Annotated in this window: 51 protein-coding genes, 1 tRNA gene and 2 pseudogenes (2 of these 54 running past the window's edge); 39 read left to right on the top strand and 15 right to left on the bottom strand. The window is 74.3% G+C overall.

The features are described from left to right. The 8 genes from CLV34_RS09070 to mutM form a co-directional block, all read left to right on the top strand. On the top strand, positions 1 to 878 hold the final stretch of the coding sequence (locus CLV34_RS09070; RefSeq protein ID WP_100349993.1) for an ATP-dependent DNA helicase RecG. Its footprint begins 1387 nt before the window's first position; the window shows 878 of its 2265 coding nt (coding positions 1388-2265); the start codon falls outside the window, past its left edge; it ends in the stop codon at positions 876 to 878. A gap of 80 nt (positions 879 to 958) precedes the next feature. Next, positions 959 to 1525: a 16S rRNA (guanine(966)-N(2))-methyltransferase RsmD gene (gene rsmD / locus CLV34_RS09075; protein ID WP_100349994.1), complete on the top strand. Its 567-nt coding sequence runs from the start codon at positions 959 to 961 to the stop codon at positions 1523 to 1525. Positions 1526 to 1608: 83 nt separating this feature from the next. Continuing rightward, positions 1609 to 2094: a pantetheine-phosphate adenylyltransferase gene (gene coaD, locus CLV34_RS09080; RefSeq protein WP_100349995.1), complete on the top strand. Its 486-nt coding sequence runs from the start codon at positions 1609 to 1611 to the stop codon at positions 2092 to 2094. Positions 2095 to 2133: 39 nt separating this feature from the next. Next, positions 2134 to 2646, top strand: a complete 513-nt coding sequence (locus tag CLV34_RS09085) for a hypothetical protein (protein WP_100349996.1) — start codon at positions 2134 to 2136, stop codon at positions 2644 to 2646. A gap of 210 nt (positions 2647 to 2856) precedes the next feature. Continuing rightward, entirely contained in the window at positions 2857 to 3441 is a 585-nt protein-coding gene (locus tag CLV34_RS09090; protein WP_100349997.1) for a YceD family protein, read from the top strand. Between the two features lie 2 nt (positions 3442 to 3443). After that, complete coding sequence (rpmF, locus tag CLV34_RS09095; protein WP_100349998.1) at positions 3444 to 3638, top strand: 50S ribosomal protein L32; 195 nt, start codon at positions 3444 to 3446, stop codon at positions 3636 to 3638. A gap of 91 nt (positions 3639 to 3729) precedes the next feature. Continuing rightward, positions 3730 to 4374: a ribonuclease III gene (gene rnc, locus CLV34_RS09100; protein WP_211289414.1), complete on the top strand. Its 645-nt coding sequence runs from the start codon at positions 3730 to 3732 to the stop codon at positions 4372 to 4374. Continuing rightward, positions 4367 to 5296, top strand: a complete 930-nt coding sequence (gene mutM, locus CLV34_RS09105) for a bifunctional DNA-formamidopyrimidine glycosylase/DNA-(apurinic or apyrimidinic site) lyase (protein ID WP_100349999.1) — start codon at positions 4367 to 4369, stop codon at positions 5294 to 5296. The genes rnc and mutM overlap by 8 nt, the downstream gene beginning before the upstream one ends. Before the next feature lie 17 nt (positions 5297 to 5313). Here the strand turns inward: mutM and CLV34_RS09110 are convergent, their stop codons facing one another. Further along, on the bottom strand, positions 5314 to 6264 hold the full coding sequence (locus CLV34_RS09110; RefSeq protein WP_100350257.1) for an NAD(P)-dependent oxidoreductase: 951 nt from the start codon (positions 6262 to 6264) through the stop codon (positions 5314 to 5316). A 166-nt stretch (positions 6265 to 6430) separates the two neighbouring features. Here CLV34_RS09110 and ilvD point away from each other — a divergent pair, with 166 nt between their 5' ends. The 3 genes from ilvD (at position 6431) to CLV34_RS09125 (ending at position 10091) form a co-directional block, all read left to right on the top strand. Beyond that, entirely contained in the window at positions 6431 to 8284 is a 1854-nt protein-coding gene (ilvD, locus tag CLV34_RS09115; RefSeq protein ID WP_100350000.1) for a dihydroxy-acid dehydratase, read from the top strand. Between the two features lie 47 nt (positions 8285 to 8331). Beyond that, entirely contained in the window at positions 8332 to 9750 is a 1419-nt protein-coding gene (locus CLV34_RS09120; protein ID WP_100350001.1) for a dipeptidase, read from the top strand. A gap of 77 nt (positions 9751 to 9827) precedes the next feature. Then, the gene (locus CLV34_RS09125; protein WP_100350002.1) at positions 9828 to 10091 is read left to right on the top strand and encodes a hypothetical protein; all 264 of its coding nucleotides are present in this window, start codon (positions 9828 to 9830) and stop codon (positions 10089 to 10091) included. A 20-nt stretch (positions 10092 to 10111) separates the two neighbouring features. On the opposite strand, the gene cydC is transcribed toward CLV34_RS09125, so the two are convergent. The 4 genes from cydC to CLV34_RS09145 are packed head-to-tail and all read right to left on the bottom strand — an operon-like array spanning position 10112 to position 16215. Then, positions 10112 to 11875, bottom strand: coding sequence for a thiol reductant ABC exporter subunit CydC (gene cydC / locus CLV34_RS09130; protein ID WP_100350258.1), 1764 nt, complete (start codon positions 11873 to 11875; stop codon positions 10112 to 10114). Beyond that, positions 11872 to 13620 carry a thiol reductant ABC exporter subunit CydD gene (gene cydD / locus CLV34_RS09135; protein WP_100350003.1) on the bottom strand — a complete coding sequence of 583 codons (1749 nt, stop codon included), beginning with the start codon at positions 13618 to 13620 and terminating at the stop codon, positions 11872 to 11874. The genes cydC and cydD overlap by 4 nt, the downstream gene beginning before the upstream one ends. Next, on the bottom strand, positions 13617 to 14708 hold the full coding sequence (gene cydB, locus CLV34_RS09140; protein WP_100350004.1) for a cytochrome d ubiquinol oxidase subunit II: 1092 nt from the start codon (positions 14706 to 14708) through the stop codon (positions 13617 to 13619). Before cydB ends, cydD begins: the two co-directional genes overlap by 4 nt. A 10-nt stretch (positions 14709 to 14718) precedes the next feature. Further along, entirely contained in the window at positions 14719 to 16215 is a 1497-nt protein-coding gene (locus CLV34_RS09145; RefSeq protein WP_100350005.1) for a cytochrome ubiquinol oxidase subunit I, read from the bottom strand. A gap of 488 nt (positions 16216 to 16703) precedes the next feature. Here CLV34_RS09145 and CLV34_RS09150 point away from each other — a divergent pair, with 488 nt between their 5' ends. From CLV34_RS09150 to CLV34_RS09210, 14 genes and pseudogenes are all read left to right on the top strand, one after another. After that, complete coding sequence (locus CLV34_RS09150) at positions 16704 to 20201, top strand: Rne/Rng family ribonuclease (RefSeq protein ID WP_245859133.1); 3498 nt, start codon at positions 16704 to 16706, stop codon at positions 20199 to 20201. A gap of 132 nt (positions 20202 to 20333) precedes the next feature. Further along, positions 20334 to 20798, top strand: a pseudogene (locus CLV34_RS09155) (GNAT family N-acetyltransferase); the annotation flags it as partial. 8 nt (positions 20799 to 20806) lie between these two features. Beyond that, complete coding sequence (locus CLV34_RS09160; RefSeq protein ID WP_281255184.1) at positions 20807 to 21394, top strand: thymidine kinase; 588 nt, start codon at positions 20807 to 20809, stop codon at positions 21392 to 21394. A gap of 216 nt (positions 21395 to 21610) precedes the next feature. Then, positions 21611 to 21931, top strand: coding sequence for a 50S ribosomal protein L21 (gene rplU / locus CLV34_RS09165; protein WP_100350006.1), 321 nt, complete (start codon positions 21611 to 21613; stop codon positions 21929 to 21931). 90 nt (positions 21932 to 22021) lie between these two features. After that, positions 22022 to 22279, top strand: coding sequence for a 50S ribosomal protein L27 (gene rpmA, locus CLV34_RS09170; protein WP_100350007.1), 258 nt, complete (start codon positions 22022 to 22024; stop codon positions 22277 to 22279). A 142-nt stretch (positions 22280 to 22421) separates the two neighbouring features. Beyond that, a complete protein-coding gene (gene obgE / locus CLV34_RS09175) occupies positions 22422 to 24002 on the top strand; it encodes a GTPase ObgE (RefSeq protein ID WP_100350008.1) in 1581 nt (526 codons plus the stop codon). Then, positions 23999 to 25153, top strand: coding sequence for a glutamate 5-kinase (gene proB, locus CLV34_RS09180; RefSeq protein ID WP_100350009.1), 1155 nt, complete (start codon positions 23999 to 24001; stop codon positions 25151 to 25153). The genes obgE and proB overlap by 4 nt, the downstream gene beginning before the upstream one ends. 86 nt (positions 25154 to 25239) lie before the next feature. Next, complete coding sequence (locus CLV34_RS09185; RefSeq protein ID WP_100350010.1) at positions 25240 to 26604, top strand: glutamate-5-semialdehyde dehydrogenase; 1365 nt, start codon at positions 25240 to 25242, stop codon at positions 26602 to 26604. A 206-nt stretch (positions 26605 to 26810) separates the two neighbouring features. Then, entirely contained in the window at positions 26811 to 26966 is a 156-nt protein-coding gene (locus tag CLV34_RS16570; RefSeq protein ID WP_170044638.1) for a hypothetical protein, read from the top strand. 43 nt (positions 26967 to 27009) lie between these two features. Then, entirely contained in the window at positions 27010 to 27639 is a 630-nt protein-coding gene (nadD, locus tag CLV34_RS09190) for a nicotinate-nucleotide adenylyltransferase (protein ID WP_100350011.1), read from the top strand. Next, entirely contained in the window at positions 27636 to 28736 is a 1101-nt protein-coding gene (locus tag CLV34_RS09195; protein ID WP_100350012.1) for a hypothetical protein, read from the top strand. Before nadD ends, CLV34_RS09195 begins: the two co-directional genes overlap by 4 nt. Next, entirely contained in the window at positions 28733 to 29119 is a 387-nt protein-coding gene (rsfS, locus tag CLV34_RS09200) for a ribosome silencing factor (RefSeq protein WP_100350013.1), read from the top strand. The genes CLV34_RS09195 and rsfS overlap by 4 nt, the downstream gene beginning before the upstream one ends. 17 nt (positions 29120 to 29136) lie before the next feature. Further along, positions 29137 to 29838, top strand: coding sequence for a histidine phosphatase family protein (locus tag CLV34_RS09205; protein WP_100350261.1), 702 nt, complete (start codon positions 29137 to 29139; stop codon positions 29836 to 29838). Positions 29839 to 29877: 39 nt separating this feature from the next. After that, positions 29878 to 29950: transfer RNA gene (locus tag CLV34_RS09210), tRNA-Ala, on the top strand. A gap of 68 nt (positions 29951 to 30018) precedes the next feature. On the opposite strand, the gene CLV34_RS09215 is transcribed toward CLV34_RS09210, so the two are convergent. After that, positions 30019 to 30339, bottom strand: coding sequence for a YchJ family protein (locus tag CLV34_RS09215; RefSeq protein ID WP_245859136.1), 321 nt, complete (start codon positions 30337 to 30339; stop codon positions 30019 to 30021). 9 nt (positions 30340 to 30348) lie between these two features. Between CLV34_RS09215 and CLV34_RS17325 the strand changes: the two are divergent. Next, positions 30349 to 30720, top strand: a pseudogene (locus CLV34_RS17325) (DUF4232 domain-containing protein); the annotation flags it as partial. A 133-nt stretch (positions 30721 to 30853) separates the two neighbouring features. Here CLV34_RS17325 and CLV34_RS09225 read toward each other — a convergent pair. Beyond that, entirely contained in the window at positions 30854 to 31342 is a 489-nt protein-coding gene (locus CLV34_RS09225) for a DUF4234 domain-containing protein (protein ID WP_100350015.1), read from the bottom strand. Positions 31343 to 31379: 37 nt separating this feature from the next. Then, positions 31380 to 32546: a 23S rRNA (uracil(747)-C(5))-methyltransferase RlmC gene (gene rlmC / locus CLV34_RS09230; protein ID WP_100350016.1), complete on the bottom strand. Its 1167-nt coding sequence runs from the start codon at positions 32544 to 32546 to the stop codon at positions 31380 to 31382. A 75-nt stretch (positions 32547 to 32621) separates the two neighbouring features. Between rlmC and CLV34_RS09235 the strand changes: the two genes are divergently transcribed. From CLV34_RS09235 to CLV34_RS09260, 6 genes are all read left to right on the top strand, one after another. Next, complete coding sequence (locus CLV34_RS09235) at positions 32622 to 33068, top strand: DapH/DapD/GlmU-related protein (protein WP_100350017.1); 447 nt, start codon at positions 32622 to 32624, stop codon at positions 33066 to 33068. Between the two features lie 331 nt (positions 33069 to 33399). Further along, on the top strand, positions 33400 to 34455 hold the full coding sequence (locus CLV34_RS09240) for an iron-siderophore ABC transporter substrate-binding protein (RefSeq protein ID WP_100350018.1): 1056 nt from the start codon (positions 33400 to 33402) through the stop codon (positions 34453 to 34455). Positions 34456 to 34464: 9 nt separating this feature from the next. Continuing rightward, positions 34465 to 35547: a FecCD family ABC transporter permease gene (locus tag CLV34_RS09245; RefSeq protein WP_100350019.1), complete on the top strand. Its 1083-nt coding sequence runs from the start codon at positions 34465 to 34467 to the stop codon at positions 35545 to 35547. Beyond that, the gene (locus tag CLV34_RS09250; protein ID WP_245859138.1) at positions 35544 to 36629 is read left to right on the top strand and encodes a FecCD family ABC transporter permease; all 1086 of its coding nucleotides are present in this window, start codon (positions 35544 to 35546) and stop codon (positions 36627 to 36629) included. Before CLV34_RS09245 ends, CLV34_RS09250 begins: the two co-directional genes overlap by 4 nt. 2 nt (positions 36630 to 36631) lie before the next feature. Continuing rightward, the gene (locus CLV34_RS09255; RefSeq protein ID WP_100350020.1) at positions 36632 to 37522 is read left to right on the top strand and encodes an ABC transporter ATP-binding protein; all 891 of its coding nucleotides are present in this window, start codon (positions 36632 to 36634) and stop codon (positions 37520 to 37522) included. 9 nt (positions 37523 to 37531) lie between these two features. Further along, positions 37532 to 38746, top strand: coding sequence for a cation:proton antiporter (locus CLV34_RS09260; RefSeq protein WP_100350021.1), 1215 nt, complete (start codon positions 37532 to 37534; stop codon positions 38744 to 38746). A 60-nt stretch (positions 38747 to 38806) separates the two neighbouring features. Here the strand turns inward: CLV34_RS09260 and CLV34_RS09265 are convergent, their stop codons facing one another. Further along, complete coding sequence (locus tag CLV34_RS09265; RefSeq protein ID WP_100350022.1) at positions 38807 to 38980, bottom strand: CsbD family protein; 174 nt, start codon at positions 38978 to 38980, stop codon at positions 38807 to 38809. Positions 38981 to 39165: 185 nt separating this feature from the next. On the opposite strand from CLV34_RS09265, the gene CLV34_RS09270 reads away from it, so the two are divergent. Beyond that, on the top strand, positions 39166 to 40203 hold the full coding sequence (locus tag CLV34_RS09270) for a sigma-70 family RNA polymerase sigma factor (RefSeq protein WP_100350023.1): 1038 nt from the start codon (positions 39166 to 39168) through the stop codon (positions 40201 to 40203). Here CLV34_RS09270 and CLV34_RS09275 read toward each other — a convergent pair. The 3 genes from CLV34_RS09275 to CLV34_RS09285 are packed head-to-tail and all read right to left on the bottom strand — an operon-like array spanning position 40170 to position 45045. After that, positions 40170 to 41213 (bottom strand): NAD-dependent epimerase/dehydratase family protein, encoded by a 1044-nt coding sequence (locus CLV34_RS09275; RefSeq protein WP_281255185.1) that lies wholly within the window; start codon positions 41211 to 41213, stop codon positions 40170 to 40172. The genes CLV34_RS09270 and CLV34_RS09275 overlap by 34 nt on opposite strands. Further along, on the bottom strand, positions 41210 to 44026 hold the full coding sequence (locus CLV34_RS09280; protein ID WP_100350024.1) for an alpha/beta fold hydrolase: 2817 nt from the start codon (positions 44024 to 44026) through the stop codon (positions 41210 to 41212). Before CLV34_RS09280 ends, CLV34_RS09275 begins: the two co-directional genes overlap by 4 nt. Continuing rightward, entirely contained in the window at positions 44023 to 45045 is a 1023-nt protein-coding gene (locus CLV34_RS09285; protein WP_245859140.1) for a 3-oxoacyl-ACP synthase III, read from the bottom strand. The genes CLV34_RS09280 and CLV34_RS09285 overlap by 4 nt, the downstream gene beginning before the upstream one ends. A 217-nt stretch (positions 45046 to 45262) precedes the next feature. Between CLV34_RS09285 and CLV34_RS09290 the strand changes: the two genes are divergently transcribed. Continuing rightward, complete coding sequence (locus tag CLV34_RS09290; protein ID WP_100350026.1) at positions 45263 to 48670, top strand: DEAD/DEAH box helicase; 3408 nt, start codon at positions 45263 to 45265, stop codon at positions 48668 to 48670. 97 nt (positions 48671 to 48767) lie between these two features. Next, positions 48768 to 49445, top strand: a complete 678-nt coding sequence (locus CLV34_RS09295) for a SanA/YdcF family protein (RefSeq protein ID WP_157803777.1) — start codon at positions 48768 to 48770, stop codon at positions 49443 to 49445. A 20-nt stretch (positions 49446 to 49465) separates the two neighbouring features. Here CLV34_RS09295 and ku read toward each other — a convergent pair whose 3' ends face one another. Beyond that, a complete protein-coding gene (gene ku, locus CLV34_RS09300; RefSeq protein WP_100350028.1) occupies positions 49466 to 50398 on the bottom strand; it encodes a non-homologous end joining protein Ku in 933 nt (310 codons plus the stop codon). 120 nt (positions 50399 to 50518) lie between these two features. On the opposite strand from ku, the gene CLV34_RS09305 reads away from it, so the two are divergent. Both CLV34_RS09305 and CLV34_RS16725 read left to right on the top strand, forming a co-directional pair. Then, on the top strand, positions 50519 to 53275 hold the full coding sequence (locus CLV34_RS09305) for an ATP-dependent DNA ligase (protein ID WP_245859141.1): 2757 nt from the start codon (positions 50519 to 50521) through the stop codon (positions 53273 to 53275). 46 nt (positions 53276 to 53321) lie between these two features. Beyond that, entirely contained in the window at positions 53322 to 54413 is a 1092-nt protein-coding gene (locus CLV34_RS16725) for a DNA topoisomerase IB (RefSeq protein ID WP_100350029.1), read from the top strand. 37 nt (positions 54414 to 54450) lie between these two features. On the opposite strand, the gene CLV34_RS09315 is transcribed toward CLV34_RS16725, so the two are convergent. Then, complete coding sequence (locus CLV34_RS09315; RefSeq protein WP_245859143.1) at positions 54451 to 55326, bottom strand: NAD(P)-dependent oxidoreductase; 876 nt, start codon at positions 55324 to 55326, stop codon at positions 54451 to 54453. 65 nt (positions 55327 to 55391) lie between these two features. After that, positions 55392 to 56327 carry an SDR family oxidoreductase gene (locus CLV34_RS09320; RefSeq protein WP_245859145.1) on the bottom strand — a complete coding sequence of 312 codons (936 nt, stop codon included), beginning with the start codon at positions 56325 to 56327 and terminating at the stop codon, positions 55392 to 55394. A 55-nt stretch (positions 56328 to 56382) separates the two neighbouring features. On the opposite strand from CLV34_RS09320, the gene CLV34_RS09325 reads away from it, so the two are divergent. Next, on the top strand, positions 56383 to 56952 hold the full coding sequence (locus CLV34_RS09325; protein WP_100350031.1) for a TetR family transcriptional regulator: 570 nt from the start codon (positions 56383 to 56385) through the stop codon (positions 56950 to 56952). 94 nt (positions 56953 to 57046) lie between these two features. After that, positions 57047 to 57061: the beginning of a ribonuclease HI gene (gene rnhA / locus CLV34_RS09330; protein WP_100350267.1), read on the top strand. Its footprint extends 411 nt past the window's final position; the window shows 15 of its 426 coding nt (coding positions 1-15); the start codon lies at positions 57047 to 57049; the stop codon falls past the right edge of the window.

Below are 57061 nucleotides of genomic sequence, written 5' to 3' on the forward strand. Positions count from 1 at the left end.
AGGTGCCGGCCGGTCGGGCAGCGAGGGTGACGCACGTCGTGCCCGCGAGCAACGACGTCTGGGTCCGGCGCACGTGGGCGCGCGTGCGGGAGGAGGTCGACGCGGGGCGACGCGCGTACGTCGTCGCACCGCGGATCCACCCCGACGACCCGGGCGCCGCCGACGGGCCCGCGGGTCCGACCGCGCCGGCCGGTCGACCCGGCACCGACGAGACGGACGACGTCCTCGACTTCCTCGACGAGCCGACCGAGGGCGGCGCGCCGCCGCTGCGAGCCGTCCTCGAGGTCGCCGAGGAGCTCCGGGCCGCCCCCGAGCTCGCGGGCGTCGGGATCGGCGTGCTGCACGGCCAGCTGCCGCCCGCCGACAAGGACCGGGCGATGGCGGCGTTCGCGGACGGTTCCGTCCCGGTCCTCGTCGCGACGACCGTCGTCGAGGTCGGCGTGGACGTGCCGCAGGCCACCGTGATGGTGGTCCTCGACGCGGAGCGGTTCGGCATCTCACAGCTCCACCAGCTCCGCGGGCGGGTCGGACGCGGCACCGACCCGGGGCTGTGCCTGCTCGTGTCCGACGCGCCGCCCGGCTCGCCCGGCCGGGCCCGGCTCGACGCGCTCGCGGCGACGACGGACGGCTTCGAGCTCGCGGAGGTCGACCTGGAGCTGCGCCGGGAGGGCGACGTGCTCGGGGCCGCGCAGTCCGGCCGGTCGAGCTCGCTGCGGTTCCTGCGGGTCGTCCAGGACGCGGCCGTCATCGAGGACGCGCGGTCCGCGGCGGTGCGCCTCGTGGCGGACGACCCCGAGCTGGTCGGCGCCCCGGCGCTCGCGGCGGCGATCGCGGAGCGCCTGGACGCCGAGCGCGAGGAGTTCCTCGAGCGTGCCTGACGCCGGCGGCGCACGGCCGACGGCGGCCGGCGGCCGGGCCGCGCACGCGTCCCGTCGCGGGGCTCGCTAGGGTCGAGCACGTGACGAGGATCGTGGCGGGCACGGCAGGTGGGCTGGCGCTGGAGGTACCCGTGAAGGGCACCCGGCCGACGAGCGACCGGGTGCGGGAGGCGATCTTCTCCCGGTTGGAGCACCTCGGCGCGGTCGAGGACGCGCGCGTGCTCGACCTCTACGCAGGGTCGGGCGCGCTCGGTCTCGAGGCGCTGAGCCGCGGGGCGCGCACGGCGACGCTCGTCGACGCGGCGCGGGGCGCCGTCGAGGCGTGCCGGCGCAACGCGCGCGCGCTCGGGTTCGCCGACGTGCGGGTCGCCCAGCTCCCGGCGGAGCGGTTCACGCGCGACGCGCCGACGGTGCCCTGGGACCTGGTGCTGATCGACCCGCCCTACGACGTGACGGAGCCTGACCTCGCGCTCGTGCTGCGCCAGCTCGCGGCGGACGGCGTGCTCGCCGACGACTCGACGGTCGTGGTCGAGCGCTCGTCCCGCGGCCCGGAGCCGACGCTGCCGGACGGCTGGGTGCTCGACGAGCGCAAGCAGTACGGCGAGACGTCGGTCTACTACGTGTCGCCGGGCGGTACCGCGGCCTGACTGCTGTCCGACCTGACGGCGATCCGGCGCGACGGCGGTGCGCCTCCCGGGGCCGGACGTCGCGCTGGGCTAGCGTGCGGCGCGTGAGCCTCGCCGTCTGTCCCGGTTCCTACGACCCGATCACGCTCGGGCACCTCGACGTGGTCCGTCGCGCCCGGGGCGTGTTCGACGAGGTGGTCGTCGGGGTCGCGCAGAACGCCGGCAAGTCGGCGCTGCTCGCCGTGGCGGAGCGGGTCGACCTGGCGCGGGCGGCGGTCGCGGACCTCGACGGGGTCCGGGTGGAGCCGGTGCCGGGGCTGCTCGTGGACTTCTGCCGGAGCGTGGGAGCCCGCGCGGTGGTCAAGGGTCTGCGCGGCGGTGCGGACTTCGACGGCGAGCTGCCCATGGCGCTCATGAACCGTCATCTCGCGGGGGTGGAGACGTTCTTCCTGCCGGGTGACCCGGCGCTGGCGCACGTCGCCTCCTCCCTCGTCAAGGACGTCGCGCGGTACGGCGGCGACATCGACGACCTCGTGCCCGAGGGTGTGGGCGACGCCGTGCGCGCCGCCCTGGCCCGCGGGCGTGCCTGAACACCGGCCGGACCGGAACGGAACTGCAAGGAGAACCACATGAGCACCGCACCGGCGCAGGGCAACGACCCGGTCGCAACACTCACGGCCATCGTCCAGGACCTCGCGGACCTCGCGTCCGCGGCCCGGCCGGTCCCGCTGAGCCATCAGGTCCGGGTCGACAAGGAACAGCTCGAGGCGCTCGTCGAGGAGCTGCGCGAGGCCGTGCCGCACCAGCTCGCGGAGGCGGACCGTGTCCTCGAGGACGCCGACCGCGTGCTCGGGGAGGCGCACGAGCAGGCGGAGGACGTCCTCGCGACGGCGCGGGCGCGGGCGATCGAGCTCGTCCAGCGTGAGCACGTCGTCGCGCAGGCGCAGGCGCGTGCCGGGCAGATCGTCGCGGCCGCCGAGGCGGAGGCGGACGCGATCCGGCAGGAGGCGGACGACTACTGCGACAAGCGTCTCGCGGCGCTGCAGGACACGCTGACGTCGGCGAGCGTCCAGGTGGCGGCCGGGCGGCGCCGGCTGGCGGAGCGTGCGGTGCAGCGGTCGGTCGACGCGCCCACGAGCTGAGCGGGCCCGAGCGCGTGACAGCGCGCGCAGGTTGAGGGCGCTGCTCGTGATGCCGTAGACTAGACCTTTGGTCCTGCCGTTCCGTCTCCCGGTCTTCCGGGTGAGGGTCGGTGGAGCGGTCGCTCCACCGGGTGGACGGGACCGAGATCGCCCCCACCTCGCAGCGTGACGTCGTCGCGCGCGTCCGGGGGCAGCCGGAGACGACACGACATGGAGCACCACATCACCACCGACCCGCGGTCGCCGTTCACCCTCGACACCGTCGAGCTGAGCCGTCGTCCCGGGTCGCAGCGTGTCGTGGAGCGCACCGCGCCCGCACCGGCCGATCTCGGTACCGACGTCATCGGCGTCCCCGAAGGGACCGACCTGGAGCTGCTGGTGCGGCTCGAGGCGGTCATGGAGGGGGTCCTCGTCACGGGCGAGGTCCGGGGTCGTGCCGTCGGGGAGTGCGTGCGCTGCCTGGAGGAGGTCGTCGACGACGTCGACGTCACCTTCCAGGAGCTCTACGTCTACCCCGAGCGGGCACGGGCCGCGGCCGAGTCGGGAGACGAGGACGAGGAGCTCCGCGAGCTGGACGGCGACCTGGTCGACGTCGAGCCCGTGGTCCGGGACGCGGTCGTGACTGCACTACCATTTCAACCGCTGTGTCAGCCGGACTGCCCGGGACTGTGCTCCGAGTGCGGAGCGCGTCTGGCGGACGACCCTGATCACCATCACGACGTGGTCGACCCTCGCTGGTCGGCACTGCAGAGCATGTTCGACCCGAACGTGCCCGACGAGACGAAAGAGAGCTAGCCGTGGCTGTTCCGAAGCGCAAGATGTCGCGCAGCAACACCCGTGCGCGCCGTTCGCAGTGGAAGACCACCGCCGCGAACCTCACGACGTGCCCCCAGTGCAAGGCTGACAAGCTGTCGCACACCGCCTGCCCCACCTGCGGCAGCTACAAGGGCCGCACGTACGCGGCGGCGCTCCGTACCGAGCACGGCGCCTGAGCGGACGCGCGTGTCCGCACAGCAGCCTCGTCCCCGCGGGACGTCCGGCGCCGGTGCGGTGAACGAGCTCATCGAGAAGCTCGGGGTCCAGATGGACCCCGAGCTTCTCGTGCTGTCCCTGACTCATCGCTCGTTCGCCCACGAGGCCGGCGGCATCCCGACGAACGAGCGCCTCGAGTTCCTCGGTGACTCGGTGCTCGGCTTTGTCGTCACGGAGAGCCTCTACCGCACGCACCCCGACCTGCCCGAGGGGGAGCTCGCGAAGATGCGGGCGGCCACGGTGTCGCAGCGCGCGCTGGCCGCGGTCGCACGTGACCTCGGCCTGGGGGCCCACATCCTGCTCGGCAAGGGCGAGACGCGCACCGGCGGCGCCGACAAGGACTCGATCCTGTCCGACACCGTCGAGGCGATCATCGGTGCCGTCTACCTGAGCGCGGGGGACGGCGCGGCGCGCGAGCTCGTGCACCGGCTCGTGGACAGCACGCTCGACCGAGCCGCCGACCTCGGCGCGGGTCTCGACTGGAAGACGTCCCTCCAGGAGCTGTCGGGCGAGCTGGGCCTGGGTGCGCCGGTGTACCGCTGGGAGGCCGACGGTCCGCCGCACGCCCGCGTGTTCACCTCGGTCGTGCTCGTCGGCGAGCGCGTCCTCGGGACGGGCAAGGGCACTGCGAAGAAGCATGCGGAGCAGCAGGCCGCCGAGAAGGCGTACGCGCGGCTCGCGGAGGAGCGTGCCTGAGCTGCCCGAGGTCGAGACCGTCCGGGACGGGCTCGCCCGGCACGTCCTCGGGTCGCGCGTCGTCGCGACCGAGGTGCTGCGCGACTGGTCGGTCCGGCGGCAGCCCGGTGGGGCGGCCGAGCTCGCGGACCTGCTCACGGGCGCCCGGCTGACCGCTGCGGCACGGCGCGGCAAGTTCCTCTGGGTCGAGCTCGACGACACCGGCGGGCAGCGCGGCCCGCTGGCGCTCGTCGCCCACCTCGGGATGAGCGGCCAGCTCCTGGTCCGGGACGCGGACGACCTCGGCGACCGGTCCCGGCACCTGCGGGTCCGCCTCGTCCTCGACAGCCCCGAGGGGCGCGAGCACGCCCTCGACTTCGTCGACCAGCGCACGTTCGGGTACCTCGCCGTCGTGCCGCTCGTCCCGACACCTGACGGTGCGCCGGGCGGCCTCGGCAGCACCGCCCCGCTGGTCCCCGAGACCGTGGTGCACGTCGCGCGCGACCTCCTCGACCCGGCCGTCGACCACGACGTGGTCGTCGAGGCGATGCGTCGCCGCCGCACCGGTCTCAAGCGTGCGCTCCTCGACCAGTCCCTGGTCTCGGGCGTCGGCAACATCTACGCCGACGAGGCGCTGTGGCGCGCGCAGCTCCACTTCGCGCGGCCGACCGACACCCTGCGACGCGCCGAGGGTGCGCGTCTGCTCGCCGCGGCCGAGGACGTCGTGCGCGAGGCGCTCGCGCAGGGAGGCACGAGCTTCGACGCGCTCTACGTGAACGTCAACGGCGCCTCGGGGTACTTCTCGCGCTCGCTCGCGGTGTACGGGCAGGAGGGTCGGCCGTGCCCCCGCTGCGGCACCGCGGTGCGGCGGGACGCCTTCATGAACCGGTCGTCGTACACGTGCCCGCGCTGTCAGCCGCGCCCCCGCAACGGGCGCTGGTGAGCGCGGGCGCTCGTCCGTCAGCGGTCGACGACGTTGCGCAGCGCCTCGCCGGTGCGCAGGGCCTCGACGTTGGCGACGACGAGCTCGTCGGCGTGCTGGGGGCGCCCGCCCGCGACGTGCGGCGTGAGGATCACGTTCGGGGTGTCCCACCAGGGTGAGTCGGCGGGCAGCGGCTCGGTGGCGACGACGTCGAGCGCGGCGCCCGCGATGCGTCCGTCGCGCAGCGCGGCCTGGAGCGCCGGCTCGTCGACCGTCGCGCCCCGGCCCACGTTGACGAACCAGGCGTGCCGGGGCAGCTGCGCGAGGACGTCCGCGTCCAGGGCGCCGCGCGTCGACTCGAGCGCGGGCAGCACGGACAGGAGGACGTCGGCCGTGGGGAGCACGTCGGCGAGGTCGGCGTCGGACACCACGGGGAACCCGGCCCGCTCGCCCGCGGCGCTCGCGACGCCGGTGACGCGGGCGCCGAGCGCGGCGAGCAGCGGCGCGAGCCGCTGGGCGATCGACCCGAAGCCCCAGACGACCACGTGCGCCCCGTCGAGCGTCGAGAACCGCTCGCCGGCGGGCCGTGTCTGCTCGCGCTGCAGCTCTCCGGCCCACCGGCGCTCGCGCTGGGCGTCGGCGCACACGTCGAGGCGGCGCGCGGCCGCGAGGACCAGGGCGAGCGCGTGCTCGGCGACCGGTCCGTCGTGCAGGCCGCGGCCTGACGCGATGGTGACGTCCGGGGCGAAATCGGTGCGGAGCAGACGGTCCGGGCCCGCCATGAGGCCCTGGACGAGCCGGAGCGCGGGCAGGGCTGCGGGTGCGGCGGCGAGCAGGTCGTGCGAGAGGTCCCACGCGACGAGCACCTCGGCGTCCTCGGAACCGGCCGGGAACGGCCCCTTGCGCGGGTAGGCCACGAGGTCGTCGTGGGGCAGCGCGGTCGCGAGGGCGTCGAGGAGCGGGACGGTGTCGGGCACGAGGATCTTCACCCGTCGACCGTACGCCGTGGACGCCGTGCCACCCGCCGGTGACGTCGCTCCGACGGTCGGCAGGCGGACGTCCACGACTCATCAGGCGAGATGAGGCGTACGCTGCACCGTGGCTCGCGCGAGCGGGCACACCCCCCGAGAACCCCGATCCACGAGGAGCGGACACGTGCCCCAGCTGAGGTCCCGAACGGTCACCCACGGACGCAACATGGCGGGAGCCCGCGCGCTCATGCGCGCGTCGGGCGTCGCCGGCGCGGACATCGGTCGCAAGCCGGTCATCGCGGTCGCGAACTCGTTCACGGAGTTCGTCCCGGGGCACACGCACCTCCAGCCCGTCGGGCGCATCGTGTCCGAGGCGATCCAGGCGGCCGGGGGGATCGCCCGGGAGTTCAACACGATCGCCGTGGACGACGGCATCGCGATGGGCCACGGTGGCATGCTCTACTCGCTGCCCAGCCGTGACCTCATCGCCGACTCGGTCGAGTACATGGTCCAGGCGCACTGCGCGGACGCGCTCGTCTGCATCTCGAACTGCGACAAGATCACGCCCGGCATGCTCATGGCGGCGCTGCGCCTCAACATCCCGACGGTCTTCGTGTCGGGAGGGCCCATGGAGGCCGGCCGCGCGACGCTCGTCGACGGGACGGTCCGCAAGCTCGACCTCATCGACGCGATGACCAACGCGGTCAACGAGGACGTGTCCGACGAGGACATCAGCCGCATCGAGGAGAACGCCTGCCCGACGTGCGGCTCGTGCTCCGGCATGTTCACCGCCAACTCGATGAACTGCCTCACCGAGGCCATCGGGCTCTCGCTGCCGGGGAACGGCTCGGTCCTCGCGACGCACACCGCCCGCCGTGCGCTGTACGAGAAGGCGGGCGCCACTGTCGTCGAGATCACCAAGCGCTACTACGACGGCGACGACGCGTCCGTGCTGCCGCGCTCGATCGCGACGCCCGCCGCGTTCGAGAACGCCATGGCGCTCGACATCGCCATGGGCGGCTCGACGAACACGATCCTGCACCTGCTGGCCGCTGCCCAGGAGGCCGAGATCGCCTACGGACTCACCGAGATCAACGAGGTCTCGCGCCGCGTGCCGTGCCTCGCGAAGGTCGCGCCGAACGTCGCCCCGCAGGGCACCTACTACATGGAGGACGTCCACCGCGCGGGCGGCATCCCCGCGCTGCTCGGCGAGCTGTACCGCGGCGGCCTGCTCAACGAGGACGTCCACACCGTGCACTCCGACTCGATCAAGGAGTGGCTCGGCACGTGGGACGTGCGCAGCGGCGAGGCGTCCGACGAGGCCCTGGACCTGTTCCACGCGGCGCCCGGCGGCCAGCGCTCCGCGACCGCGTTCTCGCAGTCGTCCCGCTGGGAGAGCCTCGACACCGACGCCGCGAACGGCTGCATCCGCGACGTCGCGCACGCCTACTCGAAGGACGGCGGCCTCGCGGTGCTGCGCGGGAACCTCGCCGTCGACGGTGCTGTCGTCAAGACGGCGGGCGTCGACGAGTCCATCTGGACGTTCGAGGGCCCGGCGGTCGTGTGCGAGTCGCAGGAGGAGGCCGTCGACAAGATCCTGCGCAAGCAGGTCGTCGCCGGCGACGTGGTCGTCATCCGCTACGAGGGCCCCAAGGGCGGCCCCGGCATGCAGGAGATGCTGTACCCCACGTCGTTCCTCAAGGGCCGCGGGCTCGGCAAGGTCTGCGCGCTCGTGACCGACGGCCGCTTCTCGGGCGGGACGTCCGGCCTGTCCATCGGCCACGCGTCGCCCGAGGCCGCTGCCGGTGGCACGATCGCGCTCGTCGAGGACGGCGACCGCATCCGCATCGACATCCCGAACCGCTCCATGGAGCTGCTCGTCGACGACGTGACCCTCGAGGAGCGTCGCCTGGCGCTCGGCGGCGTCTACGCGCCGAAGGGGCGCGACCGCCAGGTGTCCGCCGCTCTGCGGGCCTACGCCGCGATGGCGACGAGCGCCGACAAGGGCGCGGTCCGGGACGTGTCCAAGCTCGGCTGAGCACCCGCCCGCACGACGGCTCGTTCCTCCGGTGAGAGGGTGGGGGCATGGCTGACACCACCCCCGCCCCGTCGTCCTCCGCCGTCGACGTCGCGCCCGTGCGCGACGCCGTCGACGGTCTCCTCCCGCGGGCGCTCGACGACCTCAGGACCCTCGTCGCGATCCCCTCGGTCGCCGACGAGCGGCTGTTCCCGCACGAGGAGTGCGTTCGGGCCGCCCAGTGGGTCGCCGACGCGTTCCGGGCGGAGGGCATCGACGACGCCCGCCTCGAGCCGACGCCCGACGGTTCGGACGTCGTCGTCGGGTACCGGCCCGGGCCGCAGGGCGCACCCACCGTGCTGCTGTACGCCCACTACGACGTGCAGCCGCCGCTCGACGACGCCGCGTGGACGACGCCGCCCTTCGAGCTGACGGAGCGCGACGGGCGCCTCTACGGTCGCGGCGCGGCCGACTGCAAGGGCAACATCGTCGCCCACCTCACCGCGCTGCGGGCCCTGCGTGCCCTGCGGTCGGCGGGCGGCGACGACGGCTTCCCCGTCGGGGTGCGCGTGCTCATCGAGGGGAGCGAGGAGCAGGGCACCGGCGGTCTGGAGCAGTACGTCGAGCAGCACCCCGGCGAGCTCGGCGCGGACGCGATCCTCATCGCCGACACCGGCAACGCGGCCCTCGGCGTCCCGACCCTCACCGTGACCCTCCGCGGGATCGCGAACGTCGTCGTGAGCGTGGAGGCCCTCGCCGGAGAGATCCACTCCGGCATGTTCGGCGGCGCCGCCCCCGACGCGCTCGCGGCGCTCGTCGTGCTGCTCGCGACCCTGCGCGACGCCGACGGGAACACGACGGTCGACGGCCTGGACACCACGCAGGTGTGGGACGGCGTCGCGTACGACGAGGACCAGTTCCGCACCGATGCCGGCGTCGTCGACGGGGTCGGCCTGCTCGGCTCCGGCAGCGTCGCCGACCAGCTCTGGGCGCGGCCCGCGCTCACGATCCTCGGCATCGACGCACCGAAGGTCGTGGGCTCGTCCGCGGCGATCCAGCCGCGCGCCGCCGCACGCCTCAACCTGCGCGTCCCGCCCGGCACGGACCCCGACGACGCCCTGGAGAAGCTCACCGCGCACCTGCACGCGCACGCACCCTGGGGCGCCCGGGTGACAGTCGAACCCGAGGGGACCGGCCAGCCGTTCCGCGCGCGCACGTCCGGGCACGTCTTCGACACGCTCGCGCAGGCGCTCGCCGACGCGTTCGGCGCGGCCGAGACCACGACGGCCGGCCAGGGGGGCTCGATCCCGCTGTGCAACGTCCTCCAGGACGGTTACCCCGACGCCGAGGTGGTGCTGCTCGGCGTCGAGGAGCCCGCGTGCCTCATCCATGCGCCGAACGAGAGCGTCGACCCGGGGGAGATCGCCCGGCTCGCCGTCGCCGAGGCCCTGTTCCTGACACGTCTCGGGGCGACCCCGGCGGCCTGAGCGAGCGGAGATGGCGTGACCCGGTTCGCGCTCGACGCGACCGCGCTGCGCGTGGTGCGCGGCGAGGTGCTGGTGGCGTGCGCGAGGGTCGACGGCTGCTGGAGGGTGTCGCGTCGCTGCGGGTACGTCTGCTCAACGACCGGGTGTCGCGCGCCACCGCCTGGACCCTGGCGACCGAGCTCGGCTGGCACGACACGGCACCCGCCGAGTACCTCGCCGTCGCAGTGCTGCAGGCCGATGCCCTCGTCGCCGACGACCCGCTGCTCCGGGCGGGTGCGACCGGGCGGGTCGCGCTCGCGGACGAGGATCTGCTCGGAGTCCCGGACGACGCCGCGAGATGACCGAGCAGGGCGCCCGACCTTCAGGGTGCCGCGCCGCCCGGCCCGACCGCCCACCGGTAGTCGGCGGAGGTCGCCAGCAGCTCGTCGTGCGTGCCGGACGTGAGGACGCGGGCCGGACCGCCGTCGGCAGCGGGCGCGAGCAGCACGACCCGGTCGGCCGCCGCGAGCGCCCCGAGGTGGTGCGTCGCGACGACGACGGACCGGCCGGTGCGCGCGAGCCCGAGGACGGTCCGCACCATCGCGTCGGCGGACGCGGGGTCGAGGTGCTCGGCCGGCTCGTCGACGAGCAGCACGGGTGCGTCCGCCAGCAGCGCCCGCGCGAGCAGCAGCCGACGGCGTTCGCCGCCCGAGACGGCGGCCCCGGCCGCCCCGACGCGGGTGTCCAGCCCGGCGGCCGTCGCGTCCAGCCAGTCGGTCAGGCCGACCGCGGCGAGCGCCGTCCGGGCCTCGTCGGCGGTGACGTCCCCGCGTGCGACGCGGAGGTTCTCGAGCACCGTGGTGTCGAACAGGTGCGCGTCCTCGGCCGTCCAGGCCGCGTCCGCGTGCCGCACGAGGTGCCCCGAGACCGGCGCGAGCAGGCCCCCGAGCGTCAGCAGCAGGGTCGTCTTGCCCACGCCGCTCGGTCCGACGACGGCGAGCGTGCCGCCCGCGGCGAGGTCGACGTCGACACCCGTCAGCACGGCGGTGCCTGCGTGCCCGACCGCGAGGTCCTGCGCCGACAGCACCGGGGGCGCGGCTGCGCCGGGCACCGGCTCGGGTCCCGGAGCGACCGGCACGGGCGCCCGTGCCGGAAGGGCCTCCGCGGCGTCGAGCAGCGCCATGATGCGGGCGGCGGCCTCACGCGAACGACGAAGCTGGACCGCGGCGGCGGGGAGGGCCCCGACGGCCTCGAACGCCGCGAGCGGCGTGAGCACGACGACTGCGAGCTCGACGGGCGTCAGACGCCCCGACTGCACGGCCGACGTGCCGAGCACGAGCGACGCGACGACGGCCGCGCCGGTCGCCGCGGTCGTCAGGGCGGCGCTCCACGCCGAGGTGCGGGCGCCCTCGTCGGACGCGCGCACGAGGTCCCGGTCGGCCTCGCGCAGGGCCGTGGCCCGGTCGTGGACACCACCCGACACGGTCAGCGGGCCGGTGTCGCCGAGGACGTCGAGGGCGGCCGAGCCCATGCGGGTGCGGGCGTCGGCGGACCGCCCCTCGGTGCCCGCCGCTCCCCGGTCGGCCAGCCACGGGGCGAGGACGCCCGCGACGAGCAGCGTCGCCGCGAGCGCGACTCCCGCCTCGGGCAGGAGCACGCCCACGATCGCGACGGACAGCGCGGAGACCCCGACCGCCACACCGGCGGGCACGACGGTCCGCACGACGACGTCGCCGACCGCGTCGGCGTCGGTCCCCGTGCGGGCGAGCAGGTCGCCCTCGCGCAGCGCGGCGACGGCCTCGGCGCGGCCCGTCGAGAGTCGTGCGTAGAGGTTCTCGCGCAGCCGGGCGACGCCGCGGAGCGCGACGTCGTGCGACGCGAGCCGCTCGACGTAGCGCAGCGTGCCGCGGCCCACGCCGAACGCCCGCACCGTGACGACCGCGACGGAGAGCGTGAGCACGGGGGGCTGCTGCGACGCCCGGGCGATGAGCCACGCGGAGACCGCGGCGAGGCCGACGGCGCAGCCGAGCGCGAGCGTGCCGAGCAGGACGGCGACGAGCACACGGCGGGGACTGACCTCGAGCAGGGCGACCGCGCGTCGCAGCGGTGTGGTCGTGGGTCGCGCGGCCCGCCCGGGAGCGGTCATGCGACCGCCGCCGGAGCTCCGGTGGCGCGCACGACGGCGGACCGCACGTCCACGACGCGGTCGCACGCGGCCACCAGCGCGGGGCGGTGAGCCACGACGACGACGGTCCGGCCGTCGTCGCGCAGCGCCCGCACCGCGGCGACGAGGTCGCGCTCGGAGGCCGCGTCGAGGTGCGCGGTGGGTTCGTCGAGCACGACCAGCGGGACGTCCCGGAGGAGCGCGGTGGTGAGCGCCACGCGCTGCGACTGGCCGACGCTCAGGCCGAGGCCGCCGCGACCCAGGGGTGTCGCCCAGCCGTCCGGGAGCGCGGCGACCACGGCATCGAGCCCGGTGGCACGTGCCGCCCGGCCGCGCCGCGCCGCGTCGGCCGGGGGGCGCGGGTCGACGGTGGACGTGCCCTCGACGACGTCGGCGAGGGTCCCGGGGCCGAGCGTCGGACGCTGGGGCACCCAGGCGACCTGCCGCCACAGGTCGTCCAGGTCGACGTCCGAGAGGTCCACCTGCGCGGGCCCGACAGGGTCGCGGTCGGTGCCGCTCGGGCCGCCCGTCACGGGCCGCACCACGACGCGTCCGCGGGTCGGCGCGACGAGCCCGAGCAGCACCTGCACCGCGGTGGACTTGCCGGCGCCGTTGGGGCCGACGAGCGCGACGGCCTCGCCGGGCGCGACCGCGAGGTCGAGCCCGGAGGGTGCCACGAGGTCGCGCCCCGGAGCCTCGACGTCGACATCCTCGAGCACGAGCACGGCGCGCGTGAGGTCGACGCGGACGCCGCCGGCGCGGCGCGCGGGAACGGGGAGCTCGAGGACCTCGAAGGCCGCCGAGGCGGCTGCGATACCGTCGCGGGACGCGTGGAACTGGGCGCCGACCTGCCGCAGCGGCAGGTACACCTCGGGTGCGAGGACCAGCACGGCGAGCCCGGTGAACAGGTCCATGCGCCCGTCGACGAGCCGCAGGCCGATCCCGACGGCGACGATCGCGACCGACAGGGTGGTGAGCAGCTCGAGGACCATGCCGGACAGGAACGCGTACCGCAGCGTGGCGGTCGTGGCGCGCCGGTTGGCCTCGCCGAGCTCACGGACCCGGGCGCGCGGCCCGGCGGCGCGGCCGAACGCCCGCAGGGTGGGCAGGCCGGCGACGAGGTCGAGGAGCTGGTCGCCGAGCCGGGCCAGCGTCCGCAGGCGCCGCTCGGCTGCGCCCTCGGTGAGGCGCCCCACGAGGACCATGAAGAGCGGCACGAGCGGCAGCGTGACGACGACGATCACGCCGGAGACCCAGTCGAGACCGAACGTCACGACGACGAGCAGCGGCGTGACGACCGCGGTCAGCAGGAGCTGGGGGACGTACCGCACGAAGTAGGGCTCGAGGTCGTCCAGGCCGCGGGTGACGAGCGTCGCGACGCCCGCGGCGTCGGGCGACGCCCGCCAGCGCGGCCCGAGCGCGACCGTGTGCTGGACGACGGCCTCGCGCAGCTCGCCGACCGTGGTGCGCGCGGCGCGTACGGCGAACCGTTCCTGGCACCACGCCACCGCGGCCCGGGCCGCCACGACGCCCGCGAGCCACCCGACACGCCCACGGATCGCCGGGAGGTCCACGCCGTCGTGCACGACGGCGGCGAGGGCGGACGCGAGCAGCAGCGCCTGCGCGACGACGAGGACGCCCGCGACCGCGCCGAGGACCGTCGTGAGCGCGAGGTGGGTGCGGGCCGCGCGGGCGTACCGCAGGAGCCGGGGGTCGAGCGGCTTCACCGCGTGCCGGACGCCGCTGCCCGGTCGGTGGCGTCGTCGGCGTCGTCGCGGGGCGCGCGCAGGCTCAGGCCGATCGGGTCGGGGATGGCCTCGGCGGTGAGCCGCTTGCGGAACACCCAGTACGTCCACCCCTGGTAGAGCAGGACGAGCGGCGTGAGGACCACCGCGACCCAGGTCATGATCACGAGCGTGTAGTGGGTCGAGCTCGCGTTGTCGACGGTGAGCGAGTTCGCGGGGTCGGTCGCCGGCATGACGTTCGGGTACATGGCACCGAAGATCAGCACGACCGCGGCGACGATCGTCACGGCCGAGGTGACGAAGGCCCAGCCCTCACGGTCGACCCACACGGCCGCGACGAGCGCGAGCAGGGCGAGCGCAGCGACGACGACGGCCGCCCACGTCCAGTCGTTGCGGGAGTACGCGAGCTGGGCCCACAGCGCCCAGGCGCCCGCGACGACGAGCGTCACGACCGACAACGGGCGGGCGAGCCGCAGGGCGCGCTCGTGGATCGTGCCGCGGGTCTTGAGCGCCAGGAACACCGCGCCGTGCGACACGAAGAGCGCGAGCGTGACGACGCCGCCCAGCAGGGCGAACGGGTTGAGCAGCGCCCAGAACCCGCCGACGTAGTTGTGCGCCGCGTCGAGGTCGACGCCCCGCACGAGGTTCGCGAACGCGACCCCCCACAGGATCGACGGCAGCCACGACCCGAACACGATGCCGCGGTCGCACCAGCGGGCCCAGCCCGGGTCGGAGATCTTGCCGCGGTACTCGAAGCACACGCCGCGCACGATGAGCGCCACGAGGATCAGCAGCAGCGGCAGGTAGAACCCGGAGAAGAGCGTCGCGTACCACTCGGGGAAGGCCGCGAACGTCGCGCCGCCCGCGGTGAGCAGCCACACCTCGTTGCCGTCCCAGACCGGCCCGATGCTGTTGATGACGACGCGCCGCTCCTTGTCGCGGATCTCCGGGTCCTTCTCCTTCGCGAGGATCGGCAGGAGGATCCCGACGCCGAAGTCGAAGCCCTCGAGCACGAGGTAGCCGGTCCACAGGACCGCGATGATGATGAACCAGAGGGTCGTGAGCTCCATGTCCGGCTCCTCAGTACGCGAAGGACAGCGGGCGGTCGGCGTCGTCCTCGGACCGCGCCTCGGGCGAGTCGTCGTGGACCTCGTCGGGCACGCCCTCCACGACGTACCGGTGCATGAGCCGGTACCAGACGACCGCGAGGCCGCCGTACAGGAGCGTGAAGACGATCATCGAGGTCAGGACGAGACCGGGCGCGATGTCGGAGACCCCGCGCTCGGTGAGCATGCGGACGTCGTCGAGGCCGCTGGGGTTCGGTGCGACGACCCAGGGCTGCCGTCCGGTCTCGGTGAAGATCCAGCCGAAGGAGCACGCGAGGAACGGCGCGGGGAGGGCCCACAGGGCGGCGCGACTCAGCCACCGCGAGCCGTTCACCTTGTCCTTGCGCGTGACCCACCAGGCGTAGAAGCACAGGATGATCGAGAAGAGCGCCCACCCGATCATGAGGCGGAAGCTCCAGTACGTCAGGGCGAGGTTGGGTCGGTAGTCGACCGGCGTCCCGTCGGCGGTCGTGTCGCCGTAGCGCTCCGTGTACTGCTGCTGGAGCTCGGTGATGCCCGTGATCTCCTGCCCGAACGTGCCGGTGGCCAGGAACGACGTGACGCCCGGGATCGAGATGACGCGCGTCGTGTCCTCGCAGTTGTTCTGCAGGTTGCCGATGGTCAGGATCGAGAACGCGGCGTTGGTCTCGGTGTGGCAGAGCCCTTCGGCCGACGCCATCTTCATGGGCTGCTGCTGGAACATCAGCTTGCCCTGCTGGTCGCCCGTGAGGAAGACGCCGACGCCGGCGATCAGCATCACGAGGCAGCCGAGCCGGATCGCCGGCCGGTACACGACCCGGGCCGTGTCGACGTCCCCGGGGCGCCCGCGGCGCACCAGCCGGACCATCCACCACGCCGCGATCGCGCACACGAACGTGCTCGCCGTGAGGAACGCCGCGGTCACCGTGTGCGGGAACGCCGCCCACAGCGTCGAGTTCGTCAGCACGTCCGCGATGCTGTTCATCTCGGCGCGCCCGGCCTCCGCGTTGTAGGTGACGCCGACCGGGTGCTGCATCCACGAGTTGGCCGCGAGGATGAAGAACGCGGACAGGTTCACGGCGATCGCGACCAGCCAGATCATCGCGAGGTGCAGCTTCTTGTTGAGCTTGTCCCAGCCGAAGATCCACAGCCCGAGGAACGTCGACTCGACGAAGAACGCGGCGAGCGCCTCCATGGCCAGGGGGGCTCCGAACACGTCGCCGACGAAGCGCGAGTACTGCGCCCAGGTCATGCCGAACTGGAACTCCTGGACGATCCCGGTCACGACACCGAGCGCGAAGTTGATGAGGAAGAGCTTCCCGAAGAACTTCGTGAGCTTGAGCCAGTGCTCCTTGCCGGTGACGACCCAGGCCGTCTGCATGATCGCCACGAGGGGCGCCAGGCCGATCGTCAGCGGGACGAAGATGAAGTGGTAGACGGTCGTGATGGCGAACTGCCACCGGGCCAGGGCGAGAACGTCCGAGGGGTCCATGTGCGCGCTCCGTGGGGGGCCGTGAGGTGCGACGACGTGCTTCCTGAACGGTAGGCCCATCGGCCGGAGCGCACGACCCCGAACCACCCCGTTGTGGGACATGACACGTGTACGGGACGGTGACGACCATCACGGACACCTGTCAGGACGCACGGGGTGGTGGCCAGGCCTCGGCGGGTGAACGGTCGGCGTGGCGGGCGTCCTCGTCGTGATCGACTCGTGACCTCTGTGCGATACTTCTCGTGGTCGCCGGACCCCGCACGTCCGACCGGCCGCACGGCTCGCAGCACCCCGCGACTCGCGGAGCGGCCGCCGTCCCTGCATCGTTCGCAGCGGACCGGCAGGCGCTCGGCGACGGCCGCGAGGCGCGCGCCGCCACTGACGACTTCCGTCGCCGTGGGCGTCCTCCGGGACCCGCGAGCGACGACCGAACTGCCCGGGGGCACGCGGTGCGGGGGCGTTCCTTCGGGGTACCGAGGAGCGACGCCTTGAGCACCGACGAGACCACGCAGAACGGCCCGTCCGAGCAGAGCGGCGGATCCCGCCAGCGCCCCCGACGCCGCGCGACGCGCAGCGTCGGCGCCCCGACCGACGTGGTCGTGGTGCCGCAGGCCGACGGCTCGGCCGCGCAGCCCGTCGAGATCACCCTGCCCGCCCGGGCCACCGCGCCCGACGCCCGCCCGGACACGACGGCACCGCTCGACGTCCTCGCCGAGCTCGGCGACAAGGCGCCCGCGCCCGCCACCGGCCGCAGCCGCCGCGCGACCCGCCGCACCGGCACCCCCGACGTCGAGGTCCGCGTGCCCGAGCGCGGCGAGGCCGCGTCGCACGTCGAGGACGCGGCTGACGCAGCGACACCGGTCGCCGACCCGGCGCCCGCACCGGCCCCAGAGGTCGCCCCGCAGGCCGACCCGCCGTCCACCGCGGCAGAGGCGCCGAAGAAGCGGGCGCGCCGTGCGACGAGCCGGCCCGCGGGCGCGGCGAAGGCCGCCCCGGCACCCGAGGACGCCACCGAGCAGGCCGAGCCCACGTCGACCGCCTCCACGTCGACCGAGCCCGCGCCGGCGGCACCCGCTCCCGTCGCAGCCGACGAGGCCGAGCAGCAGGTCCCGGAGAAGAAGAAGCGCGCCCCGCGCCGGACGTCCGGCAAGAAGACGAGCGCGTCGACGACCGAGGAGTCCGCGCAGCCCGCCGAGGCGGCCGACGCTCCCTCCGAGGCGCCGAGCGCGCCCGCCGGCACGAGGTCCTCGCGTGCCGCCGCGCCGCGTGCCGCCGAGCCCCGTGCCGCAGAGCCGGACGCACCGGCCCAGCCCCCCCGCCTCGCCACGACCGCCCTGCTGTTCCAGGCGGCTGAGACGTCGACCGCGCCGCGCCGCAGCCGTCGTGCCCAGGCGCCGGCCGGCGCGCCGCGCTTCGCGGACACACCGTTCCGCGCCGCCGCGGAGCAGCCCGCGCCCGAGCGGACCGCGACCGCGCAGGCCGCCGCGACGACGCGTGCCGACGTCCCCGACGCCCCGGCCGCGCCCACGTCCGACGAGGCCCGCCGGCCCGAGGCCGAGCCCCGGGGCCGCCGCCCGCGCAAGCGCGCCACCCGGCCGGCCGCCGCGGCGAGCGAGGGCACGGCCGCTGCCGCCGCGCAGACCGACGAGCCCACGGAGGCCGCCGCGGTCCTCGAGGTGCCGACGTTCACGCTCGAGGACCTCGGCCGGGACGACCGCGAGGCGATCGACGAGGTCGAGAGCATCGAGCGCGAGCTGCTCGCCGAGGGTGTCGAGGACGAGCTGCCCGAGTTCCACGACGTCGACTTCGCCGCGGACGACGACAGCGCCGCCGACGACAGCGCCGCCGACGACGCTGCCGACGACCGCGAGGACAACGGCGGGGCGCCGCGCCGCCGCCGCCGCCGTGGTGGTCGGGGCCGTCGCCGTCCGTCGGACGCCGGTCGTGGCGACGACGCGGTCGTCACCGACGACCAGGCCGATGACGACGACAGTGCCGGCACCGACGCGCCCGAGGCCGCGCACGGTGATGAGGACGTCACGTCCGCGACGGACGGCGACGACGAGGACGGCACCGAGGGTGGCACCGACGCGGAGGGCTCGTCGAGCCGTCGCCGTCGCCGTCGCCGTCGGGGCGGGACGACGTCGGAGACGGGTCGCGCCACGCGTGCGTCGGCGCCCGCGTCCGCGTCCGACGAGGTCACCGCGCTCAAGGGATCGACGCGACTCGAGGCGAAGCGCCAGCGGCGCCGCGAGGGACGCGACGCCGGTCGTCGCCGCCAGGTGATCACCGAGGCCGAGTTCCTGGCCCGGCGCGAGTCGGTGCAGCGCTCCATGGTGGTGCGCGAGCTGAGCGGTCGGACGCAGATCGCGGTCCTGGAGGACGGCGTGCTCGTCGAGCACTACGTCTCGCAGCAGGCGCAGGCGTCGATGGTCGGCAACGTGTACCTCGGCCGCGTGCAGAACGTGCTCCCGAGCATGGAGGCCGCGTTCGTCGACATCGGCAAGGGTCGCAACGCCGTCCTGTACGCCGGTGAGGTCAACTGGGACGTCGCGGGCGTCGAGGGGCAGCCGCGCCGCATCGAGCAGGCGCTCAAGTCGGGCGACGCGATCCTCGTGCAGGTCACGAAGGACCCGATCGGTCACAAGGGCGCGCGTCTGACGTCGCAGGTCACGCTCGCGGGGCGCTACCTCGTGTTCGTGCCGGGCGGCGGCATGACTGGCATCTCGCGCAAGCTCCCCGACACGGAGCGCAACCGCCTCAAGAAGATCCTGCGCGACATCGTGCCCGAGGGTGCGGGCGTCATCGTGCGCACCGCCGCCGAGGGGGCGAGCGAGGACGAGCTGCGCGCCGACGTCTCGCGGCTGCAGTCCCAGTGGGAGGCCATCGACGCGAAGTCCAAGAGGACGTCCTCGGCGCCCTCGCTGCTGCAGGGGGAGCCGGACCTCGCCATCCGTGTGGTCCGTGACATCTTCAACGACGACTTCGGGTCGCTCGTGGTGTCCGGCGAGGGCGCGTGGGGCGAGATCTCGTCCTACCTCACCGAGCTCGCGCCCGACCTCGCGAGCCGTGCCTCGAAGTGGGCGGGCGTGGGTGACGTGTTCGCCGAGCACCGCATCGACGAGCAGCTCGCCAAGGGCATGGACCGCAAGGTCTGGCTGCCGTCGGGCGGTTCGCTCGTCATCGACCGCACCGAGGCCATGACGGTCGTCGACGTCAACACCGGCAAGTTCACGGGCTCGGGCGGCACGCTCGAGGAGACCGTGACGCGCAACAACCTGGAGGCCGCGGAGGAGATCGTCCGTCAGCTCCGGCTGCGCGACATCGGCGGCATCATCGTCATCGACTTCATCGACATGGTGCTCGAGTCGAACCGTGACCTCGTGCTGCGCCGGCTCGTCGAGTGCCTCGGCCGCGACCGGACGAAGCACCAGGTGGCCGAGGTGACGTCGCTCGGGCTCGTCCAGATGACGCGCAAGCGCGTCGGGCAGGGGCTGGTCGAGGCGTTCAGCGAGACCTGCTCGGCCTGCAACGGCCGCGGGTTCATCGTCCACCACGACCCGATCGAGCGCGGCGGCAACCACCAGCACGCGCCGGCGGAGCAGGGTGACGAGGCGGGCGAGGCGCGCCGTTCGTCGCGCCGCCGCCGCGGCAAGGCCGCCGAGCCGGTGTCGGGCAGCCCGTCGGGGGCCGCCCAGGGTGTCCCGGTGCTGCCCGAGTCCCGTGACGCGGTGCGGGCGACGCTCGCGACCATCGCGGCCGCCGCGGCGCACGCGCACGAGCACGACCACGAGGGTCACGAGCCCGCGCACGACGCGTCCGCGCAGGACGCCGTCGTCGACCGGGTCGCGGAGGGTCGCGAGACCCTGGACCTCTCGTCGATCGAGCTGCCGACGCGCGCCGAGCTCGACGCGCAGGCCGGCGCGACGCCCGAGCCCGAGGACGGTCAGGACGTCCCCGGCGACGCCGTCGAGAACGAGTCCTGACGCTCCCCGACGGGACCCGGTCGGGCGTGAACCGCCCGGACGACCTCGCGCGCAGCACCCCCGTGGTGCTGCGCGCGTGGTCGTCCGTGGGCGTACCGCGAGTGGCTCCGCCCGGACAACGAGTGGCACCGCTGGGACGGCCCCTACTACCCGGTGCCGACGGACGACGAGGCGGACGCGCTCGCGGCGCGCGCGGGCGAGCGCCCCGGGCCGGACCTGCCGCCGTCGCGCCTCGTCGTCGACGTCGGAGGGCGTCTCGTGGGCGTCGTCTCGTGGTACTGGGAGTCCGTCGAGACGCAGTGGGCGCGTATGGGCGTCACGGTCTTCGACCCCGGCCTGCGCGGGCGGGGCATCGGGCGTGCGGCGCTGTCCGCGTGGACGTCCTCCCTGTTCGGCGCGACGGACTGGGTGCGCCTCGACCTCGCGACCTGGTCCGGCAACGCGCCCATGATCGCGGTCGCGCGGGCGCTCGGCTTCGTGGAGGAGGCCCGGTTCCGTCGCGCACGGGTCGTGGACGGCGTCCGGTACGACGCGGTCGTCATGGGGGTCCTGCGTGACGAGTGGCGAGGATCGCACGGCGTGGCGGCGCGTGCTTGACTGACCGCGTGAGCGGACGTGTCGAGGTGGTCGCGGGCCCGATGTTCGCGGGCAAGACCGAGGAGCTGCTGCGGCGTGTGCGCCGCGCGGAGGTCGCGGGTCGTCGGGTCGAGGTCGTGTCACACGCGCTCGACACCCGGCGCGGGGCCGGCCAGGTCAGCTCGCACGCCGGTGCGGCCGTCCCCTCGCGGGTCGCGGACCGCGCGGAGGAGGTGGCGACGGGTCGTGACCCGCGCACCGAGCTCCTCGCCGTCGACGAGGCCCAGTTCTTCGGCCCGGAGCTCGTCGACGTGGTGGAGCGGCTCGCGGACGACGGCCTCGTCGTCGTGGTTGCGGGCCTCGACGTCACCTACGACGGTCGCCCGTTCGAGCCGGTCGCGACGCTCTCCGCGCTCGCCGAGCGGGCGGACCGGCTCCTCGCGGTCTGCACGGTGTGCGGGGAGGACGCGCCGTTCCACGTCCGGGTCGTGGCCGACCACGACGACCCGTCGTCGGCGACGGTCGCGGGCCACGTGGGCGGCGCCGAGAAGTACCAGGCGCGGTGTCGCGAGCACTTCGACCCGGTCCCCGGTCCGGCGCCGTGGCGTCGCGTCTGAGGGCGACCGGTCACGACGGGGGCAGCGGCACGAGCCGGTCCGGGCGCGCGGGTTTGATCTGCGTGCCCGCTTCCCGTAACCTGGTGTGTCGGTGCGCTCACACATTCGTTGCGCACCGGTCCCCGTGTGCCCATGGCTCAGGTCGCACTCGCACGCCGCGGCGTGTCGCAGTCCCCAAGCCGACCGTCCATGACGAGCACGCCAAGACTAGGAGAGATGAGCAGCAACGTGGTGTACGCGATCGTCAAGGCTGGTGGCCGCCAGGAGAAGGTTTCCGTGGGCGACATCGTCGTCGTGGACCGTCTGAAGGCCAACGAGGGTGACTCTGTCGAGCTCGCCGCGATCCTGCTCGTCGACGGGGAGAAGGTGACCACCGACATCGAGAAGCTCGCGAAGGTCAAGGTCACCGCCGAGGTCGTCCGGGACGAGAAGGGCCCGAAGATCACGATCCTCAAGTACAAGAACAAGACCGGTTACCGCAAGCGCCAGGGCCACCGTCAGCAGCTGACGCGCCTCAAGGTCACCGGCATCAAGTGATCTTCCGGTCGCTGCGCCCGACCAGCTCGGTGCGCAGCGGCACCCGGAACCTTCTTACTGACGACTTCAAGAACGAGAGCAGGTAGAGACATGGCACACAAGAAGGGCGCGAGTTCCTCGCGCAACGGTCGTGACTCCAACGCGCAGCGCCTCGGCGTCAAGCGTTTCGGCGGCGAGCAGGTCAAGGCCGGCGAGATCATCGTCCGCCAGCGCGGCACGCACTTCCACCCCGGCAACAACGTCGGCCGTGGCGGCGACGACACGCTGTTCGCGCTGACCGCCGGCGCGGTCCAGTTCGCGACGCGTCGCGACCGCAAGGTCATCGACATCGTCCCGGCAGAGGCCTGAGCCTCTCCCGCACCCAGCTTCACCCCGAGAGGCGCACCGTTCGCGGTGCGCCTCTCGTCGTTCCGGGGCCGATCGCCCCGAGGTCCGTACGGACCGGAAGACCGGACCGGCGCATCGCGCCGTCCGCTGAGAGGATGACTTCATGGCGACGTTCGTCGATCGCGTGGTCCTGCACGCCCAGGGTGGCAACGGCGGCAACGGCTGCGCGTCGGTGCACCGCGAGAAGTTCAAGCCTCTCGGCGGTCCCGACGGTGGCAACGGCGGCGACGGCGGCAGCGTGATCGTGCGCGTCGACCCGCAGACCACGACGCTGCTCGAGTACCACCACAGCCCGCACCGGCGCGCCACGTCGGGGACGCAGGGCATGGGCGACCACCGCGCCGGCTCCACCGGGGGCGACCTCGTCCTCACGGTGCCGGACGGCACGGTGGTCCGCACCCGCGACGGCGAGGTCCTGGCCGACCTGGTGGGCTCGGGCGCGGAGGTCGTGGTCGCCGCGGGCGGACGTGGCGGCCTCGGCAACGCCGCGCTCGCGAGCCAGCGGCGCAAGGCGCCGGGCTTCGCGCTGCTCGGCGAGCCCGGCGACGAGCAGGACGTCGTCCTCGAGCTCAAGACCATCGCGGACGTCGCGCTCGTCGGCTACCCGAGCGCGGGCAAGTCGAGCCTCGTCGCGTCGATCTCCGCGGCCCGCCCGAAGATCGCCGACTACCCGTTCACGACGCTCGTGCCGAACCTCGGCGTCGTCCAGGCGGGCGAGACCCGGTACACCGTCGCCGACGTCCCCGGCCTCATCCCGGGCGCCAGCGAGGGCAAGGGCCTCGGGCTGGAGTTCCTGCGGCACATCGAGCGGTGCGCGGTCCTCGTGCACGTCCTCGACTGCGCCACGCTCGAGCCCGGTCGCGACCCGGTGAGCGACCTCGACACCATCGAGAGCGAGCTCGCCGCCTACGCCGGAGCGCTCGACGAGGACGGCGTCGAGGGCGGCCGGGTGCCGCTCATGGACCGCCCGCGCGTCGTCGTGCTCAACAAGATCGACGTGCCCGAGGCGCGCGAGCTCGCGGAGTTCGTGCGTGCTGACCTGGAGGACCGCGGGCTGCGCGTCTTCGAGATCTCGACCGCGAGCCACGAGGGCCTGCGGCCCCTGACGTTCGCGCTCGCCGAGGTCGTCACCGCCGCCCGCGCCGCCGCGCCCGAGCCCGAGGCCGCGCGCATCGTCCTGCGGCCCAAGGCCGTCGACGAGGCCGGGTTCACCGTGACCGAGAAGCGCGACGCCGACGGCGTGTACTACGAGGTCCGCGGCACGAAGCCCGAGCGCTGGGTCCGTCAGACGGACTTCAACAACGACGAGGCCGTGGGCTACCTCGCCGACCGCCTCGCACGCCTCGGCGTCGAGGAGAAGCTCTTCGCGACGGGGGCCGTGGCGGGCGACGAGGTGCGCATCGGCGCCGGCGTGGGTGCGGTCGTCTTCGACTGGGAGCCCACGCTGCTGACCGGTTCCGAGCTGCTCGGCGGCCCCCGCGGCACCGACCTGCGCCTCGAGGAGAACCTGCGCCCGTCGCGCAAGGAGAAGCGCCGCGAGCACCACGACCGTATGGACGCGAAGGCAGAGGCGCGCGCCGAGCTGTGGCACGAGCGCGAGTCCGGCCACTGGTCCGACCCGGCGGACGAGCCGGCGAAGGAGAAGCCTGCCCGTCGCGGCGCCGCCTCGGACGACCGCGCGTGAGCGCGACCGTCTCGCACGCCTCCCGGGCGGACGTCGCCGCTGCCCACCGCGTCGTCATCAAGATCGGGTCGTCATCGCTGACCGGTGCTGACGGCCACCTCGACGTGGAGGCGCTGCGGCGGCTCGTCGACGTCGTCGCGGACCGTCGCGCCGCGGGCAAGCAGGTCGTCCTCGTGACGTCGGGTGCCATCGCGGCCGGCATCGGGCCGCTCGGGCTGGCCGGCCGGCCCAAGGACCTCGCGACCGCCCAGGCGACCGCGTCCGTGGGCCAGGGTCTCCTGGTCGCGCGCTATGCGGAGGCGTTCGCGGCGCACGACCTGCGGGTGGGCCAGGTGCTGCTCACGGTCGAGGACACCGTCCGGCGCGGGCACTACCGCAACGCGCAGCGCACCCTCGAGACGCTGCTCGACCTGGGCGCCGTCCCGATCGTCAACGAGAACGACACCGTCGCCACCCACGAGATCCGTTTCGGGGACAACGACCGCCTCGCGGCCCTCGTCTCCCACCTCGTGCGCGCGGACGGGATGATCCTGCTCACCGACGTCGACGGGCTCTACGACGCGCCGCCCGCACGGCCCGGTGCGCGCCGCATCCCGGAGGTGCGCTCGCTCGCCGAGGTCGCCGACGTCGAGGTGACCGCGCGCGGCTCGTCCGTCGGGACCGGCGGCATGGTCACCAAGCTCGAGAGCGTGCGCATCGCGACGTCGTCGGGCGTGCCGGTCGTGCTCACGCGCGCCGACCAGGTCCGCGCGGCGCTCGCCGGTGAGGACGTCGGCACGTTCTTCGCCGTGACCGGCAAGCGCGCCTCGCGGCACCGTCTGTGGATCGGGTATGCCGCACGCGCCCGCGGCCGGCTCGTCCTCGACGAGGGCGCGGTCACGGCTGTGCAGGGGGGCCGCGCGTCGCTGCTGCCCGCCGGCATCACGGCTGTCGAGGGCGACTTCGACGCCGGTGACGTGGTCGAGCTCGCCGCCCCGGACGGCCGGGTCGTCGCGCGCGGCATCGTCGCGTTCGACGCCCCCGAGCTCCCGCAGCTCCTCGGTCGCTCCACGCACGCGCTGCGCGACGCGCTGGGGGAGGGGTACGACCGCGAGGTCGTGCACCGCGACGACCTCGTGCTCGTCCGCACCCGGCGCCCCGCCCGCGTCTGACGGCTGCACCCGCCTCGGACGTGCGCCCGTCTCGCGTACTGACACCGCGCTCCCGCGGCGTGGGCGGGCGCACGTAGGCTGGACGCATGTCCTCCGTGATCGATGACACCGCCCGCACGGCCCCCAGCCCCGGCACGCCCGGGACGCCGGAGCGGCCGTCGCAGCAGGGACCGGCAGCAGGGGCGGGCGACGTCGAGACCGCGGTGCGTGAGATCGCGCAGCGCGCCAAGGTCGCGTCCCGCACGCTCGCGACCGCGACGCGCGCCACCAAGGACGCGGCCCTGCACGCCCTCGCCGACGCGCTCGTCGCAGCGACCGACGAGATCGTCGCCGCCAACGCCCAGGACCTCGAGAACGGGCGCGCCCGCGGCATGGCGGACGGCCTGCTCGACCGGCTCGCGCTCACCGGCGAGCGCATCGTCGCCATCGCCGACGCGTTGCGCGCCCTCGCCGGGCTGCCCGACCCCGTCGGCGAGGTCGTCCGCGGGCAGACGCTCCCCAACGGTCTGCGCCTGCGCCAGCTCCGCGTGCCGATGGGCGTCGTCGGGATGATCTACGAGGCGCGGCCGAACGTCACGGTCGACGCCGCCGGGCTCGCGCTCAAGAGCGGCAACGCCGTCGTGCTGCGCGGGGGGTCCGCCGCCGCCGAGTCGAACACCGTGATCGTGCGCGTGCTCGGTGACGCGCTCTCGGCCCAGGGCCTGCCCGCCGACCTCGTTCAGTCCATCGACGCCTACGGGCGCGAGGGTGCGGTCGCCCTCATGCACGCGCGCGGCCTCGTCGACGTGCTCGTGCCCCGCGGTGGTGCGGACCTCATCCAGACCGTGGTGCGCGAGGCCACCGTGCCCGTCATCGAGACCGGCGTCGGCAACGTCCACGTCTACGTGGACGCGTCCGCGGACCACGACGCGGCGCTCGCGATCCTGCTCAACGCCAAGACGCAGCGCGTCGGGGTGTGCAACGCCGCCGAGACGCTGCTCGTGCACGCCGACGTCGCACCCGCTTTCCTCCCGGAGGCGCTCCGGGCGCTCGCGGGCGCCGGCGTGGTGCTCCACGGCGACGACGCGGCGGCCGCGCTCGCCCCTGAGGGCGTCGACGTGCTGGCGGCGACCGACGACGACTGGGCGACCGAGTACCTGGCGCTCGAGCTCGCGGTCCGCGTCGTGCCCGACCTCGACGCCGCGCTCGAGCACATCCGGACGTGGTCGTCCGGTCACACCGAGGCGATCCTCACGCGCGACCTGGCGTCGTCGGAGCGGTTCGTCGCCGAGGTCGACTCGGCGGCCGTCATGGTCAACGCGTCGACGCGCTTCACCGACGGCGGTGAGCTGGGCCTGGGCGCCGAGATCGGGATCTCGACCCAGAAGCTCCACGCTCGCGGTCCGATGGGGCTCGCCGAGCTCACGACGACGAAGTGGGTCGTGCACGGTGACGGTCACGTCCGGCCGTGAGCGCGGCGCGCCACCGTCAGCGTCGCAGCAGGTCGGAGGCCCGCAGCGGGCCCGGACGGGTCCGGTCAGAGGCTCGTGAGGGTTTTCCGGAGGGGACTGGACGGTCGTCCAACTCGTGAGAGACTGGGTCCCGCCCCGACGCCGTAGGTGTCAGGTTCATCATCCGTCCGATGAGCGTCATGGGACGGCGGTCGACAGGAGGTCACGTGTCCGTAGCAGCCACGATCGCAGCCGAGGGCGACAAGATCGTCAACGAGCTCCCCGCGTCCCCGTACGTGTACGGGGCCACGGCCATCGTCGTCCTCCTGTCCCTGCTCGGCATCACCTACGCGTTCCGCAGCGTCGGCACGCGCCACCGCTGACGCGTCGCGCGCCGATGGAGCCTCCGACACATCCCGACGCCCGATGACGGCAGCGCCCCCGGGGCCCCTGGGGACCCAGCGGTCCCTGCGACTCGGTGTGATGGGCGGGACCTTCGACCCGGTCCACCACGGTCACCTGGTCGCGGCGAGCGAGGTCGCGGCGCGGTTCGACCTCGACGAGGTCGTCTTCGTCCCGACGGGTCAGCCGACGTTCAAGCAGCACCAGCAGGTGACGCCCGCGGAGCACCGGTACCTCATGACCGTCATCGCGACCGCGTCCAACCCGCGCTTCACCGTGAGCCGGGTCGACGTCGACCGCGGCGGTCTGACCTACACCGTCGACACCCTGCGCGACCTGCACCGGGAACGTCCCGGCGCCGAGCTGTTCTTCATCACGGGCGCCGACGCCATCGAGCAGATCCTGCGGTGGAAGGACGTCGACGAGCTGTTCCGGCTCGCGCACTTCGTCGCCGTGACGCGTCCGGGGCACGTGCTCGACCTCGAGGGTCTGCCGCGGGACCGCGTGACGATGCTCGAGGTTCCCGCCCTGTCGATCTCGTCGACCGGGGTCCGTGAGCGCGCGAGCAACGGTCTGCCCGTCTGGTACCTGGTGCCGGACGGTGTCGTCCAGTACATCAACAAGCACGGTCTGTACGAAGGTCCTGGAGAATGAGCGACAACATCGGATCCGGCGGTTCGACACCCCTGACACGACGCGAGCTGCGCGAGCGCGAGCAGGCTGCGCAGGTGGCCCGCGAGGCGCGCGAGGCAGAGCGCCTCGAGGCGCAGCGCGCCGCCGAGCGGCGCGCGACGCTCGAGCGTCTCGCGCGTGAGCGCTCCGCGCAGGGCTCGGCACCGCGCCCGGCCTCCACAGCCGCGGGCGTCGGCGTCCGTCCCGCAGCACCGCCCGCACCGGCGGCGCCGGTCGCCCGCACCCCTGCGCCGGCACCGGCGGCGACCACCCGCCGGTCGACGCGGCCCGACGGGCAGACGACGACGCACGCGCCTGTCGTGCGACCGCCTGCGGGCGCCGCGGGCACCCGCTCGGTCGACGCGACCGGACGGCTCATGCCCGTGCAGCCCGTGCAGCCGCCGACCCCGGCGCCCGCCGCCCAGCGTCCGGCTGCGCCCGAGCGGACGTCGATGCGCGCCGCGCCGAGCCGGACGCCGCCGAGCGGGTACGGCACGACGCCCGCACCGGCCGGTCGTGACGCCGGACGGCCCGCGCTGCAGCGCGCCGACGGTGCGGCTCCTCCCACGTGGGGGTCCACGAGCGAGGCGTCTGTGCCGCGGCAGTCCGCGCGTCGCCCGGCACCCGGGGTGGCCGCGGCCGCACCGTCCCCGACGGCGCCCGCCGCACCTGCCCCCGTCGCGTCCTCGACGCCCGCGTGGGCGGCGCAGCCGATGACCGTCGCGCCCTCCTGGGCGGCGCAGGACGCCGTCGTCGAGCCGGCACCGAGCTTCGCGCCGGCCTCCGCCGGCGCGCACGAGGACGTGCCCGCGTGGGGCGACCTCACCGGCGGAACCGCGGCGGAGGCCGTCCCGGCACGCCGCCGACCGGCAGCACCCCCGGAGGACGAGTACGACGACGAGGACGTCGCGCCGCACCACCGGTACACGTGGCTGCACTACATCATCCTGGTGGCCGTCGCGTTCGTCCTCGGCCTCCTCATCTGGGAGCTCATCTCCCACGGCACGGCCAGCAACGCGGCGGCGGCCGGGATCGACCCGGTCACCGTCCACACCTTCACGATCGGAGACACCCGATGACCGCGACCGACCGCGCCGTCGAGCTCACGCTCGCTGCGGCCCGCGCCGCCGCCGACCTCAAGGCGGCGGAGATCATCGCTCTCGACGTCAGCGAGCAGCTCGTCCTGACCGACGTGTTCCTCATCGCGTCCGGCACGAACGAGCGCCAGGTCGGCGCGATCGTCGACGCCGTCGAGGAGGCCCTCCACAAGCTGGGCGCCAAGCCGCTGCGCCGCGAGGGCAAGGGCGAGGGTCGCTGGGTCCTCATCGACTTCGGCGACGTCGTCGTGCACGTGCAGCACCAGGACGACCGCGTCTACTACGCGCTCGAGCGCCTGTGGAAGGACTGCCCGGTCATCGAGATCCCCGCCGAGGTCCTCGGCGCCGCCCCCTCGGGCGAGTGACGGGACGGCCGCCCGCGGTGAGCGCCCGGACCCTCGTGCTCGTCCGGCACGGCCGGACCGCGTGGAACGCGGCGGGACGCCTCCAGGGGCAGACCGACGTGCCGCTCGACGACGTCGGGCGCTGGCAGGCCGAGCGTGGCGCGCGGTCTCTGTTCCTGCGCCACCAGGCGTCGCTCGTCGTGAGCTCCGACCTGTCCCGGGCAGCCGACACGGCGCGCGCGTACGCGGAGGCGGCGGACGCGTCGCTCGTCCTCGACCCCAGGCTGCGGGAGCGCGGCTTCGGGAGCTGGGAGGGCCTGACGAGGGACGAGATCGACGCGGGGTGGCCCGAGCAGGCCGCCGCGTGGCACCGCGGCGAGGAGCCCCGGGGGATCGGGGTCGAGTCCAAGTCCGCGGTCGCAGCCCGCATGGTCGACGCGATCCTCGAGCACGCCGCGACTCTCGACCCCCGGCGCACGCTGACCGTCGTGTCCCACGGAGCGGCGATCACGGTGGCGCTCGCGCAGCTGCTCGGTCAGGACGCCGGGACGTGGCGCGGCATCGCCGGCCTGCACAACGTGCACTGGTCCCAGGTCGTCCGCAGCAGCCCCGGAACGGACCCCGAGTGGCGCCTCGCGACGCACGACGCCGGCCCCGACATCGCCCTCGACGAGTGGAACTCGGGGCCCCAGGACCAGGGCGACGACGCCGATTGGATTTCTGGCCAGGAATCCGCCTAGACTGACGACGCTCCGCAGGACAGGGAGTGCAACACCTTCGGGGCTGTGGCGCAGCTGGTAGCGCACCTGCATGGCATGCAGGGGGTCAGGGGTTCGAGTCCCCTCAGCTCCACCGAAGACGAAGAGCCCGGCCATCGGCCGGGCTTTTTTCGTTGCTGCTGGCGTGCACCGCGGCGCCGTTCAGAGCGGGTCGACGTCACCGTCGACGTAATACCAGCGGCCCTCTTCGCGCACGAAGCGCGATCGCTCGTGGAGCACCCCGATCCCGTCGTCGGTGACGTAGGTGGCGCGGAACTCGACGACGCCTGTCGCGTCGTCCGGGCCGCCGTCCACGGTGTCGACGACCTGCAGGCCACGCCAACGCGGGTTGTCGTCCAGGTCGAGGTCGTCCGGGCGCGTCGACCGGTGCCACGTGGCGACCAGCCACGGGACGTCGCCGTCACGGAACGCGGCGAAGCGCGAGCGCATGAGCTCTTCGGCGGTGGTCGGCTGGTCGCGCACCGGCCCAGCATGGCACGGGTCGGCGAAGCTCTTCCCGGTCTCGCCAGGCGCGGAGGTCACGCCCTGCGCTGCGGCGCCGCGCTGACGTCCACCCTCGCCGCGTGCGGAGGATCGCAGGCGGCGAGCCCCGGCGCGACGACGACATCCACGCACGCCGCCCCTGCCGGCGCGGGCTCCTCGAGCGAGACGGGCGGGTCGGGCGGCTCGTCGGGGAGCCGGACGTCGACAGCGGCGCGTTGCAGTGCCGACGACGTCGCGGTCTCCCTCGCGGAGGGCGAGGGCGAGGGCGGCGCGGCCGGGAGCACGCTGCCCTACCTCGTCACGAAGAACACGGGCGCGGACGCGTGCCTGCTGCAGGGGTGGCCCGGGGTGGCTGCGCGTCGACCTGCCGGGAGAGAAGGCCTCAGTGTTCGTCCGGCCAGCGGGACTCACGGCCCGCCGGGACCCGAAGGTCCAGCTCCTCACGGTCCAGGCGTTCCTGCCGGGTGCGTCGTGAGCGAGCCTGCCGCCGACCTCATGCCGTGCGGGAGCCCCACGTCGCGTTGAGCCCCGCCTGGTAGTAGACGGGGTAGAGGGAGAACACGAAGACCAGGAGGAGCCCGATGCCGGGGGAGACTGGGGCCGGGACCCGGGCGAGGCTCTGGGCGTGGGCGATGCGCTTGCCGGTGTTGTAGATGCTCACCCACGCGACGATCGGGACGAACAGCGAGAGGACCGCGAGCCCGGGGTTGACCTGGATCGAGCGGTCGTACGCCGCGACCTCCTTGTTGATCTTGTAGTACCAGACGAGCAGGTAGATCCCGAGGGTCACGATCGCGAGCAGCCACACGGCGATCGGCCCGCGCGCCTTGCCGACCGGCCCGACGGTGCCGACGCTGCCGCCGGCGTCCGGTGCTGCGACAGGCGCTGCGAGGGGACCGTCCGCTGCAGCGGGAGCCTCTGGTGCGGCGGCTGCGGTGACGTCGGGCAGCGAGCCGTCCTCGGGCCCCGGTGGTGTCGTCATGGCACCGAGGGTAGGGCCGGACCGCCCCTCCGTCCCGTCAGGAGCGGGTGAGAAGCGTGATCGCCTCGTAGTGCTTGGTCTGCGGGAACATGTCGAGCACGCGCGCCTGCGCGGGCCGCAGGGACGGCATGACCGCGAGGTCGCGCACCAGCGAGTCGACGTTGCACGACGAGTACACGACGTGGCGGGCCCGCGACCGCTCGAGCCAGCCCGCGAGCTCCGCGCCGATCCCGCGCCGCGGCGGGTTGACGACGACGAGGTCGGGGGCGTCGTCGGGTGACGACGCGAGGGCGAACGCCGTGGCGTCGCCCGCCTCGAAGGTGGCGGCCAGGCCGGCATCAGCCGCGGACCGCGCGGCCGCGACGACGGCCTCGCCGCTCGTCTCGACGCCGTGCACGGTGCGCCCCGAGCCGGCCGAGCCGCCGGCAGGTGTCGCGACGTGCAGCGCGAACCCGCCGACGCCGCAGTACAGGTCCCAGACGGACGCGGGCGACGCGTCGTCGACCCAGGTGGCCGCCTGCTCGTACAGTGCGCGGGCGACCAGGGTGTTCGTCTGGAAGAACGACTGGGGGCGCAGGTGGAGCGTCACGCCGCCGAGCCGCATGGGCAGCGTCTCGGCGTCGGTGAGCGGGATCTCGAGGTCGCCCTCGAGGACGGCCTTGTGCTCGGGCTGGACATTCACCGACGCGGCGACCAGGCGGGGGAGGGCGGCCTGCAGCGAGGGCAGGTGCTTGCGCAGCCGGGACACGGCCTCCTGGGAGCGGAGCACGAACCGCACCATGAGCTCGTCGTCGGGCGACTGCGTCACGATGACGTACTTCGCCTCGCCGCGGCGCGCAGGGACGTCGTACGGGGCCACGCGGGCGCGGGCGAGGATCCGGGCCAGGGGCGCGAACGTGGCCTGCAGGCTCGCGGGGTAGAGGCCGCAGTCGGTGAGGTCGATGCCGTGGCCGTCGTGGTCGAGGATCCCGAGCACGGGCTCGTCGACGGTGCCGGCGACGACCATCTTGGCCTTGTTGCGGAACCCCGACTCCGGCCCCGAGACCGGGGGGAGCCACCTCGGCTCGTCGGTCCCGAGGGTCGCGGCGTGCGCGGCGAGCAGGGTGCGGCAGTGGGCGTCCTTCGCGGCGAGCTGCGCGTCGTACGGCTGGCCCATGAGGGTGCACGACCGGCAGCGGTGAGCGTCGAAGTGGGGGCACTGCACGTCTCGACTCTACGGGAATGCGCGCCGCCGGCTCGTCGTTATGACACTCAGACGAAAGGATTCGAGGAGGTCCACATGGCACGACTGGCATCGCGGGTGGAGTTCGAGAACGACCTCGGCGAGACGGTGAAGTACGTCCGGCACCCGAGGGGGCTCGGGCTCGTGTCCCCTCGCGCCGTCGCGCACGCGACCGCTGACATCGCCCAGACGGCCTACGTCGAGACGGGTGCCCGCGTCGGCAAGGACGCCCGCGTCGGCAAGGGTTCCTGGGTCGACCACGACGCGGTCGTCGAGGACGGCGCCGTGGTCGGCAGCAACGTCCACGTCGGTGCCTGGTCGCACCTGGAACGGGGCGCACGCGTCGGCCGTGGTGCGCGGTTGGGGGAGCGGGTCGTCGTCGAGCGCGGTGCCCGGGTGCCCGACGACGCGATCGTCGAGGCCGGCACGGTGGTGCCGCGCTCGCGCCACACCGTCCTGCGCCGGGATGAAGGCGAGCGGCACCACTGGGGCACGGCCGCCTGACGGTCCGACGACACCTCAGCGCGACGCCGCCAGCGACGAGAGCGGGCCGGACCGGACCGGCGGGGTGACCCAGCGTGCGGTGAACCGTCCCGCCGCCGCTCACGGCCACCGGGACGTCCCCCTCGGTCACGTGCCACCCCGGTACCGCCGGGTCGAGGGCCGCCACCACGTCGTCGTGACCCGGCTCGCCGGGTGGGCACGGTGGGCATGGCCCGACGATAGGCGCGCACCGGCGCGTGCCACGACCGGGGCACCCTATTCATAAGGGTAGGCTTACCTCTGCTCCTGTGGTCGCCTCGCGACCGCATCCCCGTCCGAGGAGAACACCCCGATGTCGTCCCCGATCCGGCGCGCCCCGCGCCGCCTCGCCGCCCTCGCCGCCGGCCTCGTCGTCGGCGCGCTCGCGCTCACCGGCTGCTCGTCGTCCGACGACGACCAGCCCGCCTCGACCGCCACGGGCGCCGCGTCCGACGCCTTCCCGGTCACGATCGACGGAGCGCTCGGCAGCGCCACGATCGACAAGCAGCCCGAGCGCGTCGTCACCTGGGGCTGGTCCGCGCAGGACGCCGTCCTGGCGCTCGGCGTCGTGCCCGTCGCGATGCCGAAGTACACCTACGGCGGCGACGCGAACGGCGTGCTGCCCTGGGACGCCGACCAGATCACGAAGCTCGGTGCGCAGACCCCCACGCTGCTCACCGGCCAGGACACCAACGAGATCCCCTTCCAGCAGATCGTCGCCGCGAAGCCTGACGTGATCCTCGCGCCCTACTCGGGCATCACCCAGGACGACTACGACAAGCTGAGCAAGATCGCCCCGACCGTCGCGTACCCGGAGAAGCCGTGGGCGACGACGTGGCAGGACCAGACGACGATCATCGGCAAGGCGCTGGGCAAGTCCGCCGAGGCGGAGAAGCTCGTCGAGCAGACGAACGCGCACGTCGCCGACCTGGCCGCGAAGTACCCGGTGCTCAAGGGCAAGTCGTTCGTCTACGGGTCGAACAACGACCCGGGTCAGCTCAACGTCTACCGGGCGAGCGACCCGCGCGTGCAGCTCCTCAACCAGCTCGGGCTCGTCAACAGCCCCAGCGTCACGGACCTCGACCCGAATCCGGACGACGGCTCCTACTTCTTCCAGGTCTCGTACGAGAACGTGTCGAAGATCGAGACCGACCTGCTGGTCGCCTACTTCGACGACCAGGCCGCGGCGGACACGTTCGCGTCCGACCCGCTGATCGCCGCGATGCCGTCCGTGAAGTCCGGTGCGTTCGCGCCGATCGTCGGGCAGTCGTTCGTCATGGCGTCGAGCGCTCCCACGGTCCTGTCGATGCCGTGGATGCTCGACCAGTACGTGCCGCAGCTCGCCGCCGCTGCCGAGAAGGTGAAGTAGCGTCGGGTCGTGCCTCGACAGCCTGCCCGGGCCACGCCCGGGAGCACCACGGGAGCGGTGCCCGCCCAGCGGGCGCCGCTCCCGTCCGGCGTGCGCCGACGTCGGCTCGTCCTGGGGCTCGTCGGGTGCCTCCTGGCGCTCGCGGCCGTGCTGGTCCTCTCGCTCATGGTCGGCGCGAACGCGCTGCCGCCGAGCGACGTGTGGCACGCCCTGTGGCACTACTCGCCCGACGACCAGGCGTCGCTGATCGTCGTCAACAGTCGTCTCCCGCGGACCCTCGTCGGGCTGCTCGCCGGCGTGGCGCTCGGCCTCGCGGGGACCGTCATGCAGGGCCTCACGCGCAACCCGCTCGCCGACCCCGGCCTCCTCGGCGTGAACGCGGGGGCGTCGCTCGCCGTCGTCCTCGGGATCGCCGTCTTCGGGGTCACCAGCGCCGCCGGCTACGTCCCGTTCGCGTTCGTCGGCGCGGCGCTGGCGTCGGTCGCCGTGTACTCGGTGGCGTCGCTCGGCCGCGAGGGCGCCACACCCGTCAAGCTCGCGCTGGCCGGCGCCGCGGTGTCCGCCGCGCTCGGGTCGCTGGTCACCGCGGTCCTGCTCACCGACGCGCAGGCCCTCGACCAGCTCCGCTTCTGGGAGGTCGGCGCGCTCGCCGGACGCGACATGGACGTGGTCCGGCAGGTCGCCGTGCCGATCGCGGTGGGCGCGGTGGTCGCGCTCGCGCTCGGGCGCGCCCTCAACGGGCTCGCGCTCGGCGAGGACGTCGCCCGCGCGCTCGGCCAGCGCATCGGGCTCGTGCGGGTCGTCGCGGCCGTCGCGATCGTGCTGCTCTGCGGGTCCGCGACCGCGGCCGCCGGACCGATCGCGTTCGTGGGCCTCATCGTCCCGCACGCGGCGCGGCGCGTCGTCGGTACCGACTACCGCTGGATCCTCGTCTTCTCAGCCGTGTTCGCACCCACGCTGCTCGTCGCCTGCGACGTCATCGGCCGCGTCGTCGCGTACCCCGGGGAGCTGCAGGTCGGCATCGTGACCGCCGTCGTCGGCGCCCCCCTGTTCATCGCGCTCGTGCGCCGCCGCGGTGGGGTGTCGTTGTGAGCGCCGCAGCGAACGTCCCGGAGGGCGCAGGGACGGCGGCGGGTCCGGGAGCGTCGACGGTGTCGAGGGTCCGTGCCACACGCGTCGCGCGCCGCGCCCGCAGCGTCCGCGTGGCCGTCGTGCTCGCAGTCCTGCTCGTGCTGGCGTGCGCGACCTCGCTCTGCCTCGGCGACGCGGGCCTCAGCCCCGCGGACGTGGCGCGCACGCTCGTCGGCCAGGGCGACGCGCTCACGGACTTCGTCGTCTTCGACCTCTCGTTGCCGCGCCTGCTCACGGCCGTCCTGGTCGGCGCCTGCCTCGCGCTGTCCGGCGCGATCTTCCAGTCCGTCGTGCGCAACCCGCTCGCGAGCCCTGACATCGTCGGCATCACGGCGTCCGCGAGCGCCGCCGGCGTCATCGGGATCGTCCTGCTCGGGCTGAGCGGCCTGGTGCTCTCGGGCTTCGTGCTCGCGGGGACGGTGTGCGCGGCCGTGGTGATCTATCTGCTCGCGTGGCGGTCGGGGCTGTCGGGGTACCGGTTCGTGCTCGTGGGCATCGGGGTCGCGGCGATCGCGTCGGCCGTCGTGTCGTACGTCCTGACGCGCAGCTCGCTGACGGACAGCCGGGACGCGCTCGTCTGGCTCACGGGCAGCCTCAACGGTGCGACGTCGGAGAAGCTCGCCGTGCTCGCGCTCGGTGCGGCCGTGCTCGTGCCGCTCGCGCTCGCGCAGGCGGGCGCGCTCGAGCAGCTCGAGCTCGGCGACGACACCGCCGCCGCGCTCGGGACGCGCGTGGAGCGCGGCCGCGCGCTCGCCGTCCTCACGGGCGTCGCGCTCGCCGCGATCGCCGTGGCGGCCGCCGGGCCGATCGTGTTCGTGGCGCTGTGCTGCGGGCAGATCGCGCGACGCCTCGTCCGGTCGGGCGCCCCCGCGCTCGTCGCGTCGGCCCTCGTGGGTGCGCTGCTCCTCGTCGTCGCCGACGACCTCGCCCAGTACGCCGTCCCGGGCACGGACTACCCCGTCGGGGTCGTCACGGGCATCGTCGGCGCGCCCTACCTCCTGTGGCTGCTCACGCGGACCAACCGGGCCGGGCAGGGCGGCTGACCATGGACGACACCCCTCAGACCGACCGGAAGGACCCCGTGGACACCACTGCGAGCGAGCCGACGGGAGCGGGAGCGAGACAGGGAGCAGCGGTCGCCCGTCACACCCTGGAGGCCCGCGACCTCACCCTCGCGTACGACGGTCGCGTCGTCGTCGACGGGCTGGGGATCGCGGTCGAGCCGGGAGCCGTGACGTCGATCGTCGGGCCGAACGCGTGCGGCAAGTCGACCCTGCTGCGCGGCCTGTCGCGGCTCTTGGCGCCGCAGTCGGGAGCGGTGCTGCTCGACGGGCAGGACGTCGCCACGCTCGGCACGCGGCGCGTCGCGACGGTCCTCGGCCTGCTCCCGCAGACGCCGACGGCCCCGGACGGCATCACCGTGGCCGACCTCGTCGGCCGGGGACGTTACCCCCACCAGGGCTGGCTGCGCCGCTGGACCACCGAGGACGACGAGGCGGTCGCCGAGGCGATGGAGGCGACGAGCGTCGCGGAGCTGGCCACGCGGCCGCTCGCCGAGCTCTCGGGCGGCCAGCGCCAGCGCGTGTGGATCGCGATGGCGCTCGCGCAGCGCACCGACCTGCTGCTGCTCGACGAGCCGACGACGTTCCTCGACGTCGCGCACCAGATCGAGGTCCTCGAGCTGCTGTCGGACCTCAACCGGGACCGCGGCACGACCATCGTCATGGTGCTGCACGACCTGAACCTCGCGGTGCGCTACTCCGACCGGCTCGTGGCCATGCGGGACGGCCGGGTCGTGGCGGCGGGGGAGCCTGACGCCGTGGTGACGGCCGAGCTGGTCGAGGAGGTCTTCGGGATCGGTGCGCTCGTCACGACCGACCCCGTGACGGGGGACCGGATGGTCGTCCCGCACGGACGCTCGCGCCGCGCCCGGTAACATTCCGGGGTGCCCACCGACTCGGTGACCCTGATCCTCGTCGCCGCGTGCGCGGCGCTCGCCCCCGTCCTCGCCCGCGGCGTCGGCCGGTACGCCCGCGTGCCCGTCGTGGTGTTCGAGATCTTGCTCGGCCTGCTCGTCGGTCCGGCGCTGCTCGGCTGGGCGCACCCCGACGCCGTCACGGAGGGCTTCGCCGACTTCGGTCTCGCGATGCTGTTCTTCCTCGCGGGCAGCGAGATCGACGTGCTCGGCATCCGGGGGCGTCCCTTCCGGACGGCCGTGATCGGCTGGCTGGTCTCGCTCGGGCTCGGCGTGGTGCTGGGCGCGGCGTTCGCGCCGTCCGCAGCCGCCGGCGTCTTCATCGGCATCGCGCTCACGTCGACCGCGCTCGGCACGATCCTGCCCACGGTCCGCGACGCCGGAGAGCTCAAGACGCCCTTCGGGCGGGCCGTGAGCGCGGTGGGGACCGTGGGCGAGTTCGGTCCCCTCGTGGCGATCTCGGTGTTCCTGTCGGGCCGCGCGCCGGGTCGCTCGACGGTCGTCCTGCTGCTGTTCGTCGCGATCGCCGGGCTGGCCCTGTTCCTCGCCGCACGTCACACGCACCCGCGCATGCACGCCGTCATCGAGGGCACCCTGCGCACGAGCGGCCAGTTCGCGGTGCGGCTCGTGCTGCTGGTGCTCGCGGTGCTGGTCGCGCTCAGCATCTTCCTCGACCTCGACATGCTGCTCGGCGCGTTCGCCGCCGGGCTCCTCTTCCGCACGCTCATGCGGGACGCGTCCCGCGAGACGCGTGAGCAGGTCGAGTCGAAGGTCGACGCGGTCGGGTACGGGTTCCTGGTGCCGGTCTTCTTCGTCTCGACCGGCCTGACGTTCGACCTCGACGCGCTCCTCGACAGCCCTCGTGCCCTCGTGCTCCTGCCCGTCTTCCTGGTGCTGCTCCTCGTCGTCCGGGGCGGGCCGTCCATGCTGTCCGCTCCCGAGGGTGCGGACCGCCGGGAGAAGATCTCGCTCGGTCTGTTCGGCGCCACGGGTCTCCCGATCATCGTCGCCGTCACCGCCATCGGCGTCGAGACCGGCGACCTGTCGTCCGCGACCGCAGCCTCGCTCGTGGGTGCAGGGCTGCTGTCCGTCCTGCTCTTCCCGCTCCTCGCGCTCATGCTCCGGGGCACCCGGCCGCGTGTGCGCGCGCAGGGCGACGACCTGGAGGCGCCCGAGGTGGCGTGACCCGCGCACGACGAAGGGCCGCCCCCGGACGGGGACGGCCCTCGTGTCTGTCGGTGCCGGTCAGTGGTCGAAGGCGTCCTTGACCTTCTCGCCGGCGCCCTTGATGTCGGAGCTCGCCTGGTCGGCCTTGCCCTCGGCGACCTTCTCGTCGTCGCCCGTGGCCTTGCCCCAGGCCTCCTTGGCCTTGCCCTTCGCGTCCTCCGCGGCGTTCTTGGTCTTGTCCTCGAAGCCCATCGTTCCTCCTCGTTCGACGTGTCTCGGACCGCGCCGACGGGTTTCCCGCCGACTCCTCGACCGTAGGACGAGGGGTGTCCCGACGCAGTCCGGGTGGGCGCCGGCCCGGGTCGAGCAACCGTCGACGTGCGTCGGGGCGGCGTCCGGTCTAGCCGCGCGTCGGTGGTCCCGCGTACGGTCGGAGCATGACCACGACGACGGTGGGGGACGTCCGCGAGGCGCTCGAGGACGGGTTCGCGCGGCAGCGCGGTGAGCTGGTGGCGCACTGCTACCGCATGACGGGCTCCGTGCACGACGCGGAGGACCTGGTCCAGGAGACGTACGTCCGGGCCTGGCGTGCCGCGGACGGTTTCGAGGGGCGCGCCTCGTTGCGCACGTGGCTGTTCCGGATCGCCACGAACGTGTGCCTGACGTTCCTCGAGGGCCGGTCGCGCAGGCCGCTGCCGTCGGCGCTGGGCCAGGGCGCGGCGGACCCGGCACGCGAGCCCGTGCAGGACCGCGCGGTCGACTGGATGGAGCCGCTGCCCGACGCGGTCCTCTGGTCCGAGCCGGCACCGGACCCGGCCGAGTCGGCCGCGACCCGTGACTCCGTCCGGCTCGCGTTCGTCGCGGCGCTGCAGCACCTCACGGCCCGGCAGCGCGCTGTCCTGCTGCTGCGCGAGGTGCTGGCATGGAGCGCCAAGGAGACCGCGGACGCGCTCGGCCTGACGGTCGCCGGCGTGAACTCGACGCTGCAGCGGGCGCGCGCCGCGATGGACCGTGAGGCGCCCGCCCAGGACGACCCGGCGCCCGTCGACGACCCCCGCACGCGCGACCTCCTCGAGGCGTACGTGCGCGCGTTCGAGGCGTACGACGTCGCCGCGATCGTGCGGCTGCTCGCGCACGACGTGCTGTGGGAGATGCCGCCGTACCCCGAGTGGTACGCGGGGGCCCCGCAGGTCGGGCGGCTCATCTCCACGTGGTGCCCGGCCAGCGGACCGGGGGACATGCGGCTCGTTCCCGCGGGCACCGCCAACGGCGTGCCGGCCTTCGGCCTCTACATGCGTGACGCCGACGGGGTCCACCGGGCGTTCCAGCTCCAGCAGGTGTGGCCCACCCCGGACGGTGACGTGTCACGCGTCATCGCCTGGTTCGACGTCGAGGCCCTGTTCGACCGGTTCGGTCTGCCGGCCGTGTGGGACGACGACGCTCAGGCGACCGTCGGCCCGGCGCCCGTGCGGTAGGAGGCCGCGAGCCGGTCGAGGCCCTCGTCGAGGGTGACTGCCGGCACCCACTGCAGGTCGTGCTGCGTGCGGCGCTGGTCGAACCAGTGTGCGGTCGAGAGCTGCTCGGCGAGGAACCGGGTCATCGGCGGCTCGTCGGCGCCAGGGCGCACGGCCCACGCGCGCTCCACGAGACCGCCCGCGAACCGGGCGACGGACGGGGGGACGGACCACGCCGGGGGCCGCACGCCCGCGGCGCGGCAGATCCCGGCCAGCAGCTCGGCGACGGTCCGCGGCTCGCCGTTCGTCACCACGTACGCGTTGCCGTGCACGGCGGGCGCCCGGTCCAGCGCGGCGACGATCGCCGACGCCGCGTTGTCGACGTAGGTGCTGTCGATGAGCGCCTGACCGTGCCCGAGCAGGGGGAGGCGTCCGGCGCGCGCCCGCTCCACGATGCGCTCCACGAGCTGCGTGTCGCCCGGTCCCCACACGAGGTGCGGGCGGACCACGACGACCCTCATCGCGGGGTCGTCCGCCGCGAGGGCGAGCAGCTCGCCCAGCGCCTTGGTGCGCGCGTACTCGCCGCGTGCGTGCGTGGGGTCCGCCGGTCCGGTCCCGTCGCCGACGATCGACGTGCCGGCGTGCGCGACCGACGGCGACGACACGTGCACGAACCGGGCCGCTCCCGCCGCGCCGGCGGCCTCGAGCAGGCGTGCCGTGCCGTCGACGTTGACCCGCTCGAAGTCCGCGGGCTCACCGGCGAGCGAGACCTTCGCGGCGAGGTGCACGACGGCGTCGACACCTGCGACGGCGGCGGCCACCGCGTCCGGATCGGTCAGGGAGCCGAGCGCGTCCGTCGCGCCCACGACGCCCGAGGGGCGGCGCTGGAACGCTCGCACGTCCCACCCCGCTGCGGCGAGGTCGCCGGCGACGGCCCGACCGAGCAGGCCGCTCGCGCCGGTCACGAGGACGGTGCCCGACCCGTTCACCAGACCGGCCCGGGCGACATCGACGCCGGTCGCGCCGTTCACGGGCGCGTCATCCGTCCGCCCGCGAGGATTCCCTCGGCCCACGCGGCGAGCGCGGACCGGTCGACCTTGGAGTTGTGCCGGATGTCGGTCGGGAGCCGGGGCACGACGAGCACCGCGGCGACCGGCAGCCCCACGGCGGCCCGCACCGTGCGGGCGAGCACGGGCTCCGCGAGCCGCACGCGGCGGGTGCGGACGGCGGGCTCGACCACCAGGACGAGCTGCTGCGTGCCGCGCGGCCCCACCCCGACGGCGGCGGCGCGCGCCACCGTGTCGAGCGCCTCGACACGCTGCTCGGGCCCGACGGGCGTGACCGGACCGGCCGCGGTCGTGAGCACGTGCGCGAGCCGCCCCTCGATCCACAGGCGGCCGTCCGCGTCGAGGTGCCCGACGTCGCCCGTGCGGTGCCAGCGCCCTGCCCCGCCCGGTGCCCGACCGCCGGCCGTAGCGGAGTCCGAGGGGGTCTCACGGACGGCGGCCCGGTCCGTGAGCCAGAGGCGGTCGTAGTGCGTCTTGAGGTGCGGCGCGCTGACGACGACCTCACCGGTCACCCCGCGCTCGTCCGCGGGTGCGCCCGTCGCGGCACCGGTGCCGTCGAGTGCGCTGATCCGCACCGCGACGTCCGCGACGGGCGCCCCGACGAGGACCCCGCCCGGCCCGTCGGGCTGCGCCGTGGCGATCTCGCCGAGCGACGCGTCCGTCATGAGCAGCCCCTCGGTCATCCCGTAGGGCGTGTGCGCGGACGCGTTCGGCATGAGGTCCTGCGCGGCGGCGAGCAGCGCGGGGGCGACGGGGGCGCCGGCGGACAGGAACGTCCGCACGCGCGCCAGCACGGCGAGCTCGGAACCGGTCAGGTCGTCCGCCGTCGCGACGGCGTTGGCGAGGGCGGCGGGCGACAGGAACACGACCGTCGCGTCGACGCGTGCTGCCGCGGCGGCCACGGCCCGTGCGGTGAGGGTGCGCGGCGCGGTGACGTCCATGTCCGGGGTGACGGAGCGCGCGCCGAGCGCCGGTCCGAGCAGGGCGAACGGTGCGAAACCGGCCACGAGGCCCGTGTCCGGTCCGACGTCGTACTGCTGGGCGAGGGCGTCACGGACCGCCGCGAGGGCGTCGTGCGTGTACACGACACCCTTGGCGGGTCCGGTCGAGCCGGACGTGAACAGGATCGCGGCCACGTCGTCGGGCGCGGGCGACGGGATGACGCCGCTGCCGGGCGCGGACGTGCCGTCGAACGTGTCGGTGAGGTCGACGGCGGCGCCGAGCTCGACGAGGTCCGCGAGGCACGCGTCCACGCCGAGGGCCCGCGCGGCGGCCGGGGCGAGCTGGTGCGTCGAGATGCGGCGGCCCGGCCAGCCGAGCGCACGGGCCGCGGTCAGCCCCGGCACCTCGCCGACCACGAAGCGGGGCTGGGTGCCTCGCACCGCGCGGGTCAGTCCGCGCACGCCGAGGCCGGCGTCCGCGACGACGACGACCGCGCCGACGCGCAGGCACGCGTACAGGACCGCCGTGAGGTCGGCACCTGGCGGGACGAGGAGCGACACCCGGTCGCCGGGTCGCACGCCGAACGCCACGAGGCCGGCCGCGAGCTCGCGCACCCGCCGGGACAGGAGCCGCCAGCTCACGATGCGCGGGCCGCCGGCGGCGTGCGTCGAGCCTCGCGGCGCCATCTCGACGAGCGCGGGGGTCGGGTCGTCGACGCGCTCGTCGAGGTGGTGCCACAGCGGCGGACGGACGGGCTGCTCGCCGGCGGGCCGGGCGCTCGCTGCGGTCGCGGTCGCGGTCGGCGACGCCGCGCCCTCGGCGTCGCCCAGCCCGAACGCGTCGAGCCAGGCGAGGATCGGGGCGACGTAGTCGACGTCCTCGGCGAGAAGGTGCCCGGCGCCCTCGTGGCGGTGGACCTGGGCGCCCGGGAGACGGTCCACGAGGTCCGCGAGGTAGCGGTCGCGGAACACGGGGTCGAGCGGTCCCCACTGCACGAGCGACGGAACGGTGAGGGCGCGCACGCCCTCGGCGACCCGGTCGAGCTCGGCGGCCGACGGGTGGTCCGGGGCAAGCGGGATGTCGGCGACGAACGCGCCGACGCCGCCGCGGCGCTCGGCCGTCCGGTAGGGCGCGCGGTAGGCGTCCTTGACGGCGCGGGGGAGCGACGGGTGCCCGAGCGCGAGGGTGGTCTCGAGGAACCCGGGCGTCGTGACGGTCGCGCGGCCCAGGACGCCGGAGGCGAGGGCGAGGCGCAGGGGGGCGGGGACGGCGGCGTCCTCGGGCTGGTGCACCGCGGTGTTGAGCAGCAGCACGCCCGCGAGGAGGTCGGGGTGGTCGACGGCCCAGCCGAGCGAGACGACGCCACCCCAGTCGTGGCCGAGGGTGACGACGGGACCGGTCAGGCGGTGCGGCGCGTGCTCGGCGGACAGTGCATCCGTCAGCAGGCCGAGGTCGCGCACGCGTTCCGGAAGCGTCCGCAGGGTGCCGGTGCGCTCCGAGAAGCCCATGTCGAGCTGGTCGACGGCCACCACGCGCCACCCGGCCTCCGCGGCGGGGGCGAGCAGCCGGCGCCACAGGTAGGACCACGTGGGGTTGCCGTGCACCGCGAGGATCGTGCCGCGCGCCGCGCCGCCGTTCCCGTCGCGCGCCGCGAGCAGGTCGGCGTTGTCGAGCAGGTGCCAGGTGCGCGGGGTGCCGTGCGCGTCGGGCGCGGTGACGAGCCGCGACCAGGCCGGGTCGAGGCCGTCGAGCGCGGGTGGCCGCTGCGCGGGGGCCGGGACGGATGCCGCGGCGGGGAGCCGGGACGCGGCGGGACGGGTGGCGACCGCGCTCACCAGGCCAGCTCGAGCATGGCGGTGTTGATGCCGGAGCCCACGCCCATGAGCAGGACGCGGTCGCCCGGGGTGAGCGTCGGCGCCTCCTGCGCGAGCGTGATCGGGATGGACGCCGGGCCGACGTTGCCGAGCGTCGGGTAGGTCGTGGGGACGCGGCTCGCGTCGAGGCCCACGGCCTTGACGAACGACTCCGTGTGGATACGCGACACCTGGTGGGTGATGTAGCGGTCCATGTCCTTCCAGGACCAGTGCGGCAGCGCCTCCTGCCAGGCGGACACGACGAGGTCGAGGCCGCCCTTGAGGAGCGCCTTCGCGTCGGTGAACATGCCCTCGACGCTGCCGACGCACAGGGCGTTGAACTGCGTCGCGGCGCGGGTCACGCCGCCGAGGATGCGGTGGCCCTTGGGGTGCGCGTCGGCCGGGCCGATCACGGCGGCGGCGGCGCCCGAGCCCAGCGTGAGGCTCGCGAACTCGCTCATGAAGTCCTTGCGCTTGATGCCGTCGCGCAGCAGACGCGTGATGGTGTTGCGCTGGACCTCGTCCGCGTCCTCGCCGTCGATGATGAGGGCGTACCGGATCTGGCCGGAGTCGATGAGCGACGACGCGAGGCTCATGCCGTTGACGAACCCGAGGCACGCGTTCGCGATGTCGAAGTTCAGGGCCGACGACGGCAGGCCCAGCCCGTGGTGCAGGCGCACGGCGACCGACGGCTCGAGGTGGGGGCGCGTCACCGACGTGTTGATGATCAGTCCGATGTCGTCGGCCGTGATCCCGGCCTCGGCGATCGCGCGGCGGCCCGCGTCGATCGCGGCCTCGTCGAACGAGCGGTCCGGGCCCCAGTTGCGGCGCTCGTACACCCCGGCCACGCGTTGCAGCAGACCCTTCGGCAGCCGCAGGCGCTTGAGCGCCGGGGCGAGCTGCGCGTCGATCTGCTCGGACGTGGTCACCTGGGGGGCGATGGTCGTGGCGACGGAGAGCAGAGCGACGTTGCTGTGCGTGGTCGTGGCGTTTCCGTCCAAGGAGGTCTCCCGGGTCGACGAGGGTGGTCGGTCGCGCGGTGTCCGTCGGGAAGTCCGTCGGGACGGAGGGGCGGCGGCCGCGGTGCGCACACAAAGGGGCTGGACCATCCTACGCGGGCGTAGGTTGGCTCGCCTGTGGCGGGGGAGTGGCGCGGGACACGTCGGCCCGTCGCGCTGTGCCGCCTCGGGGGTGGGCGGCGGGTGCTTGGATGACGGGGTGCTCAACCGTGCCGTGATCAAGCTCCTCGTGGGGTCTGCCGCGGCCGCCCGCGCGGAGGCGTACGTGGCCGAGGGCCGTGTCGTCGCCGTGGCTCGCAGCAAGGACGGGTCGCGAGTCGTCGGTCACGTCGTGGGGTCGAGCAACACCCCGTACGCGGCGGTCGTCGAGCTCGACGAGCACGGGACGCCCCGCTCGGGGCGGTGCTCGTGCCCGGTAGCGCACGACTGCAAGCACGTCGCGGCGACGCTGTTCGCGCTGCTGGCCCGGGAGGAGGGTGCCGCCGACGCGGGCGCCGGCTCGACCGGCACGGCCGCTGCGGACGCGGCGGCCCCCGAGTGGGAGCGCGCGCTCGCGCCGCTGCTCGGTCCGGGTGGTGACGCCCCCGGCGGTGGTGGTCGCGCGGCGGGGTCGGGCGCAGTGCGCGGGGCGCGCGCCCGGCTCGACGAGGTCGCGCTGCACGTCGAGCTCGTGCCCGCGGACGACCGCGCCCGGCGGCTGGCGGCGCGGACCGGGTTGCGGCTCGTGCCGCGCGTCGCGCTCCGCCCGCTCGTCCGGGGACGCAGCGGGCGGTGGGTCCGCACGGGCATCTCGTGGCGCGACCTGCGGTACCGCGACGGGACGGTGCCGGCCGAGCACCTCGAGGTGCTGCGGGCGCTCGACGGCCTCGCGGGCGGCGCCCGTCCGACGGCGTTCGCGTTCGACGCGCGCGAGCAGGTGCACGCCGACGAGCTCCCCGCGTCGGCGCTGTGGGCGCTGCTCGACGACGCCCGACGCGTCGGGCTGCCCCTGGTCGGCGCCGACCGCGCGCAGAGCGAGGTCGTCTGGACCGCCGCCCGGTCGGAGCTCGTGGTCTCGCGGGTCGCTGACGGCCTGCTGGTCGAGGCGGAGGTGCACGCCGACGTCCCGGCCGACGACCTCGACCCGGTGGGCCGGCCGGCCGGGGGTGTCGTCGGGACGACCGCCGACGGCGCGCTGCTGCTCGGGCGGCTCGCGACCGCGCTCGACGCCACCGCGACCGACCTGCTGCTGCGCGAGGCACCGCTCGTCGTGCCCGACGCCGACGCCCCCCGGTTCTTGCGCCGTGCGCTGCCGGCGCTCGCGCAGCGGTTCGACGAGGCGACGCTCGTCGGGGTCGCGCTGCCCGAGCCGCCGCGTCCTGTGCTGCTCCTGCGGGTCGTGCGGCACGCCGACCACGTCGCGCGCCTGTCGTGGCACTGGCGGTACGTGTCGGGCGAGCCGCCCGTCGTCGAGGCGACCTACCCGGCCGGGCACGGGGACTCGGGTGCGCGGCTCGCGGCCGCGCGCGCCGCGAGCGGCACGCCGGACGACGGCGTCCGGGACGTCATCCGCGAGCGCGCGGTCCTCGAAAGGCTCGACGGCCTGCTCACGCGCCCCGTCGAGGACGCCGAGCTGCGCGGGCTCGCGACCGCCGACTTCTTCGGCCTCGAGCTGCCGGACCTGGCGGCGCTCGCGGACGGCGACCCTGACCTCGAGATCGAGGCGGTCGTCGACCCCGACGCACCCGCCGACGTGGACTACCGCGAGGCGGCGGACGTCGAGGTCAGCGTCGAGATCGTCGGCGAGAGCACCACGCCGACGGGCGGCCGCGACTGGTTCGACCTGGGGGTGCTGATCCGGGCCGGCGGGCACCAGATCACGTTCGAGCAGGTGTTCCGGGCGCTCGCGACGGGCCGCTCGCGCGTCCTCCTGCCCGACGGCCTGCACTTCTCGCTCGACGACGAGCGCTTCGACCGGCTGCGCGAGCTGGTCGAGGAGTCGCGCGACCTGCAGGACACGATGGGCAAGGTGCTGCGCGTGGGCCGGTACCAGGCCGACCTGTTCGCGGCGCTCGACGCGCTCGGTCTGGTGGACGCGCAGGCGGGGGCGTGGCGGGCCGCGCTCGGTGGCCTCGCGGCCGGCGCCTCGCCGCGCCCGCTCGAGGCGCCCGCCGGGCTCGCGGCGCAGCTCCGCCCGTACCAGCAGGAGGGCTTCGAGTGGCTCGCGTTCCTCGCCGAGCACGGGCTCGGCGGGGTCCTCGCGGACGACATGGGCCTCGGCAAGACGGTGCAGACGCTCGCCGCGGTGGTGCACGCCCACGAGGTCGCGGCCGCCGCGGGGGCGCCGCGTCCTGCGCCCGTGCTGGTGGTCGCGCCGACCAGCGTCGTCGACATGTGGGAGACGGAGACGGCGCGGTTCGCGCCCGGCCTGCGGGCGGCCGCGGTGCGCGGCACGCGGGCGCGCCGGGGCGAGCCGCTCGGGGACACGGTGGCGGGCGCCGACGTCGTCGTCACGTCGTACGCACTGTTCCGGCTCGACGCCGAGGAGTACCGGTCGATCGCCTGGTCGATGCTCGTGCTCGACGAGGCGCAGTTCGTCAAGAACCGGCAGTCCGTGGTCTACAAGTGCGCGCGCGAGCTTCCCGCGGCCACGAAGATCGCGCTCACGGGCACGCCCCTCGAGAACAACCTCATGGAGCTGTGGTCGATCCTGTCGGTCGTCAGCCCCGGGCTGTTCCCCGACCCGTACCGGTTCTCGCAGTACTTCGCCGGCCCGATCGAGCGCGAGGGCGACGACGGGCGGCTCGCCGTCCTGCGCCGCCGCGTCGCGCCGTTCGTGCTGCGGCGCACCAAGGAGGCCGTCGCGAAGGACCTCCCGCCGCGCCAGGAGCAGATCACCGAGGTCGTGCTCGCGCCGCGCCACCGGCGCGCCTACGACCGGTACCTGCAGCGCGAGCGGCGCAACGTCCTCGGCCTGGTCGACGAGCTCGAGACGCACCGGTTCAAGGTGTTCCGGTCGCTCACCGTGCTGCGCCAGGCGGCGCTCGACGTGTCGCTCGTCGACGACGGGGGAGAGGTCAGCACCGGGAACCCCGCGGGGCCGCGCGGTGGCACCGAGATCCCGTCGTCCAAGCTCGACGTGCTGTTCGAGATGCTCGACGACGTGCTCGCCGAAGGCCACAACGTGCTGATCTTCAGCCAGTTCACGCGGTACCTCGGGCTGGTGCGCGACCGGCTCGACGACGCCGGCGTCGACCACGCGTACCTCGACGGCAGCACCCGGCGGCGCGCGGCGGAGGTCGCGAAGTTCACGTCCGGACGCGTGCCCGTGTTCCTCGTGAGCCTCAAGGCCGGCGGGTTCGGGCTCAACCTCACCGCCGCCGACTACTGCGTCCTGCTCGACCCGTGGTGGAACCCCGCCGCCGAGGCGCAGGCCGTCGACCGGGCCCACCGCATCGGGCAGACCCGGACCGTGATGGTGTACCGGCTCGTCGCGCAGGACACCATCGAGGACAAGGTCATGCGGCTCAAGGAGGCCAAGTCGGCGCTGTTCGCGAGCGTGCTCGACGGGGGGACGTCCGCGGCGTCGGGGCTCACCGCCGACGACGTGCGCGAGCTGTTGTCGTAGCCCCCGGCTCGACGCGCGGGCGGGTCGTGGGCGCGAACCGTGAAGGGTGGCGCGCCGCCCGCCCGCGCCGCCCCGCCGTGGACTACGTTCCGGTGCCGTGAGCACGCGTCCCCGCTGGTACCGCCGCCGCCCGATCCTTGCCGTCACCGCGGCTGCCGGCGTCGTCGCGCTCGTCACGGTCGCGGGCACGTACGCCGTGGTGCAGCTGTCGGAACGGTCCAGGGTGGTGTCGGTCGCGGACGCCCCGCACGCCGAGGTCGCGCTCGTCCTCGGGGCCGGGCTGACCGCCGAGGGCACGCCGACGCTCTACCTCGAGCGCCGGCTCGAGGCGGCCCGCCAGCTGTGGGAGCGTGGCGCTGTCGACGTGGTGCTCGTCTCGGGCGACAACTCCCGCACGTCCCACGACGAGCCCACCGCCATGCGTGACTGGCTGGTCGACCACGGCGTCCCCTCGCGCGTCGTCGTGCGCGACTACGCGGGGTTCGACACCCAGGACTCGTGCATGCGCGCCCGCGAGGTGTTCGGGGTGACGAGCGCGGTGGTCGTCACGCAGGACTACCACCTGCCCCGCGCCCTGTACGCGTGCGACCACGCAGGGCTCGACGTCCACGGGGTGGCCGTCTCCTCGTCGCTCGACGACCGCAGGACGATCGTCTACCGGCTGCGGGAGGTACCGGCGTCGCTCAAGGGCGCGTGGGACGCGCTCGTCCACGCCCCGCCGACGTACGGCGGCCACGAGACGTCCGTCGAGGACGTCGTCGCCCGCGCGGGCTGACCCGCCGGCGGCCGTCGAGGTCAGGAGGTCTTGCGGCGGCGCGCGGGAGCCTTGTCGTCCTTCGGTGCGCTCTTCGCGCGGGTGCTCGCCTTCGAGGTCGACGTCTTGCGGCGCGTCGCCTTCGGCTTCGCGTCCTCGGCGTCCTCGGCGTCGTCCGCAGCCGACGCCGACCCGCCGCGCTTCTTCGCGACCGACCGGCGCAGCGCCTCCATGAGGTCGAGGACCTCTCCGCCCGAGTCCTTGTCCTCGTCGTCAGCCTGGAACGACGCGACCGCGTCGCCCTTCTCGAGCTTCGCGTCGATGAGCTGCCGCAGCTCCGCCTGGTACTCGTCGACGTACGCCGACGCGTCGAAGTCACCCTCAAGGCTCTCGACGACGACCTGCGCGAGCTTGAGCTCCTTGTCGGTGACCTTCGCCTCCGACTCCAGCGCCGGGAACGACGCCTCGCGCACCTCGTCGTCCCACAGCAAGGCCTGCAGCACCAGGGCGTCGCCGTGCACCCGGAGGGCGCCCAGTCGGGTGCGCTGCCGTAGCGCGAACTGCACGATCGCGGTCCGGTCCGTCGACTCCAGCGTCCGGCGCAGCAACGTGTACGCCTTCGCCGACTTGTCCGACGGCTCCAGGAAGTAGCACTTCTCGAACCGGATCGGGTCGACCTGGTCGCTCGGCACGAACTCCACGACCTCGATCTCCCGGTTCCGTTCCGCCGGGAGCTTCTTGAGGTCGTCGTCCGACAGCATCACGACGTGCGTGCCGTCGTCGTACGCGCGCGCGATGTGCTCGTACGGGACGACCTCGCCGTCCTTCGCGCACCGCCGCTCGTACTTGATGCGACCGCCGTCCGCGTCGTGCACCTGGTGCAGGGGCACGTCGTGGGACTCGGTCGCGCTGTACAGCTTGACCGGCACGTTCACGAGGCCGAACGTCACGGCACCCGACCAGATCGCCCGCATTCCGCCAGTCTCGCCCGCGCGCGACGGCAGCGCATCCGGGCGACGATCGAGGTCAGGAGCGGCGCTCGGAGTGTTCCGGCCGCTGCCGGCTCGACACGAGGACGAGGAGGTGGGCGCCGCGTGCTGACCTCGCGCGACCACACGGAGCAGGTCGTCACCACCGGCGGCCACGACATCCGCCTCACCAACCTCGACAAGGTGCTCTACCCCGCGACCGGCACCACCAAGCGGGACGTCATCGAGTACTACGCCGCGATCGCTCCCACGATGCTGCCGCACGTCGTCGGCCGGCCCGTCACCCGCAAGCGCTGGCCCAACGGCGTCGACGAGCAGCCCTTCTTCCAGAAGAACCTCGGCGCCGGCACCCCGGACTGGGTCGTCCGGCACGACATCGAGCACCACCATGGGACGAATGCGTATCCGCTCGCGCAGGACGCCGCCACCCTCGTGTGGCTCGCCCAGATCGCGTCGCTCGAGATCCACGTGCCGCAATGGCGGTTCGGGCCCCGAGGCGCGAGGAAGAATCCCGACCGGCTCGTCCTCGACCTCGACCCCGGCGACGGCGCCGGCCTGCCCGAGTGCGTCGAGGTCGCCCACCTCGCCCGCGAGATCCTCGCCGACATGGGCCTCGACCCCGTCCCCGTCACCTCCGGCTCCAAGGGCATCCACCTCTACGCACCGCTCGACGGACGCCAGACCAGCGCCCAGGTCACCAGCGTCGCCCACGAGCTCGCCCGGGCCCTCGAGACCGACCACCCCGACCTCGTCGTCTCCGACATGAAGAAGGCCCTGCGGGGCGGCAAGGTGCTGCTCGACTGGTCCCAGAACAACGGCAACAAGACCACCGTCGCCCCCTACTCGCTGCGCGGACGCTCGCACCCCTGGGTCGCCGCACCGCGTACCTGGCGCGAGCTCACCGGCAAGGCCGCGGCCGACCTGCGCCAGCTCGACCACACCGCGGTGCTCGCGCGGGCGAAGCGGCGCAAGGACCCGCTCGCCGACCTCGACGCCGGACGCGTCGACGCCGCCGCCATCCCGTCCGACGACGACGCGGACCACGACGCGGACCGCCCGCCAGAGCGCGACAGCCTCACCGTCTACCGGTCCAAGCGCGACCCCGCCAAGACCGCCGAACCCGTCCCGGCCGCCGCCCCCACGCCCGGCGGGGACGACACCTTCGTCATCCAGGAGCACCACGCCCGACGCCTCCACTGGGACTTCCGGCTCGAACGCGACGGCGTCCTCGTGTCCTGGGCGCTCCCCAAGGGCGAACCCGTCGACCCCGGACGCAACCACCTCGCCGTCCAGACGGAGGACCACCCGTTCGAGTACGGCAGCTTCGAAGGCACCATCACGAAAGGCGAGTACGGCGCCGGGACCGTCACCCTCTGGGACACCGGGACGTACGAGACCGAGAAGTGGAGGGACGACGAGGTCATCGTCGTCCTGCACGGCGAGCAACGGGGAGACCGGAGGCTCGCCCTCATCCGGACGAAGGCCGCCGAGGGAGAAGGAGCGCACGGGGCGCCGACGTCGCAGTGGTTGATCCATCGGACGAAGTCGCAGGACGGGGTGTCTGGGGGGTCTGGGGCTGGGGCTGGGGGCGCCGGGGAGGACGTGTCGTCGTCGGGTCTACCATCCGGCCGCTCGTCCCTCGCGGCCTCCCGCCAGACCCGACCACGACCCGACGACGACAGCTCCTTCCCGGGTTCCTCGTCCGCGTCACCGTCGTCGTCGGCCACGGATTCCTCGGGGGGTGCTGCATCAGGCGGTTCTCGTCCGGCGTCCTCGTCCGCGTCACCGTCGTCGTCGGCCATGGCTTCCTCGGCGGAGGGTCGCGATTCCGGTCGTTCTCGGCGGTCGTCTGGGCAGTCGTCTGTTGCCGCGTCCTCGGCGCGGCGGGCATATTCGGCCATGCTCGCGAGCGCCGGGGTGGTCGGGGACGTCACCGGGCGGGGGGAGGGGGAGTGGGCGTTCGAGATGAAGTGGGACGGGATCCGGACCGTCGCGCGGGTCGTGCAGGAGGACGGGCGGACGCGCGTCACGATGACGTCCCGGAACGGGAAGGACCAGGACGTCTCGTACCCGGAGGTCGTGCAGGGGCTGGGTGACGCCGTGCGGGCGGACGCCGTGGTCGACGGGGAGATCGTCGCGCTGGACGCGCAGGGACGGCCGAGCTTCGGGCGGCTGCAGCAGCGCATGAACCTGGCCGACCCTCGCGAGATCCGCGCGGCGATGGACCGGGTGCCCGTCCACGTCTTCCTGTTCGACCTGCTCGAGGCGGACGGCGAGCCGCTCGTCGACCTGCCGTACCGCGAGCGACGGGAACGGCTCGAGGCGCTCGTGCGGGAGAACGACGTCGTCAAGGTGCCGCCCGCGTTCGACGGCGACTTCCAGCACGCGTTCACGACGAGCAAGCGGCTCGGGCTCGAAGGCGTCGTCGCCAAGCGCGTCACGTCCACGTACAGCGAGGGTCGGCGCTCGCGGTCCTGGGTCAAGCTCAAGCACGCCCGCACGCAGGAGGTCGTCGTCGGCGGCTGGAGGCCTGGGCAGGGCAACCGGTCCGGGGGAGTCGGTTCGCTGCTCGTCGGCGTGCCCGACGCCGACGGGACGCTGCGCTACGTCGGACGGGTCGGTTCCGGGTTCACCGAGGCCGCCCTCCGGGACGCCGGTGAACGGTTCGCCCGCACCGCCCGCAAGACCCCGCCCTTCGAGGACGTCCCCGCGGCCGACGCGCGTGACGCGCACTGGGTCACCCCGCGGTCCGTCGGTGAGGTCGAGTTCGCCGAGTGGACGGCGGACCACCGGCTGCGCCAGCCCCGGTGGCGCGGCTGGCGGCCCGACAAGGACCCCGCCGACGTGCGGGAGGAACCGTGAGCGAGCGACCGACCGACCGTGAGCCCGCAACCGTCAGCGAGGACTGATGCCGAGACTGCGCCGCGCCAACCTGTCCGCCCCCGGCTACACCCGCGCCCGGTCCGGCACCGGGTTCACCTACCACGACCGGTCCGGCCAGCTCGTCGACGCCGACGAGCGTGACGCTCTCGAGGCCCTCGCGATCCCGCCGGCCTGGACCGACGTGTGGATCTCGCAGCACCCGAACAGCCACGTGCTCGCCACGGGTGTGGACACGGCCGGTCGTCGCCAGTACCTGTACCACCCGCAGTGGCGGGCACGGCGCGACCGCACCAAGTTCGACCGCATGCTCGTGCTCGCCGAGTCGCTCCCCGCGGCACGCGGCTGGGTCACCCGCGACCTCGGCGGCGACGCACCCACGCAGCGGCGGGCGCTCGCGGCCGCGTTCCGGCTGCTCGACGTCGCGCACCTGCGCGTCGGCAACGAGCGGTACGCGACCCGGCACGGCAGCCGCGGCATCTCGACGCTGAGGGTCCGGGACGCGACCGTCGACGGCGACGCGGTGCTGCTCCGCTTCCCGGCGAAGTCCGGCCAGACGTGGGAGTCGGAGGTCGTCGACGCACCCCTCGCGCGGGTGCTGGCGGAGCGGTCGGGCGCCGACCCCGACGACCGGCTCCTGGGCTTCGCCGGAGACGCGCCGGGCGAGGTGGTCGATGCGCGGGCCGACCGGTCGTCGTCGCTGGACGACGCGCTGGCTGGTTCGGCGGGCGGCGCCGGCGGCGAGGGTGACGCGGTCGTCGTCCCCGTGGACGTCGGCGGGCGGGACGTGTGGGTCGCGCTCGACGCGGCAGCGATCAACGAGGACGTCCGGGCGCGCACGGGCGGCGAGTTCTCGTCGAAGGACTTCCGGACGCTGCACGGCACGATCGCGGCGGCCGTCTCCCTGGCGGAGCACGGCCCCGAGCGGACGGTCGCGGCGCGCAAGCGTGCCGTCGCGCAGGCGATGCGGGACGCGTCCTCGACCCTCGGCAACACGCCTGCGATCGCGCGGGCGAGCTACGTCGACCCGCGCGTCGTCGACCTGTACGACGCGGGGACGACCATCGACCCGGCGCGGACCGCATCGGCGGAGGCCGAGCTGCGCCGCCTGCTCGGCTGAGTGGCGGGGGAGAGCGGCTGGGCTGAGCGCGAGGCGGTCAGTCGCCCGAGCCCAGCGGGGTGTTCGTGAACGCGTCGTAGACGGCGGCGATGTCGTGGCGACCGTGCCCGTCGAGCGACGCGACGCCGAGCAGGCGGCTCAGCGCGTCGAGCATCGTCGCGGTGGTTCCGGTCGCGCGGGCGACCTCGATCATGAGGCCGACGTCCTTGCGGAGCGTGTCGAGGCGGAACGAGGGCGTGAGGTCGCCCGACAGCATCGCACCCGCCTTGATCCGGGCGAACTGCGAGTCCGCCGGGCCACCCTCGATGGCGTCGAGCACGAGGTGCCCGTCGAGGCCCTGCGCGGTCGCGATCGACAGGGCCTGCGCCATGCCGACGGTCAGCGCGCTGATCCACGCGTTGCACGCGAGCTTGAGCGCGGTGGCCTGCCCGAGCTCGTCGCCGGCGTGCAGGACCTTCGCCGAGATGGCGTCGAGCGCGGGCCGGGCCTTGTCGACGAGCGCCGGGTCGCCTGCCGTGAGGATGGTCAGCGCGCCGTGCTCCGCCGGGCCCTTCGTCCCGACGAGCTGGGTCTCGACGAGCGGGACGCCGAGCTCGGCCGCGCGGACCGCGATCTCGTGCGTGCCGTCCGCGCCGACGGTCGTCGCCTGCCCCCACACCGCGCCGGCGGGCAGCGCGGGTGCGGCCTCCTCGAGCACGTCGAGCACCGAGTCCGCGTCGAAGACCACGGACAGGACGACGTCCGCCTGGGCGACCGCCGTCGCCGGGGTGTCCGCCACGCCGGCGCCCGTCTCGAGGAGGCGGTCGGCGCGCTCGCGCGTGCGGTTCCAGACGGTGACGTCGTGGCCGGCGCGGCGCAGCGTGCCGGTCAGTGCGGAGCCCATGATGCCGGTGCCGAGAACGGTGATGTTCATGCCTCCTTGGCTACCACCTTCGGCCTGGGTCCGCCCAGGGGACGGCAGTCCGTCGACGAACCGTCTCAGCCGAAGTAGCTGCCCGACGCGATGTCCTCCAAGAGGGTCGCGTGCGTCGGTGCCCAACCGAGCAGCTCGCGCGTGCGGGCGCTCGACGTGGCCCCGTTCATGCCGAAGAAGCGGCCGAGCCAGCCGAAGTGCTCGTCGGCGGAGTCACGGGGGACGGAGAGGATCGGCAGGCCGAGCCCCGTCCCGATGGCGGCGGCGATGTCGCGGGTCGCGATGCCCTCTTCGGCGACGCCGTGCACCGGCTGTCCCGTGGGTGCCTTCTCGAGCGCCAGGACGACCATGCGGCCGACGTCGAGCCGGTGCGCAGCCGCCCACCGGTTGGTCCCCTCGTCGATGTAGGCGGCGACCCCCCGCTCGCGGGCGATCTCGACGAGCCGGGCAGTGAAGCCGTGGTCGCCAGGGCCGTGGACCGTCGGGGCGAAGCGCAGCGGGACGACGCGCACGCCCTTGTCGGCGTACTCGAGGGCGAGCGCCTCGGAGCCGCCGCGGGGCGCGTCCGGGCCGGTGAACGCCTCGGGTACGTGGTCGTGCTCCGTGGCGACGCGGTCGGGCGCGAGGCCTGCGACGCCGGACGCCAGCAGGAACGGCCGGTCCGACCCGGTGAGCGTGTCGGCGAACGTCTGCACGACCGCGCGCTCGATGCGCCCCGACTCGGCGAAGTGGTCGAAGTCGTGGACGAAGCCGAGGTGGAGCACGCCGTCTGACGCGGCGGCTGCGTCGCGGAGCACGTCGAGGTCGGTGAGGGTGCCGGGGAGCGCCTCGGCGCCGAGCGCCGTGAGCTTCGCGGCGCTGGCGTCGGAGCGGGCGAGCCCGACGACCTGGTGCCCGGCGGCGAGGAGCTCGGCGGTGACGGCGGAACCGATCCAGCCGGTCGCCCCGGTGACGAAGTAGCGCATGGTGCCTCCAGAAGACGGGATGTCAGTCGCTGACATCATGCAGCGTAGCACCGTCATGTCAGTGGCTGACATCACCGTTAGGATGGGGAGCATGGCCCGCTGGCAGCCCGACACCCCCGACCGTCTGCGCGTCGCTGCGTCCGAGCTGTTCGCCGAGCAGGGCTTCGACGAGACGTCGGTCGCGCAGATCGCCGACCGCGCCGGGCTCACCGAGCGCACCTTCTTCCGGTACTTCGCCGACAAGCGAGAGGTGCTGTTCGACGGGCAGGAGCAGCTTCGGAGCGCCTTCCGGACCGCCGTCGAGGCAGCGCCCGTCGGCGAGCCCCTGCTCGACCTCGCCGAGCGCGTGGTCGGCGGCCTCTCGGTGTTCTTCAGCGAGGAGCGGCGCGCCTGGTCGCGGCGGCGCGCCGCGATCATCACCGGGCACCCCGGCCTCCAGGAGCGCGAGCTCCTCAAGATGACGACCATCACCTCCGACCTCGCCGACGTGTTCCGTGCCCGGGGCCTCGCCGCCGGCGCCTCGACGGTCGCCGCGGGCACCGTCGTCGCGATCTTCCACACGGCGTTCGCGCAGTGGGTCGCGTCGGAGGAGACGAGGGACTTCGCGGCCCTCGCGGCGGCAGCCGTCGCGGACCTCCGCGGCGCGCTCTCCGGGGCCTAGGGTGGGGCGCGTGCCTTCCGACGCCTTCGTGACCCAGCCCGACGACGCCGCCGCCCCCGACGATGCCGACGCCTCCGCGGCCCGGAAGGTCGAGATGTGGACCGACGGC

Source organism: Luteimicrobium subarcticum (assembly GCF_002798015.1).
In the GTDB taxonomy this organism is placed as follows: domain Bacteria; phylum Actinomycetota; class Actinomycetes; order Actinomycetales; family Cellulomonadaceae; genus Luteimicrobium; species Luteimicrobium subarcticum.

Bases quoted from the DNA above. Each gene is read 5' to 3' on its own strand.
- CLV34_RS09085 (WP_100349996.1), top strand. From the start codon at position 2,134: ATGAGCACCGCACCGGCGCAGGGCAACGACCCGGTCGCAACACTCACG.
- CLV34_RS09090 (WP_100349997.1), top strand. From the start codon at position 2,857: ATGGAGCACCACATCACCACCGACCCGCGGTCGCCGTTCACCCTCGAC.
- rnc (WP_211289414.1), top strand. From the start codon at position 3,730: ATGGACCCCGAGCTTCTCGTGCTGTCCCTGACTCATCGCTCGTTCGCC.
- CLV34_RS09120 (WP_100350001.1), top strand. From the start codon at position 8,332: ATGGCTGACACCACCCCCGCCCCGTCGTCCTCCGCCGTCGACGTCGCG.
- cydC (WP_100350258.1), bottom strand. From the start codon at position 11,875: ATGACCGCTCCCGGGCGGGCCGCGCGACCCACGACCACACCGCTGCGA.
- cydB (WP_100350004.1), bottom strand. From the start codon at position 14,708: ATGGAGCTCACGACCCTCTGGTTCATCATCATCGCGGTCCTGTGGACC.
- CLV34_RS09145 (WP_100350005.1), bottom strand. From the start codon at position 16,215: ATGGACCCCTCGGACGTTCTCGCCCTGGCCCGGTGGCAGTTCGCCATC.
- rplU (WP_100350006.1), top strand. From the start codon at position 21,611: ATGAGCAGCAACGTGGTGTACGCGATCGTCAAGGCTGGTGGCCGCCAG.
- rpmA (WP_100350007.1), top strand. From the start codon at position 22,022: ATGGCACACAAGAAGGGCGCGAGTTCCTCGCGCAACGGTCGTGACTCC.
- obgE (WP_100350008.1), top strand. From the start codon at position 22,422: ATGGCGACGTTCGTCGATCGCGTGGTCCTGCACGCCCAGGGTGGCAAC.
- CLV34_RS09185 (WP_100350010.1), top strand. From the start codon at position 25,240: ATGTCCTCCGTGATCGATGACACCGCCCGCACGGCCCCCAGCCCCGGC.
- nadD (WP_100350011.1), top strand. From the start codon at position 27,010: ATGACGGCAGCGCCCCCGGGGCCCCTGGGGACCCAGCGGTCCCTGCGA.
- CLV34_RS09195 (WP_100350012.1), top strand. From the start codon at position 27,636: ATGAGCGACAACATCGGATCCGGCGGTTCGACACCCCTGACACGACGC.
- rsfS (WP_100350013.1), top strand. From the start codon at position 28,733: ATGACCGCGACCGACCGCGCCGTCGAGCTCACGCTCGCTGCGGCCCGC.
- CLV34_RS09225 (WP_100350015.1), bottom strand. From the start codon at position 31,342: ATGACGACACCACCGGGGCCCGAGGACGGCTCGCTGCCCGACGTCACC.
- CLV34_RS09235 (WP_100350017.1), top strand. From the start codon at position 32,622: ATGGCACGACTGGCATCGCGGGTGGAGTTCGAGAACGACCTCGGCGAG.
- CLV34_RS09240 (WP_100350018.1), top strand. From the start codon at position 33,400: ATGTCGTCCCCGATCCGGCGCGCCCCGCGCCGCCTCGCCGCCCTCGCC.
- CLV34_RS09255 (WP_100350020.1), top strand. From the start codon at position 36,632: ATGGACGACACCCCTCAGACCGACCGGAAGGACCCCGTGGACACCACT.
- CLV34_RS09265 (WP_100350022.1), bottom strand. From the start codon at position 38,980: ATGGGCTTCGAGGACAAGACCAAGAACGCCGCGGAGGACGCGAAGGGC.
- CLV34_RS09270 (WP_100350023.1), top strand. From the start codon at position 39,166: ATGACCACGACGACGGTGGGGGACGTCCGCGAGGCGCTCGAGGACGGG.
- ku (WP_100350028.1), bottom strand. From the start codon at position 50,398: ATGCGGGCGATCTGGTCGGGTGCCGTGACGTTCGGCCTCGTGAACGTG.
- CLV34_RS16725 (WP_100350029.1), top strand. From the start codon at position 53,322: ATGCCGAGACTGCGCCGCGCCAACCTGTCCGCCCCCGGCTACACCCGC.
- CLV34_RS09315 (WP_245859143.1), bottom strand. From the start codon at position 55,326: ATGAACATCACCGTTCTCGGCACCGGCATCATGGGCTCCGCACTGACC.
- CLV34_RS09320 (WP_245859145.1), bottom strand. From the start codon at position 56,327: ATGTCAGCGACTGACATCCCGTCTTCTGGAGGCACCATGCGCTACTTC.
- CLV34_RS09325 (WP_100350031.1), top strand. From the start codon at position 56,383: ATGGCCCGCTGGCAGCCCGACACCCCCGACCGTCTGCGCGTCGCTGCG.